This is a genomic window from Corynebacterium sp. MSK073 (assembly GCF_030232085.1).
In the GTDB taxonomy this organism is placed as follows: Bacteria; Actinomycetota; Actinomycetes; order Mycobacteriales; family Mycobacteriaceae; genus Corynebacterium.
Genome location: NZ_JASPIY010000005.1, coordinates 115,169 through 166,090 on the forward strand (window position 1 = coordinate 115,169; position 50,922 = coordinate 166,090).

48 protein-coding genes and 1 tRNA gene (1 of these 49 running past the window's edge) are annotated in these 50,922 nt (G+C 60.4%); 19 read left to right on the forward strand and 30 right to left on the reverse strand.

Annotated elements, in window-relative coordinates; translation table 11 throughout:
* The 21 genes from QP970_RS04910 to rho all read right to left on the reverse strand — a co-directional run.
* A protein-coding gene (locus tag QP970_RS04910) for an NUDIX hydrolase (RefSeq protein ID WP_239267744.1) crosses the window boundary here: on the reverse strand, window positions 1-253 show its 5' portion. The gene continues 575 nt to the left of window position 1, outside the view; 253 of the gene's 828 nt are visible here — the first part of the coding sequence; the start codon lies at window positions 251-253; its stop codon lies beyond the left edge, outside the window.
* Entirely contained in the window at window positions 253-1,071 is an 819-nt protein-coding gene (locus QP970_RS04915; protein ID WP_239267745.1) for an ABC transporter ATP-binding protein, read from the reverse strand. The genes QP970_RS04910 and QP970_RS04915 overlap by 1 nt, the downstream gene beginning before the upstream one ends.
* A gap of 50 nt (window positions 1,072-1,121) precedes the next feature.
* Entirely contained in the window at window positions 1,122-2,039 is a 918-nt protein-coding gene (locus QP970_RS04920) for a tetratricopeptide repeat protein (RefSeq protein ID WP_239267747.1), read from the reverse strand.
* A complete protein-coding gene (locus QP970_RS04925; RefSeq protein WP_034653892.1) occupies window positions 2,039-2,347 on the reverse strand; it encodes a thiamine-binding protein in 309 nt (102 codons plus the stop codon). The genes QP970_RS04920 and QP970_RS04925 overlap by 1 nt, the downstream gene beginning before the upstream one ends.
* Before the next feature lie 10 nt (window positions 2,348-2,357).
* Window positions 2,358-2,642, reverse strand: coding sequence for an Rv1322 family protein (locus QP970_RS04930; RefSeq protein WP_239267748.1), 285 nt, complete (start codon window positions 2,640-2,642; stop codon window positions 2,358-2,360).
* Window positions 2,642-3,334: an endonuclease NucS gene (nucS, locus tag QP970_RS04935; protein WP_005280206.1), complete on the reverse strand. Its 693-nt coding sequence runs from the start codon at window positions 3,332-3,334 to the stop codon at window positions 2,642-2,644. The genes QP970_RS04930 and nucS overlap by 1 nt, the downstream gene beginning before the upstream one ends.
* Window positions 3,335-3,355: 21 nt before the next feature.
* Window positions 3,356-3,835, reverse strand: a complete 480-nt coding sequence (locus QP970_RS04940) for a DUF2550 domain-containing protein (RefSeq protein ID WP_005280203.1) — start codon at window positions 3,833-3,835, stop codon at window positions 3,356-3,358.
* Window positions 3,836-4,018: 183 nt separating this feature from the next.
* Window positions 4,019-4,393 carry a F0F1 ATP synthase subunit epsilon gene (locus QP970_RS04945; protein WP_005280202.1) on the reverse strand — a complete coding sequence of 125 codons (375 nt, stop codon included), beginning with the start codon at window positions 4,391-4,393 and terminating at the stop codon, window positions 4,019-4,021.
* A 10-nt stretch (window positions 4,394-4,403) separates the two neighbouring features.
* Complete coding sequence (gene atpD / locus QP970_RS04950) at window positions 4,404-5,849, reverse strand: F0F1 ATP synthase subunit beta (RefSeq protein WP_005280201.1); 1,446 nt, start codon at window positions 5,847-5,849, stop codon at window positions 4,404-4,406.
* Window positions 5,850-5,852: 3 nt separating this feature from the next.
* A complete protein-coding gene (locus QP970_RS04955; RefSeq protein WP_239267750.1) occupies window positions 5,853-6,842 on the reverse strand; it encodes a F0F1 ATP synthase subunit gamma in 990 nt (329 codons plus the stop codon).
* Window positions 6,843-6,892: 50 nt separating this feature from the next.
* Complete coding sequence (gene atpA, locus QP970_RS04960) at window positions 6,893-8,533, reverse strand: F0F1 ATP synthase subunit alpha (protein ID WP_023017789.1); 1,641 nt, start codon at window positions 8,531-8,533, stop codon at window positions 6,893-6,895.
* A gap of 60 nt (window positions 8,534-8,593) precedes the next feature.
* Complete coding sequence (locus tag QP970_RS04965) at window positions 8,594-9,409, reverse strand: F0F1 ATP synthase subunit delta (RefSeq protein ID WP_284869746.1); 816 nt, start codon at window positions 9,407-9,409, stop codon at window positions 8,594-8,596.
* A gap of 6 nt (window positions 9,410-9,415) precedes the next feature.
* Window positions 9,416-9,985 carry a F0F1 ATP synthase subunit B gene (locus QP970_RS04970; RefSeq protein WP_005280197.1) on the reverse strand — a complete coding sequence of 190 codons (570 nt, stop codon included), beginning with the start codon at window positions 9,983-9,985 and terminating at the stop codon, window positions 9,416-9,418.
* 43 nt (window positions 9,986-10,028) lie between these two features.
* A complete protein-coding gene (locus tag QP970_RS04975) occupies window positions 10,029-10,268 on the reverse strand; it encodes an ATP synthase F0 subunit C (RefSeq protein ID WP_005280196.1) in 240 nt (79 codons plus the stop codon).
* 104 nt (window positions 10,269-10,372) lie between these two features.
* Entirely contained in the window at window positions 10,373-11,173 is an 801-nt protein-coding gene (gene atpB / locus QP970_RS04980; protein ID WP_005280195.1) for a F0F1 ATP synthase subunit A, read from the reverse strand.
* A gap of 445 nt (window positions 11,174-11,618) precedes the next feature.
* A complete protein-coding gene (locus tag QP970_RS04985; RefSeq protein ID WP_239267753.1) occupies window positions 11,619-12,050 on the reverse strand; it encodes a Cg1360 family ATP-synthase-associated protein in 432 nt (143 codons plus the stop codon).
* A gap of 10 nt (window positions 12,051-12,060) precedes the next feature.
* Window positions 12,061-13,236 carry an MraY family glycosyltransferase gene (locus tag QP970_RS04990; RefSeq protein WP_239267754.1) on the reverse strand — a complete coding sequence of 392 codons (1,176 nt, stop codon included), beginning with the start codon at window positions 13,234-13,236 and terminating at the stop codon, window positions 12,061-12,063.
* Between the two features lie 14 nt (window positions 13,237-13,250).
* Entirely contained in the window at window positions 13,251-13,919 is a 669-nt protein-coding gene (locus tag QP970_RS04995) for an L-threonylcarbamoyladenylate synthase (RefSeq protein WP_239267756.1), read from the reverse strand.
* A 32-nt stretch (window positions 13,920-13,951) separates the two neighbouring features.
* Window positions 13,952-14,785, reverse strand: a complete 834-nt coding sequence (gene prmC / locus QP970_RS05000) for a peptide chain release factor N(5)-glutamine methyltransferase (protein ID WP_239267758.1) — start codon at window positions 14,783-14,785, stop codon at window positions 13,952-13,954.
* A 9-nt stretch (window positions 14,786-14,794) separates the two neighbouring features.
* The gene (gene prfA, locus QP970_RS05005; RefSeq protein WP_005282411.1) at window positions 14,795-15,871 is read right to left on the reverse strand and encodes a peptide chain release factor 1; all 1,077 of its coding nucleotides are present in this window, start codon (window positions 15,869-15,871) and stop codon (window positions 14,795-14,797) included.
* On the reverse strand, window positions 15,864-17,741 hold the full coding sequence (gene rho / locus QP970_RS05010; protein ID WP_239267760.1) for a transcription termination factor Rho: 1,878 nt from the start codon (window positions 17,739-17,741) through the stop codon (window positions 15,864-15,866). The genes prfA and rho overlap by 8 nt, the downstream gene beginning before the upstream one ends.
* A gap of 374 nt (window positions 17,742-18,115) precedes the next feature.
* On the opposite strand from rho, the gene QP970_RS05015 reads away from it, so the two are divergent.
* From QP970_RS05015 to mobA, 5 genes are all read left to right on the forward strand, one after another.
* Window positions 18,116-19,903, forward strand: a complete 1,788-nt coding sequence (locus tag QP970_RS05015; protein ID WP_284869747.1) for a long-chain fatty-acid--CoA ligase — start codon at window positions 18,116-18,118, stop codon at window positions 19,901-19,903.
* A gap of 61 nt (window positions 19,904-19,964) precedes the next feature.
* Entirely contained in the window at window positions 19,965-21,080 is a 1,116-nt protein-coding gene (moaA, locus tag QP970_RS05020) for a GTP 3',8-cyclase MoaA (RefSeq protein WP_239267764.1), read from the forward strand.
* Between the two features lie 11 nt (window positions 21,081-21,091).
* On the forward strand, window positions 21,092-22,297 hold the full coding sequence (locus tag QP970_RS05025) for a molybdopterin molybdotransferase MoeA (RefSeq protein WP_239267766.1): 1,206 nt from the start codon (window positions 21,092-21,094) through the stop codon (window positions 22,295-22,297).
* A gap of 15 nt (window positions 22,298-22,312) precedes the next feature.
* Complete coding sequence (gene moaC / locus QP970_RS05030) at window positions 22,313-22,792, forward strand: cyclic pyranopterin monophosphate synthase MoaC (protein ID WP_239267767.1); 480 nt, start codon at window positions 22,313-22,315, stop codon at window positions 22,790-22,792.
* On the forward strand, window positions 22,792-23,367 hold the full coding sequence (gene mobA / locus QP970_RS05035; RefSeq protein ID WP_239267769.1) for a molybdenum cofactor guanylyltransferase: 576 nt from the start codon (window positions 22,792-22,794) through the stop codon (window positions 23,365-23,367). The genes moaC and mobA overlap by 1 nt, the downstream gene beginning before the upstream one ends.
* Before the next feature lie 63 nt (window positions 23,368-23,430).
* Here mobA and QP970_RS05040 read toward each other — a convergent pair whose 3' ends face one another.
* Complete coding sequence (locus QP970_RS05040) at window positions 23,431-23,910, reverse strand: molybdopterin-binding protein (RefSeq protein ID WP_239267771.1); 480 nt, start codon at window positions 23,908-23,910, stop codon at window positions 23,431-23,433.
* Window positions 23,911-24,138: 228 nt separating this feature from the next.
* Here QP970_RS05040 and QP970_RS05045 point away from each other — a divergent pair, with 228 nt between their 5' ends.
* Genes QP970_RS05045 through narI form a run of 5 tightly spaced genes read left to right on the forward strand, consistent with a single transcriptional unit; the run spans window position 24,139 to window position 32,438 of the window.
* Window positions 24,139-25,464, forward strand: coding sequence for a nitrate/nitrite transporter (locus QP970_RS05045; RefSeq protein WP_239267773.1), 1,326 nt, complete (start codon window positions 24,139-24,141; stop codon window positions 25,462-25,464).
* 19 nt (window positions 25,465-25,483) lie between these two features.
* The gene (locus QP970_RS05050) at window positions 25,484-29,221 is read left to right on the forward strand and encodes a nitrate reductase subunit alpha (protein ID WP_239267774.1); all 3,738 of its coding nucleotides are present in this window, start codon (window positions 25,484-25,486) and stop codon (window positions 29,219-29,221) included.
* Window positions 29,221-30,813, forward strand: coding sequence for a nitrate reductase subunit beta (narH, locus tag QP970_RS05055; RefSeq protein ID WP_126318814.1), 1,593 nt, complete (start codon window positions 29,221-29,223; stop codon window positions 30,811-30,813). The genes QP970_RS05050 and narH overlap by 1 nt, the downstream gene beginning before the upstream one ends.
* Window positions 30,814-30,820: 7 nt before the next feature.
* Entirely contained in the window at window positions 30,821-31,648 is an 828-nt protein-coding gene (gene narJ / locus QP970_RS05060; RefSeq protein ID WP_005280179.1) for a nitrate reductase molybdenum cofactor assembly chaperone, read from the forward strand.
* 10 nt (window positions 31,649-31,658) lie between these two features.
* Complete coding sequence (gene narI, locus QP970_RS05065) at window positions 31,659-32,438, forward strand: respiratory nitrate reductase subunit gamma (RefSeq protein ID WP_005280178.1); 780 nt, start codon at window positions 31,659-31,661, stop codon at window positions 32,436-32,438.
* Between the two features lie 403 nt (window positions 32,439-32,841).
* Here the strand turns inward: narI and QP970_RS05070 are convergent, their stop codons facing one another.
* Genes QP970_RS05070 through QP970_RS05080 form a run of 3 tightly spaced genes read right to left on the reverse strand, consistent with a single transcriptional unit; the run spans window position 32,842 to window position 36,490 of the window.
* Window positions 32,842-34,224 (reverse strand): multicopper oxidase domain-containing protein, encoded by a 1,383-nt coding sequence (locus tag QP970_RS05070; protein ID WP_239267776.1) that lies wholly within the window; start codon window positions 34,222-34,224, stop codon window positions 32,842-32,844.
* Window positions 34,225-35,424: a beta-carotene 15,15'-monooxygenase gene (locus QP970_RS05075; protein WP_284869748.1), complete on the reverse strand. Its 1,200-nt coding sequence runs from the start codon at window positions 35,422-35,424 to the stop codon at window positions 34,225-34,227.
* Window positions 35,414-36,490 carry a DUF8744 domain-containing protein gene (locus tag QP970_RS05080; RefSeq protein ID WP_239267780.1) on the reverse strand — a complete coding sequence of 359 codons (1,077 nt, stop codon included), beginning with the start codon at window positions 36,488-36,490 and terminating at the stop codon, window positions 35,414-35,416. Before QP970_RS05080 ends, QP970_RS05075 begins: the two co-directional genes overlap by 11 nt.
* A 70-nt stretch (window positions 36,491-36,560) precedes the next feature.
* On the opposite strand from QP970_RS05080, the gene QP970_RS05085 reads away from it, so the two are divergent.
* The 4 genes from QP970_RS05085 to QP970_RS05100 all read left to right on the forward strand — a co-directional run bounded on the left by QP970_RS05085 (window position 36,561) and on the right by QP970_RS05100 (window position 40,191).
* Window positions 36,561-36,821: a DUF2249 domain-containing protein gene (locus QP970_RS05085; protein ID WP_239267782.1), complete on the forward strand. Its 261-nt coding sequence runs from the start codon at window positions 36,561-36,563 to the stop codon at window positions 36,819-36,821.
* Window positions 36,822-36,905: 84 nt separating this feature from the next.
* Window positions 36,906-37,667 (forward strand): molybdate ABC transporter substrate-binding protein, encoded by a 762-nt coding sequence (gene modA / locus QP970_RS05090; RefSeq protein ID WP_239267784.1) that lies wholly within the window; start codon window positions 36,906-36,908, stop codon window positions 37,665-37,667.
* A gap of 3 nt (window positions 37,668-37,670) precedes the next feature.
* Window positions 37,671-39,527: an ATP-binding cassette domain-containing protein gene (locus tag QP970_RS05095; protein WP_284869749.1), complete on the forward strand. Its 1,857-nt coding sequence runs from the start codon at window positions 37,671-37,673 to the stop codon at window positions 39,525-39,527.
* 4 nt (window positions 39,528-39,531) lie between these two features.
* A complete protein-coding gene (locus QP970_RS05100) occupies window positions 39,532-40,191 on the forward strand; it encodes a helix-turn-helix transcriptional regulator (RefSeq protein ID WP_239267788.1) in 660 nt (219 codons plus the stop codon).
* Here QP970_RS05100 and thrB read toward each other — a convergent pair.
* From thrB to argS, 4 genes are all read right to left on the reverse strand, one after another.
* Window positions 40,178-41,107, reverse strand: a complete 930-nt coding sequence (gene thrB, locus QP970_RS05105) for a homoserine kinase (protein ID WP_239267790.1) — start codon at window positions 41,105-41,107, stop codon at window positions 40,178-40,180. The genes QP970_RS05100 and thrB overlap by 14 nt on opposite strands.
* Before the next feature lie 23 nt (window positions 41,108-41,130).
* Complete coding sequence (locus tag QP970_RS05110) at window positions 41,131-42,474, reverse strand: homoserine dehydrogenase (protein ID WP_284869750.1); 1,344 nt, start codon at window positions 42,472-42,474, stop codon at window positions 41,131-41,133.
* A 178-nt stretch (window positions 42,475-42,652) separates the two neighbouring features.
* On the reverse strand, window positions 42,653-43,990 hold the full coding sequence (gene lysA / locus QP970_RS05115; protein WP_284869751.1) for a diaminopimelate decarboxylase: 1,338 nt from the start codon (window positions 43,988-43,990) through the stop codon (window positions 42,653-42,655).
* A complete protein-coding gene (gene argS, locus QP970_RS05120) occupies window positions 43,991-45,643 on the reverse strand; it encodes an arginine--tRNA ligase (protein ID WP_284869752.1) in 1,653 nt (550 codons plus the stop codon).
* Window positions 45,644-45,867: 224 nt separating this feature from the next.
* On the opposite strand from argS, the gene QP970_RS05125 reads away from it, so the two are divergent.
* The 5 genes from QP970_RS05125 (at window position 45,868) to QP970_RS05145 (ending at window position 50,570) form a co-directional block, all read left to right on the forward strand.
* Window positions 45,868-46,653, forward strand: a complete 786-nt coding sequence (locus QP970_RS05125) for a (Fe-S)-binding protein (protein ID WP_239267798.1) — start codon at window positions 45,868-45,870, stop codon at window positions 46,651-46,653.
* A complete protein-coding gene (locus QP970_RS05130) occupies window positions 46,653-48,158 on the forward strand; it encodes a lactate utilization protein B (protein WP_284869753.1) in 1,506 nt (501 codons plus the stop codon). Before QP970_RS05125 ends, QP970_RS05130 begins: the two co-directional genes overlap by 1 nt.
* On the forward strand, window positions 48,155-48,775 hold the full coding sequence (locus tag QP970_RS05135) for a LutC/YkgG family protein (protein ID WP_239267802.1): 621 nt from the start codon (window positions 48,155-48,157) through the stop codon (window positions 48,773-48,775). The genes QP970_RS05130 and QP970_RS05135 overlap by 4 nt, the downstream gene beginning before the upstream one ends.
* A 111-nt stretch (window positions 48,776-48,886) precedes the next feature.
* A complete protein-coding gene (locus QP970_RS05140) occupies window positions 48,887-50,443 on the forward strand; it encodes an alpha/beta fold hydrolase (RefSeq protein WP_284869754.1) in 1,557 nt (518 codons plus the stop codon).
* Between the two features lie 53 nt (window positions 50,444-50,496).
* Window positions 50,497-50,570 (forward strand) — tRNA-Arg (locus tag QP970_RS05145).
* Between the two features lie 164 nt (window positions 50,571-50,734).
* Here the strand turns inward: QP970_RS05145 and QP970_RS05150 are convergent.
* Window positions 50,735-50,922: hypothetical protein (locus tag QP970_RS05150; RefSeq protein ID WP_284869755.1), on the reverse strand; the 188-nt coding region annotated here is incomplete at its 5' end.

A 50,922-nucleotide genomic window follows, 5' to 3' on the forward strand; every position in this document is an offset into this window, starting at 1 on the left:
CGGACTTTCCAGCCCACAAATCACCGGAATCCCACGAACGCGGTGGGAAATCGCGCGGGTCTACCCCACCGCCAGGGAATACGGCATGGCCCGGGTAGTTACGCATGGTGCTCACGCGTTCTTGGACCCAGACCTCGAGCCCGTCGTGGCCATCGCGAAGCAAGAGCACGGTCGCCGCCATGCGCCCACCGTTAAACCCGGTGGTATCGCTGGCGTCGATCGCATCGAGCCGGTCATGAATCTGGTTGTTCATTAAGATATCCGGCGGGCAAAGTATCGCTGCCCAATACGATCTACCTGAATGGGTTGGTGGAAGGCCTGGGATAGGTTCTCCGAGGTCAGCACGGAGTTAATGAGACCTTTTGCTACCACTTTTCCTTCATCCAGAAGCATCGCGTGGGTAAAGCCGTACGGGATTTCTTCCACGTGGTGGGTAATCATGACGATGGCCGGGGCATCCGGATCCATCGCGAGATCGCCCAAGTATCCCACGAGATCTTCGCGCCCGCCAAGGTCCATGCCAGCAGAAGGCTCATCCAAGATGAGCAGCTCCGGGTTGGACATCAAGGCGCGGGCGAGGATGACGCGCTTCTTCTCACCTTCCGAAAGCGTCGTCCACGTACGGTCCTTTAAGTGGCTAGCGCCAACCTGGGCCAAGATGTCATCGGCGCGGGAAAAGTCCATGTCTTGATATTCTTCGCGCCACCGGCCCAAGACCGCGTAACCGGCAGAAATGACGAGGTCATAGACCCGCTCATCCGCGGGAATGCGCGATTGCACGGCGGCGGAGGACAGACCAATCAGCGCGCGCAGGTCACGCATATCGGTCTTGCCAATTTGCTCGCCCATCAAAAAGGCCGTGCCCTTGGAGGGAAATTCCTCCGCGGCCGCCATGCGCACCAAGGAGGTCTTTCCGGCGCCATTCGGCCCGATGATGACCCAGCGTTCATCGAGCTCGACCTGCCAGTCCACGGGCCCTACCAAGTGCTTGCCACCGCGGCGAAGCTCCACGCCACGGAAGTCGATGAGCCAGTCTTGATCAGTTGGGGTTACGTCGTTCACGCCTTCCATTGTGACTGATCTATTCACCACCCGCAGTAATTGACACAGCTCCGCCGACTTTAATACAGCGCGCTTGCCAGCTTCGTGCGCGCTTCAAGAACGCGCGGGTCATTACCTGCAAAAAGGCCAAAGAGCTCAAGTAGGCGTTCCCTGAGCTGGGCCTTCTCATCGCCGGCGGTAACCTTCATGGCCTCGATGAGGCGGTCGAAGGCCTTTTCTGGGGCACCTGCGACGACTTCGGCATCGGCGGCACGCATCTGCTTGTCGATGTCCCCCTTATCCCCATCCGCAGCAGCAATCGGGTCCTCGGTTTGGTTTGCCGGATCCAACCGCTTGAGAAGCTTCGTTGTGTCCCGCGCCTGCTTAATCTGCGTATTATCCGGTTCCGCTTCCAAGATGGATTCGTAGACCTTAATCGCGCCGTCGAAATCGCCGGAGTTCAGGAAGGATTCTGCCTCTTGCAGGCGAGGGTCGTCCTCTTCTTCCTCCTCCGCTGCGGCCGGTGCGGGCTCAAGCCCCTTAAGCTGCGGTCCGACGTTTTCTACCAAGCTATCCAGCCACTGCTTAAGGGCCTCCTTCGGTTGGGCTCCCTCGAAATTGGTCAGCGGTTGGCCTGCGCCAATGGCTACCACGGTAGGCAGGTTCTTCACGCCGAAGGCCTGCGCGACCTGTGGAGTGGCGTCCGCATCCACGTAGCCTACGAGGAAGCTAAGGTTTCCCGCCGCGGCTAATTCCTGCAGGTCCTGCTTCAGCTGGTCGGACTGGGTAGAGCGCGAGGTGCCAATGAGGACGACTACTGGAACCTCGGTGGAGCGGCGCACCACCTCGGTCTCGAAATTCGCCTCGGTGACGGTAAAAAATGGCTGGACTCCGTTAGACTGTGGCTGCTCTTGCGCCTGCTGGCGGGCTTCCGCACGCGCCTTGACCTGGCTGAGATCGAGGGCACCGCCTACATAAGCATTATTCGCAGAAGTCATTAATCCTCCTTAGCTAAACGACGATTCACGGCGTCTACTTTATCTGTCAATTGATTCGTCACGCCTTCGCGGATATCGGCCTTAATAACCAATGAGGTGCGCGGTGATACCGCACGCACGGCTTCGGTGGCTTTCTTAATAGTGCCGAAAACCTCGTCCCACTCGCCTTCTACAAGGGTAAACATGGCGTTGGTTTCATTGGGCAGGCCGGATTCCCGCACCACGCGGACCGCCTCCGCCACGGCATCAGCCATCTCGCCGGAGTCATTATCCACCACTGCGGGTGCTACTGAAAATGCAACAATCATGCCCGCAAGTCTACCTTCGCTCCCAGCAATGCCGGTGCCAATGGCGGCGGTCATCGCCCTGCCTGCCGGTATCGCGCGGCCAGGCGACGATGTGGGCAACCCCAGGCGGAATATTTTGGTTACACCCCGGGCAAAGATAGAACTTCTGCGCCCGCGCGGACCCGATGTGCCGCATGATATACGGCTCCCCGTGCGTCCAGCTGGGGCCCTCGACCGTCTGCGAGCCAAAGAAGGTGGAGCCGTCCTTGGGCAGTGGCCGGAATTCCTGTGGTTTTCGCCTATTTCGCCGTGGCATTAAAACAACCGCAATTCTTTCGACTCGAGTCCGCGCAGCTCCTGGTAATCCAAAACCACGCAGCGGATGCCGCGGTCTTCGGCAAGCGTTCGGGCCTGTGGTTTGATCTCTTGCGCCGCAAAGATGCCGGATACAGGCGCGATTAATTCATCGCGGTTCAATAGCTCAAGGTAGCGGGTTAATTGTTCTACCCCGTCGATGCCACCGCGGCGCTTGACCTCCACGGCAACGTTCCGGTTATCGGCATCTTTAGCCATAATGTCTACTGGGCCAATAGCCGTGGGATACTCGCGGCGCACGAGGGTGAAATTGGAGCCCAGGGTGTCGATCTTTTCGGCCAAAAGCTCCTGTAGGTGCGCCTCCACGCCGTCCTTTACCAGGCCTGGGTCTTCGCCCATCTCGTAGGAGATATCCTCGTGGATTTCCGCAATTGTAATGCGCAATTGCTCGCCCTTCGGATTTTCAACTAGCCACAACACCTCGCCGGTGTCATTGCCATCCACGTCCTCGATGACGGATTCACTCACCGTACACGGCGGCGTCATCCAATTGAGGGGCTTATACGCGCGGTCATCGGCATGCACCGATACCGAGCCATCTGCTTTGACGATGAGCAGGCGGTCCGCCAAGGGCAGGTGGGCGTCGAGCCGTCCCACGTAATCAACTGAACAACGGGCGATTACTAAGCGCATGGGTACTACCCTAGCCTGTTGCTATTGGCGCTTGGACTGCCGGGTGGCGCGTTCCCGCAACTGCTTGTAATCAAAGCGCTGTTGCCGCTTAGACGGCGCCGCCTCTACCCAGGCCTCGAAGGCCATGATTCCGCGGGCATCGGAAGCCAGCTCATATTCCGCGTCCCCGGTGCTAAAGTGCACCACCTCGGTGGCATCAGACATAAAAGAAGCCTCGTCATCATCCAAAGAACGAGAGTTCAAAATGGTGATGTCGAGGCGGTTAAACCACAGGTTATAGCGCGGGAATACGGAGCGCAGTTTGAAGTATTCAACAACTTCTCCGGTATAGCGCAGCACGCCATGGCGCCAAGAAAAGCTATCCTTTGCCGGCATTGAGCGCAACAACACCGCGGTTCCGCGCGAGCGCAGAGTAAAAAATCGCAGGGCTGCCAGCAAGACCACCAGCAGTACCACCAACGCTAAGGCCCACAGGACCACCGAGATAACCGTTGAATTCATGGGCTCCACACGCCATCCTTGGTTAGTGAAAGAACAATTATTTGGATTGTAGCGCCTGATTCCGCCTCCGCGCCAATAAGAAAAGGCAAAGAAAACGTGAAAAAGCGCACCGGATAAATTCCAGTGCGCTTTTCTGAGAGCAGGAAGGGCGGCTATTGCTGCCCTCTCCTACCAATCCAAGGTTTATTCAGCCTTTGCTGCGCGGCGAAGTGCACGCAATGCAGCCTCACCGCGGGACTTGGTGAGCTCATGAGCCGAAGAGGAATCCTCTTCCGCCTGGGCCTCATCCACCTCATCGGACCAGATGGCCCAATCAGCGAGGACGGTAATCTTGTCCTGGGTAACGGAGAGGAAGCCACCCTGGACGGCGGCAACGCGCCGCGCGCCATCAACTGGGTGGATGGTCACTACGCCATTGTCGATCAACTGACCGATCACAGGCTCGTGACCGGGAAGCACGCCGATCTCACCCTCGGTGGTCTCAGCCGTCACTATGGAGGCCTGACCAGACCACAATGAGCGCTCGACGGAAACCAATTCGGCGGTGATGTCAGCCATGTGCCTCTCCCTACTTCTCGTTCAACTTCTTGTATGCAGCTTCGACGTCGTCCAAGCCACCCAAGCCGTTGAAGGCCTGCTCTGGGTAGTGGTCAAACTCACCGTTGCAGATGCGCTCGAAGGCATCGATGGTATCCTGCAGCGGCACGTAGGAACCCTCCAGGCCGGTGAACTTCTGCGCGACGAAGAAGTTCTGGCCCAAGAAGCGCTCGATGCGGCGGGCACGCTGCACGGTCACCTTGTCTTCTTCAGACAGCTCGTCCATACCAAGGATGGCGATGATGTCCTGCAGTTCCTTGTTCTTCTGCAGAATACCGATGACGCGCTGTGCTACCTCGTAGTGCTTCTCGCCCACAATGCCTGGCTCGAGGATACGAGAGGTAGAGGTCAGCGGGTTCACTGCTGGGTAAATACCCTTGGAAGCAATGGCACGGTCCAGCTCGGTCGTCGCATCCAAGTGGGCGAAGGTCGTGGCTGGGGCCGGGTCAGTGTAGTCATCGGCAGGCACGTAAACGGCCTGCAGAGAGGTAATGGAACGACCCTTGGTGGAGGTAATGCGCTCCTGCAACACACCCATCTCATCAGCCAAGGTTGGCTGGTAACCCACGGCGGAAGGCATACGCCCCAGCAGGGTGGATACCTCGGAGCCGGCCTGGGTGAAACGGAAGATGTTGTCAATGAACAGCAGCACGTCCTGGTTTTGCACATCGCGGAAGTACTCCGCCATGGTCAGGCCGGACAGGGCCACGCGCATACGAACTCCTGGTGGCTCGTCCATCTGGCCGAAGACAAGTGCGGTATCTTGCAGAACGCCCATCTCTTCCATTTCCAGGAAGAGGTCGGTGCCCTCACGGGTGCGCTCGCCGACGCCGGCGAAGACCGACGTACCGGAGAACTCGCGGGCAATACGGGTAATCATTTCCTGAATCAGGACGGTCTTACCCACACCTGCACCACCGAAGAGGCCAATCTTGCCGCCCTTAACGTAAGGGGTCAGCAGGTCGATGACCTTAATGCCGGTCTCGAGGATCTCGGTCTTGCCCTCGAGCTGGTCGAACGCTGGTGGCTCGCGGTGGATGCCCCACTGCTCGCCATCGCGGCCGAGGCCCGGCTCGTCGAGGCAGTCACCGAGGGCGTTAAAGACGTGGCCCTTGACGACGTCGCCTACGGGAACGGAGATAGGCTCTCCGGAGTCGACTACCTCGGCGCCACGGACAAGGCCATCGGTAGGTGCCATGGACACGGTACGAACGAGGTTGTCACCGAGGTGCTGCGCGACCTCGAGGGTGACGGTCTTTGCCACAGCTTCGAGCTTAATCTCGACGTGGAGTGCGTTGTACAGGGCCGGAAGTGCCTCGCGTGGGAATTCCACGTCCACCACCGGACCGATGACGCGCACGACACGACCGGCGACTGCCGAAGACTGTGCATTCTGCTCTTGCAGAGCTGTAGTCATAATCTAGTCACTTTCTGCGCTGTCAGATAGCGCGCCAGCGCCACCGACGATCTCTGAAATTTCCTGGGTAATCTGCGCCTGACGGGCCTGGTTGGCCACGCGAGACAGGTCATTGACCATCTCGGTTGCATTGTCAGTAGCAGATTTCATAGCTGTACGGCGTGCAGCGGACTCGGAAGCCGAAGCCTCCAAGAACATAGCAAACAGGATACGCGAGACGTACTGCGGAAGCAGCGCTTCCATCAGGGTATCCGCGTCCGGTTCGAACTCGAAGTCCGCGGAAATGTTTTCCGTCGGCTCCGGATCCTCCAGTGCGGAGTCACCCATCTCGTACTCCTCGCCCTGCACTACCGGCTCAACAGGCAAAAGCTGCTGCGCACGCGCGGTTTGAGTCAACATGGACTCAAACTCGGTGTAGACCACGTGCACCTGGTCGAAGCCGGTAACACCTGCGCCTTCACCTTCCGCGTGCAAGCCCTCGCGGCCCTTGGTAGTGCCCTTCGAACCAGCAACGAAGCCATCGATCATGTGGCGACGCACATCGTGGGTGCCCTCCCAGGTTGGATCCTGAGAGAAACCATCCCAGCTGCCCGCTACCTCTTCCTCGCGGAAGTTGTAGTGGCTGATGCCCTTGCTGCCGGTGACGTAGCGAACTACCTCGTAGCCTTTGCTTTCGAGGAGGGCCTTGAGCTGGGCTGCCTTCTTGAAGACGTTGTTGTTGTAGCCACCGCACATGCCTCGATCAGAGGTGATTACGAGAATCGCGGCGACGTTGCCGTCTTCACGCTCGCGCAGCATAGGGTGCTCTAACGTCGACGCTGCAGCCAACCTGTTCATAACATTGGTCAGCTCAGTCGCGTACGGCTGAGAGGCTTCCACCCGAGCCTGCGCTTTGGTAATGCGCGAGGTAGCAATGAGCTCCTGGGCTTTAGTGATCTTCTTAGTCGAGTTCACGGACCGGATGCGGTCGCGCAATTCGCGAAGATTAGCCATCGTTTCTCCTCCCTTCTTTCATATAGACGGTTAATTGCGAGAGCTGAACTCTACTTAGCCGTCTTCCGGGAGACGTTGAGCTCGGTGCTTTTCACGTCATTTTCGTCCAAAGGATCTACAGGCTCTTCGGTGCCCAAGTTGTGGCCCTCGGAGGTGCGGAACGTAGGAGCGAACTCCTTGGCTGCAGCCTCGAGTGCTTCCTTGGACTCATCGCTCAGCGCCTTGCCGCCGGCGATCTGCTCAAAGACCTCTGGAGTATTGGCGTTGAGGTACTCGTGCACCTCGGCCTCGAAGCGGCGAACGTCTTCGACGGGAACGACGTCGAAGATGCCTGCCTCGGCGAGGTAGATGGATACCATCTGGTATTCCACCGGCTGCGGCGAGGACTCGGACTGCTTCAGCAGCTCGACCAAGCGGGAGCCGCGCTCCAGCTGTGCCTTGGAGGCAGCGTCCAGGTCGGATGCGAAGGCAGCGAATGCCTGCAGGTCGCGGTATGCAGCAAGGTCAAGACGGAGGTTACCGGCAACCTTCTTCATACCCTTGGTCTGTGCCGCACCACCAACACGGGAGACGGACACACCGACGTTAATAGCCGGGCGCACACCCTGGTTGAACAGGTCGGACTCCAAGAAGACCTGACCGTCAGTAATGGAAATGACGTTGGTCGGAATGAAGGCACTGACGTCGTTCGCCTTCGTTTCGATGATGGGCAGTGCGGTCATAGAGCCGGCACCCATGTCATCGGAAAGCTTGGCAGCGCGCTCCAGCAAACGGGAGTGCAGGTAGAAGACGTCACCTGGGTAGGCCTCACGTCCCGGCGGGCGGCGCAGCAACAGCGAAATTGCGCGATAAGCCTCAGCCTGCTTGGTCAAGTCATCGTAGATGACCAGGACGTGGTTGCCCTGGTACATCCACTGCTGACCCAATGCAGCGCCGGAGAATGGTGCCAGCCACTTGTAGCCGGCGGAATCAGAAGCCGGGGCCGCCACGATGGTGGTGTAATCCAGCGCGCCATGCTCCTCAAGAGTGCGGCGCACGCTGGCGATGGTCGAGCCCTTCTGGCCGATGGCGACGTAAATACAACGGACCTGCTTGTCCTTGTCGCCGGACTCCCAGTTGGCCTTCTGGTTCAAAATGGTATCGATGGTAACCGCAGTCTTACCGGTCTTACGGTCACCAATGATCAGCTGACGCTGACCACGGCCGATCGGGGTCATCGCATCGATAGCCTTGATGCCGGTCTGCATTGGCTCTTCAACCGGCTGGCGCTGCAGCACCGAAGGTGCCTGCAACTCGAGGACGCGCTCCTCTTCGCTTTCGATTGGGCCCAAGCCGTCAATGGGCTGGCCCAGTGGGTTAATAACGCGGCCGAGGAAGTCCTCGCCCACGGGGATGGAAAGGACCTCTCCGGTCCTCTTAACCTCGTCGCCCTCCTTGAGGGACTCGTAGTTACCCAGGACCACGACACCGATGGAGTTGGTGTCAAGGTTCTGTGCGACGCCAATTACGCCGCCGGGGAACTCGAGCAGCTCATTCGCCATAACGGATGGCAGGCCAGAAACCTGCGCAATACCGTCAGCTGCCGAAATGACCACGCCGACCTCCTCACGGGAGGCCTCCGCGGAGTAGCTCGAGGTGTAGTTCGCAATCGCACTACGGATCTCGTCGGAGGAGATCGTCAGCTCCGCCATGTTCTTCCTGCTCTCGGTAGTATCTTCCAGCACTTACTTAAATCGTTTCTGTCGTTTCGGCTACACCATCTGGGCACGGAAGCGGGCAATCTTGCCTGCCGTCGAGCCGTCAATGATTTCATCGCCGACGCGGATGCGCATGCCACCGAGGAGGCTGATGTCAACCTCAGAGTGAATGGACATCGCACGACCATAAATTTTGCCCAGCTTCTCAGCGAGTACTGCCTGCTGGCCTTCATTCAATTCACCCGCAGCGACAACGCGCGCGATGGTGCGATCCTGCAGGGCTGCTGCAGTATCGGCCAATCCGGCTACGTCATCAATCGGGTTCTGCTCTGGGCGGCTGATGGCCTGCAGCGCGAGCGCCTCAGTAAACATCGTCACCTTGCCGTAGAGCACGTTTGCCAGCAATCCGCGCTTGCGTGCGGATTCAGCAGTTCGATCGGAAAGCAGCTGGGTAAGCTCGCCCTCGCGGTCCAGAATCTGGGCCAAGCGGAAAAGCTCGTCTTCGACCTGGCCCAATTGGCCCTGCGCCTCGGCTGCGCGCAGCAATGCGCGGCGGCCCAAGGATACAAGCCCGTTGACGAAGTCCTTCGGCGAAGACCATTGGTTCGCCGCAGCTTCCTGCAGGATGCTCAGTGCACCGGCAGAAATCTTGGAGCCAAAGAGATTCTCGGCCAAGGACTTGCGTGCTTCAGCCGGGGCTGCAACGTCGATGAAGGACACGCGCAATTCGCGGTCCCCATCCAAAACGTCGGCGACCTCAAAGATATCCAGGCCCGCTTGGACTGCACTAGCGACGTTCTTATCGCCAGCGAGGATTTCATCCACACGGGATTGTGAGTTTGCGAGTGCTTCGCGGCTAGCTGCCTTCATAGTTGCCTACTTTCCGGCCGGTGCCACAGAGTCGAGCTCGGACAAAAAGCCATCGATGGTAGAGGACTTCTTGGAGGCGTCAGAAAGCTCGCCGCCCAGAATCTTTTCTGCCAAGTTGATGGAGTTCTGTCCCATTTCGGAACGCAGCTCAGTAACAACCTGCGCACGAGAAGCTTCCAACTGCTTTTCGCCATTGGCGACGATGCGGCGGGATTCCTCTTCCGCTTGGCTCTTCGCGTCAGCCTCGATCTGCTTGCCGCGCTCGCGCGCCTGCTCGCGGATCTCGGCTGCCTCTGCGCGGGCATCAGCCAGCTGAGCATTGTACTTTTCTAGAGCAGCCTTGGCCTCGGCCTGCTGGGCCTCAGCGCGCTTCATGCCGCCCTCAATCCGGTCTTCACGCTCTTCGAGCAACTTGGTGTAACGAGGAAGCACGAACTTCCAGAACAACCAGAGAATTACGATGAAGCACAGCAAAGACCAGAAAATGTCATAGTTCTTGGGCAGAAGAACGGAGAAGCTACCCGAACCTGGGTTCTCCTCGCCCTCTGCTGCAAGCATATAAACGACGTTATTCATAGGTCTCCCGTCTTAAAAGTTTCGGTTTGGAAAACTCGTACTTTTAGAACAGGAAGCCGGCAACCAGGCCGATAAGGGCCAGGGCCTCGGTGAAGGCGATACCCAGGAACATGGTGGTACGCAGCTGGCCGGCCATCTCCGGCTGGCGAGCCATAGCCTCAACGGTCTTGCCGGCAACGATGCCGATACCGATACCTGGGCCGATAGCAGCCAGGCCGTAGCCGATGGTGCCGAAGCCTTCGAACGTCGTAGCAGCATCCTGTGCCAGAATGATTTCGTTCATGGTGAAAGTCGTTCCCTTTCGAAAAAGTCTTCAGTCCGAACCGGACCGAATGTCAGTGTTGTGTAATTAGGTGGATTACTCGGTCGCGCTCGTCGACCTCGTCCTTAGTGCGAATCAGCGTGCAAGGACAACTCGATGTACACCGCCGTCAACAAAGCGAAGATGTACGCCTGCAAGAAGATAACCAGAATCTCGAACAGGCTCATAGCCAAGCCCAAGACCACGGTTAGCCCAGACAGGACGGTCCAACCATTTAGCTGCCAGAAGAAGAAGTTCGTAGCAGAGAAGAGAAGAACCAGGATGATGTGTCCAGCAAGGAAGTTCGCCATGAGACGAATTGCAAGGGTAACCGGTCGCAGAATGAACGTAGAGAAGAACTCAATCGGTACCACCAAGAGGTGCAATGCCGGTGGCAAGTTCGGAATCACTACGGAGGAGCGAATGAACTTACCAAAGCCGTAACGCTTGGCGCCGGCGTAAATCATGACGATGTACGAAACGGCTGCCAACACAATTGGCATACCAATACGACCGTTGGGCGAGACGTTAAGTCCCGGAATAACGGTCGCGACGTTCATAAACAGAACCGCGAAGAAGATGCTAGCGATAATTGGCAGGAATCGCTTTCCCTCCTTCTTACCCAAAATGTCCTCGGCGATGTGGACGCGGACGAAGTCGACCGCGTTCTCGCCCACATTCTGAATGCCAGAAGGAACCAACTTAGGGTTCTTAAAGGCAGCCCAGAAAAGGATCACCACAATTAGAGTCATCAAAATGCGAATCAGCATCAGGCGATCAAGCGCGAACCATCCGTCGGCGAAGTCACCGAAAAACAGATGGTCGGCATCAATTTGCCCCGGGAAGAATTCTTCACCTAGATCGGGCGTATGGAAGTGCCCTTTCATAGCCAATGTTGTAACGCTCAGCGTTCTCTCCCGTGTTCGGGCCACACAGCCAATAGCTGGCTTCTGTGGTGCGATGGACGTCTCAAACTCTCTGCCTTGAACACGGACTCCGTCGCACATCAGCGTGAACAAGACAGGGATTTACCGTGCAGGATAAAAGCGCAACACTTAACCCCGCGGTAACCCGAAGCAAATCGTATCAGCTGGATCGACAGTTTTCGCACGTGGGGGCCCCATAAGCCACACCCGATACCGCCATATCCGTCTTTTGGCAGACAAAACCGCGCTATTCCTGCCTAATTCACAAACGTGCATTTGATCACACCCCCAAGCCAACACACCTCCTCGGGGGTGGCGGCCTGCCATTAATGCCAGCATGCAGGCATAAAAAGGCCGCCGCGCACCACCCCAGTGCGCGACGGCTAAGCCCTAATGTGGGCGCGGGTTAGGACACGTAGGTGACCCGAGAGGTAACCACGGCCCAGACTTCGGAGCCTAAGGTAACGATGAGTGCGACGACGACAGTAAGAAAAAGCGCCCAGGTGTCATAGAAATCCATGTCCCGGATAATGGCCAGCACGCCGATAAGCACGATCAGCTTGATAAGCCAGCCGCCCAATACCACCGCGATGGTGGTTGAGGGCGTCGAGTTCGCGGTAAAAAGGACCGATAAAGCGGTAAACAAGACAAAGCCGCCGCCGAGGGCAGCGCCGACGATAACGCCCCAGAGCCCGGCGACACCTTGTGCCCCGCCCCAGACGGCGAGGGAAATGATGGTAAAGATGCCGAGGGCGGTAGCCCCCTTCTTTACGGCGCGCTGCAGCGGCACGCGCGGGTCATCGAAATTAACATTTTCCGTTGTGTCACTCACGGACATTCACCCTACATCACGCGCTCGGAGAGTCATGCAATACGCAATCATCCGATGACCGGAGGCCAATCTTGCCCTGCCGCAGTGGGATCAAGGTCGCACCAAAGGCAACCAATAATGCCGTGATGGACAGGCCGATCGCTACTGGAGCCGGCACGATGGAAAAAGACACCGCACCGAAGGCCACCGCGGATACCCAGAGGTACAACACGAGCACAGTGCGCCGGTGCGTATGCCCCAACGACAACAAGCGATGGTGGATATGCGCCTTATCCGCAGAAAATGGCGAACGGCCCTGAGACAGGCGACGAATAACCGCCCAGACAAGGTCTAGGACTGGAATAAACACCGCTGCGATCACCACGAGGATGGGTGACATAAGCGCCACCATGTCCACGGTGCCGTAGAGCGACATATTGATCTTGCCCGAGGCCGAAGTAGAAGCCGCGGCGAGCAAGAGCCCGATGAGCATGGAGCCGGAATCGCCCATAAAGATTCGCGAGGGTTCAAAGTTATGGGGCAAAAAGCCCGCACACATCCCCACCAACGCAGCGCTGATGATAGCGGGTGGATACGCCGATACCGCCCCGCCCTGGTCATGCAGAACGGTGAGCGAAAAGACCAAGATGGCGCCACCGGCGATAAGCCCAAGTCCTGCTGCGAGGCCATCGAGGCCGTCGACGAAGTTGATGGCATTGATAAGGAGCACGGTGAAAAACGCGGTAAGCAGGGTGCTTTGAATCTGGTCGAGCACTACCGTGGTCCCGCCACCGAAGGGGATGAAAAGCAACGTCCACGTCAGGCCCAGGCCACTCATGAGCGCGGCGGCAAAGAGCTGCCCAAAAAGCTTGATGAGGGCGCCGAGCTCTAGGTAGTCATCGGCAACGCCAACAAGCACGATGGCCAGCGCCGCCCACATCACCGCGCTCATTTCCGGGGTGACGGGCATGAACCCGCGAGTCAAGGCTGGAAGCTGGGCTGCGAGGAATATCGCCGCGCCGAAGCCGGTAAACATGGCGAGCCCGCCCATGCGGGGCGTGGGCTGAGAGTGGGAATCGCGCAGGCGAATTTCTGCCACCCGGCCTGTGCGGACCAAAAAGGATCGCACCACGCCGGTGGTCAGGTAGGTAAATGTCGCTGCAACGAGGATGACCAAGGCCAACTCGCGCAGCGGTACGCCAGTGCCGCTCACGCGAAATGCTCCTTCTATCCTTGGGGCCGGGTGCGCAACGAGTCAGCCGAGACGCCGAGGACCTCACCGATCTCCTCTGCGGATAATGCACCCTCCCGCAGCAGGTATGGATGGTCACCGGCGAGGTCAATGATGGTCGAGGGCTTGCCGATGTCCGTTTCTCCCCCGTCCAAATACACGGTGACGGCCTTGCCCAGTTGAGCCTTGGCCATTTGCGCGGTCGTCGGCGGTTGGTGTCCAGAAATATTGGCAGAAGAGACCGCCATCGGCCCCACCTCGCGCAAAAGCTCGATGGCAATCGGGTGAAGGGGCATCCGCAGCATGACGGTACCGCGGGTATCACCTAAGTTCCACGGCAGGGACGGGGCCTGCGGCACGACGATGGATAGTCCGCCTGGCCAAAAGGCTTCAACGAGGTCACGGGTGGAATCGGGATACGAGGCGACGAGGCCGCGAACGGTGTTCCAGGAGCCGACGAGCACGGGAACCGGCATATCCGGCCCACGCTGCTTAGTGGCAAGTAGATTGGCTACCGCGTCATTATCGAAGGCATCGCAGCCCAAACCGTACAGCGTATCGGTGGGCATGACCACGAGCCGCCCAGACTTGGCGGCCTTGGTGGCGATGCTCACGCCTTCCTCACGCTCGGTGTCATCGGCGCAATTATAAATTTTTCCTTGCATCAATTATCCCCTTCTTGCCCGACGGTGATGCCTTAGTCTACCGCGCGCTGTGCGGTAATAAAGCGCGGCGTGCCTGTTAAGTCCTTAAGCGGAGCGATATGGGAAAAGCCGCCGTGGTCACCCACCGCATCGCGCACGGCATCGCCAGTCGTATCGTCGTGTTCAATCGCCATGACCCCACCGGGCCGCAATAGCCTGGCGATGGTGGGAATCAACCCGCGGATTACTCCCATGCCGTCATCGCCGCCGAAGACGGCCACGTGCGGATCGTGATATACCTCCGGTTGCAGGTTCGGATCTTCCGGAACGTATGGCGGGTTGCTCACCACGAGATCGACCGTGCCATCCCAGTCCGCCAGAGTCTGGCTGTCGGTCGCGTCCGCCTGCACCACCTCTATCCCGGTGCCGAGAGTATTGGCGCGGGTGAACTCGAGGGCGGCATCGGAAAGCTCTACTGCCTTAACCTCCGCCTGTGGTACGTAATGCTGCAGGTAGAGCGCCAGCGCGCCCGAGCCCGAGCACAAATCCACCATGCGCGGGCCGGGGGCGTGGTGGACCGCCCAGTCCGCCATCACCTCCGTTTCCGGGCGCGGGATGAATACGCCTGGGCCCACCTTCAATTCCAAGGGCCCAAACCACGCCGTACCCAGCACGTATTGCAGCGGCTCGCGCTGTTCCCGCCTGCGCAATAGCGCCTGGAAGGCTATGTCAAAGCCGGGCATGGGCGGCTCATGCAGCGGAATATCCAAATGCCCACAGTGAATGAGGTGGGAGATGAGGATCCGCGTATCCCACTCGGGGCTTCCTACTCCAGCAACGCGAAGGCGCTGCACCCCATGGCGCAGCGCCTCACCGTACGATTTCATCGACCGCGATTACCCCTCGGCCTCAAGGCGCTCGGCGCGCTCTTGGTCCTGCAGGGCCTTGATGAGATCCTGCATATCGCCGTTCAACACGGAATCCAGGTTATTGGCCTTGTAGCCAATGCGGTGATCCGTGATGCGGTTTTCGGGCCAGTTGTAGGTGCGCACGCGCTCGGAGCGGTCCATGGTGCGCACCTGGGAGGCGCGCTGCTCGCCAGCCTCGGCCTCGCGGGCCTCGCGTTCCATCTGGTCCAGGCGGGCCTGCAGCACCTGCAGGGCGCGGGCCTTGTTCTGGATCTGCGAACGTTCCTTCTGGCAGGTAACGATGAGCCCCGTGGGCAGGTGGGTAATGCGCACCGCGGAGTCGGTGGTGTTCACACCCTGACCACCCTTACCGGAGGAGCGGTACACATCGACGCGGATATCCTTGTCATCGATATTGACCGATTCCACCTCTTCCGGCTCTGGGTACACCAGCACGCCAGCGGCAGAAGTCTGAATGCGGCCCTGCGATTCCGTGACCGGCACGCGCTGCACGCGGTGCACGCCGCCTTCAAACTTGAAGACGGACCACGCGCCATCGCGCGTCGGAGACTTAGCGCGGAAGGAAATGGTCATGTCCTTCACGCCGCCCAAATCGGACTCGTTAAGGCCCAAGACCTCCCACTTAAAGTCGATCTTATCGGCAAAACGCTCATACATGCGGGCCAAGTCGCCGGCAAAGAGCGCGGCCTCTTCACCGCCGGCGCCGGCCTTGATCTCCATGATGATGTCTTCCGAGTCCTGCTCATCGCGCGGGGCGAGCAGGTCTGCCAGCTTTTCTTCCAGCTCTTCCACGGACGCTGCTAGGCGGTCCGCTTCTTCCTGGAAGTCGTGGTCTTCATAAGCCATCTCCTTGGCGTCCGCGAGATCCTCGCGCGCCTGGGTCAGCTCCTCGTTGACCTTGATGATGGGGCGCAGCTCCGCGTACCGCTTGGATAGCTTGCGAAAAGCCTGCTGATCGCCGGCGATTTCTGGGTCACCCATCTGCATTTCAATACCCTGGTATTCCGACACAATGTCATCAACCATGGAAACTTGATTAGACATAGTCTTCCTCGTCCTTATCCGCAGCCATTGGTGCAGAAGAAGCCACCTGCATGAGGAACTCGCCATTCGAGCGGGTCTTCTTAAGCTGCTTGATCAACAGGTCAATTGCCTGGTGGGAATCCAGGGCCGACAGGATGCGGCGCAGTTTGGTCATAATGCGCGCCTCCTCAGGCACCAGCAGGAGCTCGTCCTTGCGGGTACCAGAGGGGTTGACATCCACCGCCGGGAATACGCGGCGTTCCGAGATCCCGCGGTCCAGCTTCAGCTCTGCGTTGCCCGTACCCTTGAATTCCTCGAAGATGACGGTATCGCCAGTAGAACCGGTCTCCACCATCGCGGTGGCGATGATGGTCAGCGAACCGCCCTCTTCGATATTGCGGGCAGCGCCCAAGAAGCGCTTTGGCGGGTAGAGCGCATTGGAGTCCACACCACCGGACAGGATGCGGCCCGATGCCGGGGAGGAGTTGTTGTAGGCGCGGCCCAGGCGAGTAATGGAATCCAGCAGCACCACGACGTCCTTGCCCTGCTCCACCAAGCGCTTGGCGCGCTCGATGGCCAGCTCGGAGACGGAGGTGTGCTCTGAGGGCGGGCGGTCAAAGGTGGAAGAAATGACCTCGCCCTTCACCGAGCGCTGCATATCCGTGACCTCTTCGGGGCGCTCATCCACCAGCACGACCATGAGGTAGCACTCGGGGTTATTGGTGGCAATCGCATTCGCGATATTTTGCAAAATCGTGGTCTTACCGGCCTTCGGCGGCGAGACGATGAGCGCGCGCTGGCCCTTACCAATCGGCATGATCAGGTCGATGACGCGGGTGGTCAGGATCTTCGGATCCGTTTCCAAGCGCAGTCGCTGGTTGGGATACAGCGGTGTCAGCTTATTAAAGTGCGGGCGCTGCTTAGCCTCTTCAGGATCGATCCCATTGACGGTATCGACCTGCACCAACTGGTTGTACTTGCGGCGGTTGCGGCCATTGCCGTGGGTGTGGGTAGGCCCAGCCACCTTGACCTGACCGGTAATAGCATCACCAGAGCGCAAGCCCAGCCGGCGCACGATGTTTTTATTAACAAAGACATCCGCGTCGCCCGCGCGGTACCCAGTGGTGCGCAGGAAGGCGACGTTATTGTCTACGACATCCAAGATGCCGCCGACTGCCTGTAGCTCATCGCCCTCGCGCACCTGCAGGTCATTGCCGCCGCCGTGGTTATCATTATTGCCCCGGCCACCCCGGCGGTTCCGGCGGTTGCGGCGGCCACGGCGGTTGCCGCGGTCAAAATTATTATCGTCATTGCGATTATTACGGTGATTATTATCGCCGTTCTTCTCGCCCTGCTTGTCTCTCTGGTTATCGGAGCCATCCTGGGAGTCATCGCGGCGATCCTGGTGACGATTCTGGTTCTGTCCCTCGCCCCGGTTGTTGTCACTCCGGTTATTCTCGCCGCGGTTATTATCGTCCTGCTCTTGACGCTCCTGGCGGCGGGCGCGGTTGCGGCGGGCACGACGGGCCTGCGACCGCGATTCATAGCGTTGGTCGTCGCCGTTGTCCTTGCGGTCTTTGTCGCGATTGTCCTGCTGGTCGCTGGACTTGCCGTTATCGCTCTCGCCGCGATCGTCTTTCTTAGACGGCTTATCTTTCTGCTTGGCAGGCGCCGCATCCTTAGCGGGTTTCTCGGCCTTCTCGGCCTTTTCTGCCTGCTCTATTTTTGCCTTCGCCTTTGGGGGAACCTGACCGGTCTTAATAGCGGTGATGAGATCCCCTTTGCGCAGGGCAGAGACGCCGCGAAGGCCGCGCTCAGCGGCCATTTTGCGCAATTCCGGCAGCTTCAGGGATGCGAGATCCTGTGCCGCGGTGTTGTCCGTATCGCTCACGGATATCCTTTCGTTGCTTGACCAGGTCCATAGTTGGGATCCGCCCTCCCCCATTTCGGGGAAGCTTGGGCGGGTGCACTGGAAGCCGATGTGTATTTTTCTTATCTTCTCGCCCTCGTGCCAAGGTGCGAGCGCACCCTGCCGGGCAATAAGCATGAGGCCTCTTCCGGTTACCGTATGGGAATTCCCCCTTGTAGCTCGTACGCGGGGGCGGAAGAATTCAAGAAACGACTGTGGGCAATGTTTAACAATGGGACCTGTCACTGGGCCCGATTGCATAGGACTGGGAAGATTTTCCCGCTTTCCTATCAGTCGAAAGCAAGTATAGCGCATTAGCTACACCGTGAGTACTTGGACACCGCTACAGTGGAAGCATGCTTTCCACGATGATGGATATTCCCCTGTCTCTAACCCGTATTTTGGAATACGGCGCGTCAGTGCACGGCAATACCACTGTTACCACCTGGCACGGCGAGGGCACCGGATCCGAGTTTGGCCCCGCAGAAAAGGTCACCTTCCGCGATATCGCCGCCCGCGCGGCCGCCTTTGCCCATGTTTTGCACGATGACCTCGGTATTACCGGCGATCAGCGGGTGGGCAGCTTTATGTGGAATTGCGCCGAACACCTCGAGGTCATGTTTGGTTCCGCCTGCAAGGGTGCGGTTTTCACCCCACTGAATAAGCAGCTGATGAATGACCAGATCCGGCACATCATTAGCCACGCTGAGGTCTCCGTCATCGTGTGCGATCCCCGGCTCGCCCCGCAGTTGGGCACGGTTTTAAACGGCGCGCCTTCCGTGCATTCGGTTATTTTTACCGGCTCCCAATCGCCGCAGCGCTTTGCCCATCATTTCCCGCGCGGCATCGAGTTTTATTCCTACGAGGCGCTGCTGGATGGCCGCTCCACCATCTACGATTGGCCCGAGCTCGATGAACGCACCGCCGCCGCACTGTGCTATTCCACCGGCACCACCGGCGCGCCGAAGGGCGTTTTATACTCCCACCGCTCGCTCTACCTCGAGGCCATGCAGCTGCGTTCCTCGGATTCGCTGTGCATTACCCACGGTGAGACCTTCCTGTGCTGCATTCCCATCTATCACGTGCTGAGCTGGGGCGTTCCCTTTACCTGTTTCATGACGGGTACCCCGCTCGTGCTTCCCGATGCCGATGTCTCCGCCCCCACCCTTGCCAAGGTCATCGCGGCCACGTCGCCCCGCGTGGCCCACGGCGTGCCCACCATCTGGATCCAGCTCTTCGTGCACTACATGCACAATCCGCCTGAGCGCATGACGCTGACGGAAATTTACGCCGGCGGCTCACCTGTGCCGCCGCAGCTTATCAAGATGTGGGAGGAGCATTACGGTGTCGACGTCGTCCACGTCTGGGGCATGGTCGAAACCTCGACGGTCGGCAGCGTCGCCCGCCCGCCGCAGGGTGCCTCCGGCGATACCCGCTGGGCATATCGCATCTCCCAGGGCAAGATTGCCGCATCGCTGCAGTACCGCGTGGTCAATGATGGCCAAGTGGTATCCAAGACCGACCGAAATGCCGGTGAGCTCCAGGTGCGCGGCAACCTCGTGACCGGTTCTTATTATCATTCTCCCACCGCCGAGCCGGGCGAGGTGGCTTCCGAGTTTCGCGGCAAGCCGGTCGAGGCCGCGGAATCCAAGTTCACCGCGGATGGCTGGTTGCGCACCGGCGATGTCGGTTCCGTGACGAAGGACGGCTTCCTCACCGTTGAGGACCGCGCCCGCGATGTCATCCGCTCCGGCGGCGAGTGGATCTACTCGGTGCAGCTGGAAAACCTCATCATGGCCAATTCCGATGTGGTGGAGGCCGCGGTGATCGGCTACCCCGATAAGCAATGGGTGGAACGCCCCCTTGCCGTCACCGTCTTGGGCGAGCAGGCCTCGCCCACCATCGAGACCGCCGAAAAGTTGCGCCAGAGCCTGCGCAAGGAATTGCCCAGCTGGATGCTGCCGGAGTACTGGACCTTCGTAAAATCCATCGATAAGACGTCAGTGGGCAAGTTCGATAAGAAGGATTTGCGCGCCCACTTGGCCGAAGGCGATTACAACATCATCCGCCTCAAGGGCCCGGGTGAAGCCCAGCGCCTTGACGATATCGACGAAAGCGATTTTAACCGGGAAAACGAGGAATAATCCCCGGCCAGGTGGCGTTGTAGCTTGGTGTACCTTGTTCCCCACTCTTAAACTGGCAGCAATGACTTCACCAACGCCTTCTTCTTCAGCGGTCTCCCTGCCCCTGCCCACCGTGGGCCGGTCGCAGCCGCCGGAGGACTTACCTGCCGCCGCAAGCGACGGCACCCGCGCCTTGGTTGATCGCTACGGCCGCAGGGCCCGCGACCTGCGCGTGTCGCTTACGGATCGCTGCAACCTGCGCTGCACGTACTGCATGCCGGCCGAAGGCTTAGAGTGGATGCCCACGCAGCAAACGCTGTCCGATGATGAAATCATCCGGCTTATCCGCCTCGGCGTGGAAAAGCTCGGCATCCGCCAGGTGCGCTTTACCGGCGGCGAACCGCTGCTGCGCAAATCCTTGGCGGATATCATCGCCGCCACCAAGGAACTCACAACGGATGAAGGCATCGCACCGTCCACGGCACTGACCACCAATGGGTTGGGCTTGGAAAAGCGCGCTGCAAAGCTCGCTGACGCTGGGCTCGACCGCATCAATATCTCGCTGGATACCATCGATCCTCAGCGCTATGCCGCACTCACCCGCCGAGACCGCCTATCCCACGTGCTCGAGGCCATCGCCGCCGCAGCGGATGCCGGATTAAATCCCGTCAAGATCAATGCCGTGGTCATGCCCGGCGTCAATGAGGAAGATATCGTCCCGCTGGCGGACTATGCCCTGCACCAGGGTGCCCAGCTGCGCTTTATCGAGCAGATGCCACTCGGCCCGCGCGAAAAATGGCGCCGCGAAGACATGGTCACCGCCGATGATATTTTGCTCAGGCTCCAAGACCACTTTTCCATGCGCCCTGCGCGTGAGCCGCGCGGATCGGCCCCGGCCGCGTTATGGGATACTATCGCCCCCGATGGCACCGTCGGCAAGCTGGGCATTATCGCCTCCGTGACCCATCCCTTCTGTGGCGACTGCGACCGCACCCGGCTTACCACCGATGGCGCCGTGCGCAACTGCCTCTTTGGCAATTCCGAAACCCAATTGCGGGATCTCATGCGCTCCGGCGCCAGCGATGAGGAGTTGATGGAGGCATGGGCCGGGGAAATGTGGACGAAGAAACCGGGCCACGGCATTGATGATGAAGGCTTTTTGCAGCCGGATCGTCCCATGTCTGCCATTGGCGGCTAATCTAATAATTTATGTCCGCATCGCGTTCCATTTCTGAGCACCTTTCCGCGGTTCTGGCGCTGGCGCCGGCCCCGCGCGCAGAGTCCGTTCCCGTGGGCCCAGCGCTGCGCGGCCGGGTATTGGCGGAGGATGCCACCGCGCGTTTTCCCGTCCCGCCGTTTGCCAATTCCGCGATGGATGGCTTCCTCGTCCGCGCCACTGATATTTCGGGCACGGGCCCAGGCCCGTGGACGCTGCCGGTAGCAGGCGATGTCCCCGCTGGGGCTACCGCCCAAGAAGTTCCCGCCGGCCAGGCCGTTCGCATCATGACCGGCGCGCCGGTGGGTGATGCCACTGGCTTAATCGTCGTCCCAGTAGAAGACACCACCGTCCCGCCTGGGCCCACACAGTTGCCGAGCGAGGTCACCATCACCGCCGCGCCCACAAAATCGCATATCCGCACCGCAGGCGAAGATATACAGCCAGGCATCATCGTTGCTACGGCTGGGATCACCGCGAATGCCGCCGTGATCGCAGCGCTTATTTCCACCGGAATCTATTCCGTGGAGGCTTACCGGCGCCCGCGCATCGCGGTGATTTCTTCCGGCAATGAGCTATCCCCGTATCCGGACGAGCTTTCCCCAGGGCGCCTGCCGGATTCCAATGGACCGATGCTCGCCTCCCTTGCCTACACGGAGTCCTACTCCCACGTCGGCGACGACCCCGCGGAGTTATCCCGGCTGCTTGATGAGCTCACCGAATCCCACGATCTCATCATTACCTCCGGCGGGGTATCGACCGGCGCCTTTGACGTGGTGCACGGGGTGCTGGGCACGGGCGATGATTCGTGGTTCGGGCACGTTCATCAGCGGCCGGGCGCGCCGCAGGGCATCGGCACGTGGCGGGGCGTTCCGGTGCTCTCGCTGCCGGGCAATCCGGTGGCGGCGTTCGTCGGTTTCCAGCTCTATGCCCGCCCGCTTATCGCCGCCTTATCGGGCCAGCCGCACCCGCGGGAGGCCGTCCAACTGCGCGCGGAGGTCGCGGTACCGCTGCCACCTGCACACACGCGCCCCTGTATCGTTCCGGTCACCGTCAGCTTTGCGGGAAAACCCAGGATTACTGGCGCGTTAAGCCGCGGCAGCCACCGGGTGGTCTCGCTGGCAGGTACGAATGGGTATTGCATCATCGATGGACCTGCCCCCGCCGCGGGCGAAGAGACCACCGTCTATCTGTATTAAAGAGGAGAATTTTCTATGGAGTTTACCCACCTCAATTCCGCCGGCACCGCCTACATGGTCGATGTGACCGAGAAGCAGCCAACCGTGCGCACCGCCACCGCCGAGGGCGAGGTCGCCTGTTCCCCGGAGGTCATGACCGCGCTGCGCGAGGGCACCGTACCCAAGGGCGACGTGCTGGCGGTCGCGCGCATCGCCGGCATTTCCGCGGCAAAGAAGGTTCCAGAACTCCTGCCACTCGCCCACACCATTGGCGTGCACGGCTGCGCGGTAGATCTTGAGCTTGCCGATACCCACGTGAAGATCACCGCCACCGTGCGCACCGCCGACCGCACCGGCGTGGAAATGGAGGCGCTGACCGCGGTCAACGTTGCCGCCTTAGCGCTCATTGACATGGTCAAGGGCGTTGATCGCTCCGCCTTTATCCGCCGGTGCGGCATCGTGGCGAAATCGGGCGGCCGCTCCGGCGATTGGTCTAGGACCCTCCCGGAGGCTTAATGGACGGCGCGATCATTCTGGCCGGCGGGCAATCGCGCCGCATGGGCGGGGCCGATAAGGCACAGGTGCGCGCCTTTGGCCTGCGCCTGGTGGATCGCCTGCGGCACCAGCTTCCCTATGGCATGCCGTCTATTGTTATCTCCCCGTATTACCTCGGCCTGCCGCAGGTGTGCGAGTCCCCACTTTTCGGCGGCCCCGTCGCCGGCATCGAGACCGGGGCGCGCGCACTCTCCCAGTGCGACCGCCTGGCGCTCTTCGCGGTGGATGCGCCCGATTCCCCACAGCTGCTGCCATGCCTTGATAACGCCTTAAACGCCGCGCCCACCGCCGGTGCCGCGATTACCCGCGCCGCGGATGGGTACTTACAACCGCTGTGTTCGTTGTGGCATACCGCTGCGCTCTTTGAGCGCTTGGGCGCGCTGGAGTCGACCCGCAATGTCTCCGTGCGCAGGCTTATCCGCGGCGCCGATTTCGTCGAGGTGGCCGGCACCGGCGCCGAGCGCGATTACGATACCCCTGCCGAATTGCAGGCCATTCCGCCACACCCCGCCCTTCGCGCTCACCGGCGCGGCTAATCTAGCCACACTCCACCCACCCCGTGAGCGCGAAGGGCGGGTTACGGGGAGGGGTGAGAGAGATTATTCGCCGCGGGAGCGGAAGACATCGGCAAGCAGCGGCGCAATAACCCCAAGGGCATCTGCGACGGCGCCGGTGGATGAGGCGCAATTGATGATGAGGCTGCCGCCGCCGTGGTCGGTCATGCCAATGATCCCGCGGGAGAGGCCCGCCTTGGGCGAGGACCCGAGCCCGCGCAGGAGCACCTGGGTCTCCAGGCCGTAGAGGCGGGCCTTGATATAGCGCTCGGTGACCTCTGGGGTCAGGTTCGTCGCCCCGATGCCAGTGCCGCCGATGACCACGACGATATCGGTGCCGGTATCCACGGCGGTGCGCAGCGCGTCGTCGACTGGCGTATAGCCCTCCGGCACGATGCTCGGTGGCGCGACATCGATGTCGTGGGTGCGCAGGATTTCTGCCGCTTTCTCCCCGGCGCGGTTCGGTTTTTCCCCGGACAAAATGCGGTCCGAGCTGACGATTATCTGTGCCTTCCTTTGGGGCATAAGTCTCATTCCTTTCCCATTGTGGAGTGTGGTTAATATCACATTATTCAGTTTTCGATACCAACACACTTGGGACATGGGGCTAACCTGCGATATCGGAATCGATCAAGAATTACGCAACATTTGTATGCCGTAGTTAGATACGGATTTTACCGTTTTTATTTACCTGTTCGAGCATAGTCGCCGGTAAATTGAGGAGTCGAACGACCTACTACCTGTGAGGAAATCATGACTGCTCTTGATACCTCAGGCAAAGTCATCCAAGGTTGGGATCCAGAAGATTCTGACCACTGGGACTCTAAAATTGCCTGGCGCACGCTGTGGATCTCCACATTTGTCCTTATCATTGGCTTTGCCACCTGGTACCTCGTATCGGCAATTGCCCCACAGTTGAACCAGATCGGTTTCGACTTATCCCGCAGCCAGCTCTACTGGCTGACCGCCATCCCCGGATTGGCCTGCGGTATCTTCCGCCTCATCTTCATGTTCTTGCCGCCCATCCTGGGCACGCGCAAGCTCGTCTTCAGCTCGTCGCTGCTATTTATCATCCCCATGCTGGGTTGGTTCTTCGCGGTGCAAGACTCCTCCACCCCATACTGGTGGCTGCTGACCCTCGCCTTCCTCTCCGGCATCGGTGGCGGCGTGTTCTCCGGATTCATGCCCTCGACCGGTTACTTCTTCCCCAAACGCCTGTCCGGTACCGCGCTGGGTATCCAGGCCGGCATCGGTAACTTCGGTATCTCCTTTATCCAGCTGGTCGCCCCATGGCTCATGGGCTTTACCCTGCTGGGCGTGGGCTTTGTCGCCCCGCAGCGCACCGATGACGGCGAAATCTTTGTCCACAACCCCGCCATCTTCCTGGTGCCGTGGGCCATCGTCGGCGCATTCCTCGCGTGGACCCTGCTCAAGGACGTTCCCGTGAAGGCGAATTTCCGCCAACAGATGGACATCTTTGGCAATAAGAACACCTGGATTCTTACCGTCGTCTACTTCATGACCTTTGGCGCATTTTCCGGCTTCGCGGCGCAAACCGCGCTGCTTATTAACCAGATTTTCGGCGAAGGCTCCGAATTTGCCGGCACCTACGATAACCTCCCTGCCGGCGCGAGCTACGCCTTCCTGGGACCACTCATCGGCGCGCTCGTCCGCGCGCTGTGGGGCCCGCTGTGCGATAAGTTCGGCGGCGCCATCTGGACCTTCATTGGCTGCCTGGGCATGACCATCTTTACCGTCGTGGCCACCTTCTTCCTCACCCCGGACGAGCCGGATGAGGTCTGGTGGTTCCTGGGCACCATGCTCATTTTCTTCTTCTTCACTGGCCTGGGCAATGCCGGCACGTTTAAGCAGATGCCCATGATTTTGCCCAAGCGCCAAGCAGGCGGTGTCATCGGTTGGACCGGTGCCATCGGCGCCTTCGGCCCGTTTGTCGCGGGTGTCTTGCTCTCCATGATGTCTGCACCGACGTTCTTCTGGGGCTGCGCCGTCTACTTCGCCATCACCACCGTGCTGGTGTGGATCTACTACGCCCGCCCCAACGCCCCTTTCCCCGGATAATTAGGAGCTTTCATTCCCCATGACTGCATACTTCGCGCCCGAAAAAGGCAACTCAAATCCACTCTTTAAGCTCGGTGCCTACCTGCGCAAAGGCGAAGCTACCGATTCTGGTCAGCAGCTTTTCTTAAAGGGCGGCCGCCAGGCAGACGTCTTCTACCGCAACCGCTGGGCCTTCGACAAGATGGTGCGCTCCACCCACGGCGTGAACTGCACCGGTTCATGCTCGTGGAAGGTTTACGTCAAAGACGGCGTCATCACCTGGGAGTCCCAGGCGGTGGATTACCCCACCACCGGCAATGACATGCCGGAATACGAGCCCCGCGGCTGCCCGCGCGGCGCCTCCTTTTCCTGGTACACCTACTCTCCTACCCGCGTGCGCTACCCGTATGCCCGCGGCGTGCTGGTGGATATGTTCCGCGAGGAAAAGGCAAAGCACGGCGATTCCGTCCTGGCATGGCGCGCCATCCAGGAGGACCCAGAAAAGCGCAAGGCGTATATCTCCCAGCGCGGCAAGGGCGGGCTTATCCGCATCTCTTATGAAGAGGCCATCGATATCGCCTCGGCCGCGCACGTCTACACCATCCGCAAGTACGGGCCGGACCGCATCAACGGCTTTACCGTGATCCCGGCCATGTCCCAGATCTCCTATGGCGCGGGCATGCGCTTCCTGCAGACCATCGGCGGCGTCGCGCTCTCCTTCTACGACTGGTACGCCGACCTGCCCCCGGCATCGCCGCAGACCTTCGGCGACCAGACCGACGTCCCCGAATCCGGCGACTGGTACAACTCTTCCTACCTCATGATGTGGGGCTCGAATATCCCGGTCACCCGTACCCCGGACGCCCACTTCATGGTGGAATCGCGCTACAAGGGCACCAAGGTCGTCGTGGTCTCGCCCGACTTTGCCGATAACACCAAGTTCGCCGATGAGTGGGCTCGCATCGAGCCGGGCACGGATGCCGCCCTCGCCTTTGCCATGGGCCACGTGATCTTGAAGACCTTCCACGTAGACCGCCAGGAACCGTACTTCCTGAACTACATGCGCAAATACACCGACTCACCCTTCCTGGTATCCCTGGAAGACCGCGGCGACGGCACCTACACCCCGGGCAAGTTCCTCACCGCCTCGCAGCTTGCCGATGCCACCTTGAATTCCTCCCCCAACGCCACCCACCGTGGCCTGGTGATGGAGGAAGACGGGTGCATCGTTGACCCAGGCGGCACCGTGGCAGACCGCTGGGATAACGAAAGCGCCAAGTGGAACCTGGCGCTAGATAACGCCGATCCGGTCATGTCCATCGCAGAAACCGATAGCTTTGATACCGCCGAGGTGCTCTTCCCGCGCTTCGACCTGGATACCAACCCAGAGGACGTGGGAACCGATAAGCCCATTGGCGCGGGCATCGTCCACCGCGGCGTGCCAGTCCGCGAGGTCGACGGCAAGCTGGTTACCACCGTCTTCGACATCATGCTCGCCCACTACGGCGTCAACCGCGAGGATCTCCACCTGCCGGGTAGCTGGCCGAAGGACTTCCACGATTCCAGCGAAGTCGGCACCCCCGCCTGGCAGGAAGAGCTCACAGGCGTGGCCGCCGATACCGCTATCCGCATCGGCCGCGAATTCGCGCAAAACGCCGCGGATTCTAAGGGCCGTTCGCAGATCATCATGGGCGCTGGCGTCAACCACTACTTCCACGCCGATAATATCTACCGCACCTTCTTGGCACTGACCTCCATGTGCGGTACCCAGGGCGTCAATGGCGGCGGTTGGGCGCACTACGTGGGCCAGGAAAAACTTCGCCCGATCAACGGCTGGACCCAGTGGGCCATGGCCGCCGACTGGCAGCGCCCGCCGCGCCACATGATTTCCACCGGCTTCTACTACTTCGCCACCGAGCAGTATCGCTACGATAATTCGCGCGCCTCCCACTTGGGATCGCCGCTTGCTAGCCACGGTTCCATTGGGGACAAGATGGTCTCCGATACCATGGCAGAATCCATGCGCCGTGGCTGGATGCCGGCCTACCCGCAGTTCAACCGCAACTCCCTCTTCCTTGCCGATGAAGCCGATGAGGCCGGCATGGACATCAACGACTACGTGGTCCAAGAGCTAGAAAACGGCCGCCTGGAATTCTCCTATGACAACCCGTCTGCCGAGGAGAACTGGCCGCGCATCCTGCTCAACTGGCGCACCAACCTGCTCGGCTCGTCCGCCAAGGGCACCGAGTTCTTCCTGCGCCACCTGCTGGGCATCGACTCGGACGCCACCGCGGAAGAACTAGCCCCCGAAGACCGCCCACGCAGCATTAAGTGGGTGGATGAGGCACCGGAGGGCAAGTTGGATCTGATGATGACCACGGACTTCCGCAATACCTCCACCACGCTGGTCTCGGATCTCATCTTCCCGGCCGCTACCTGGTACGAAAAGCACGATATGTCCTCTACCGACATGCACCCGTACCTGCACTCGTTTAACGCGGCGATTAACCCGCCGTGGGAGGCACGCTCGGACTATGAGGTCTTCCGGGACCTGGCCGCGGCACTCTCTGATAAAGCCACCAAGTGGCTTGGCGTGCAACGCGATGTCATTACCCAGCCGAGCCACCACGACAGCCCAGACGAGCTCGGCATGCCCAATGGCATCGTCCCCGACCCCGAAGAACAGGGCCTTATCCCTGGGGTCACGATGCCGAAGCTGCATGTGGTCGAGCGCGATTACACCAAGGTCTACGAAAAGTGGGCCCACCTGGGCCCGCTTCCCGCCAAGGCCGGCACCGGCGTGCACGGCACCAAGTTCAACGTGGAAAAGCAGGTCAAAGAGCTCGAGCTTATCTGTGGCACCACGGAGACCTCGATGGGCGAGCTGGTGGACCTATCCAAGGACACCAAGGTCATCGACGCCATCCTGCACCTTTCCGGTGTCTCCAACGGCGAGCTAGCCAAGCAAGGCTTTGAGTTCCTATCCTCGCGCACCGGCAAGGATCTCACCCCGCTGGGCGCTCCCGATGAAGACGTACGCATCACGTGGGACGACATCAAGGAACGCCCGAAGGAGGTCATCACCTCCCCGGAGTGGACCGCCGATAAGCGCAATAAGCGCCGCTACACCGCCTTTTCCATCAACGTCGAGTTCGACAAGCCCTGGCACACGCTGACCGGCCGTATGCAGTACTACATCGACCACGACTGGTTCATGGACTACGGCGAAGCGCTGCCGATCTTCCGCCCACCGCTCGACCACGTCCACATGCACGGCGAATTCGCGCCGGGCACGGAATTGACCAATGACCGGGGCGAGGCCGAGGTCACCCTGCGTTACTTGACCACGCACAATAAGTGGTCCATCCATTCGCAGTACTTTGACAACCTGCACGTGCTCTCCATCTCGCGCGGTGGCCAGGTGGTCTGGATGTCCAATAAGGACGCCGAGAAAATCGGCGTGACGGACAATGACTGGGTCGAGGTATATAACCGCAACGGCGTCGTCTCCGCCCGCGCCATTGTTTCCCACCGCATTCCGGAGGGAACCATGCTGTGCAACCACGCACAGGAGCGCACCGTGGGCACACCTATCAACGAGCACACCGGCCGCCGCGGCGGCACGCACAACTCGCTGACCCGCATTTCCATCAAACCGGTGCACATCGCTGGCGGCTATGGCCAGCTGACCTACCACTTCAACTACATCGGCCCTACCGGTAATAACCGCGATGAAGTCACCCGCGTTCGCCGCCGTTCCCAGGAGGTATCCTACTAATGAAAGTCATGGCCCAAATCTCCATGATCATGAACTTGGACAAGTGCATTGGCTGCCACACCTGTTCAGTTACCTGTAAACAGGCATGGACCAACCGCGAAGGCACCGAGTACATCTGGTTCAATAACGTCGAAACCCGCCCCGGCCTCGGCTACCCGCGCACCTGGGAAGACCAGGAAAAGTGGAAGGGCGGCTGGGAGCGCACGGCGTCCGGCAAGATCAAGCCCAAGGCCGGCGGGCGCCTCAAGAAACTGGCTACCCTCTTCCACAACCCCAACCTGCCCACCATCCAGGATTACTACGAGCCCTGGACCTACCAGTACGAGGACCTGATGGGCGCCGAGGCGGGCCAGAAGACCCAGCCGACCGCCAAGCCGGTCTCCCAGATCGACGGACGGGACATCGGCAAGATTGAATGGTCCTCCAACTGGGACGATAACCTGGGTGGCTCTACTGCCACGCTTGACGATGACCCCGTTCTCCACAACATGAACCTCGAGGTCAAGAAGGAAATCGAGGACTCGTTCATGTTCTACCTGCCGCGCATTTGCGAGCACTGCATGAACCCGACCTGCGTATCCTCCTGCCCCTCCGGTGCGATGTACAAGCGCACCGAAGACGGCATCGTCTTGGTGGACCAGGACCGCTGCCGCGGCTGGCGCATGTGCGTATCCGGTTGCCCGTATAAGAAGGTCTACTTCAACCACAAGACCGGTAAGGCCGAAAAGTGCACGCTGTGCTACCCGCGCCTCGAGGTGGGCCAGCCCACGGTGTGCTCCGAGACCTGCGTGGGCCGCCTACGCTACTTGGGCGTTATCCTCTACGATGCCGACCGCGTCGCCGAGGCCGCCTCCACCGAGAATGAGCAGGACCTTTTCGAGGCACAAAAGTCGATCATGCTCGACCCCCACGACCCAGAGGTAGTCCGCGCGGCCCAGGCGGAGGGCATCCCGCACTCCTGGATCGATGCCGCGCAGCAGTCGCCGATCTACGACCTCATCTTCAAGTACGGCGTCGCTCTGCCGCTCCACCCGGAGTACCGCACGCTGCCGATGGTCTGGTACATCCCGCCGCTGTCGCCCATCGTTGACAAGGTGACCGCAACCGGCAACGACGGTGAGGACCACAAGATCCTTTTCTCGGCGCTATCGAATATGCGCATTCCGCTGGAATACTTGGCGGGCCTATTTACCGCCGGCGATACCGTCCCGGTGGAAAAGTCGCTGCGCCGGCTCGTCGCCATGCGTTCGTATATGCGCGATATCAACCTGGGCAACGAGCCGCAGGAGGAAATCGCCCAGGCAGTCGGCATGACGGGCAGGGATATGGAAGGCATGTACCGCCTGTTGTCCATCGCTAAATACGATGACCGCTACGTTATCCCCACCGCCTCGCCGGAATCCCCGCGCGGCATTACCGATTTGGATCCGTTCGGCGATGTGGACCCGGCCAAGGCCTCCGAGGACGTCTTCCACGACCTTGGCATGGGCGCGCCCGAAGCTTGCACCCACGGCGCCGAACCGCAAGGTAAGGTCTCGCTGCTCTCCTGGAGCGGCGACCGCCCCGATGCCATGTTCCCGCCGCGGAAGTAGGTTAGCCGTGAATATCTTCGATAAACTCCGCAAGCGCCAGGAATCCCTGCAGCGGCAATCTGCCCCGCAGGGTGCCGATGCCCCCGTGGCCGGGTTCGGAACTCCCGCCGGCATCGGTTCCATGGGCGGTGCCAAGGACGTCGAAAAGACGCTGCGCACCCACACCGGTCAAGTCCCGCGCGAATTCGTCACGCCTGTCGAGGTCACCGAAGACCAGCGGCGGATAGTCGCCATGGCCGTGTCCGTGCTGCTTAATTACCCAGGCGAAGACATCTTTGACCGCCTCTCCGTGGTCGAAGACCAGGTAGATGACCTGCCGCTGGCCATTGCCACCGACTTCATCAACTTCGCCGAATGGGCCCGCAGTATCGGCCCGCGCGGCTTGGAAGAGCACTACGTCGAGACCTTTGATCAACGCCGCCGCTGCGCGCTGTACCTGTCCTACTTCGCCGTCGGCGATACCCGCCAGCGCGGAATGGCCATCTTGTCCTTCCGCCAGCAATTGGAATCGCTCGGCTTCGAAATTTCGGATGAAGAACTACCCGATCACCTCTGCGTCGTCCTCGAAGCCCTCGCCATGAGCGAGGGGGACACGCACGAGCGCGCCGTCGAATTGGTAGCCAGCTACCGCGAGGGAATCGAGGTGCTGCGCGCGGCCCTCGCCCACGAGCGCTCGCCGTACGTCAGCTTGATCGTGGCGCTGTGCAAGGCCCTTCCAGAAGTCGATTCTGATACCGCGCAAAAGTACGTCGATCTCATCCGCACCGGCCCACCCGCCGAGATGGTCGGCATTGCAGACCTTCCCTTCCCCACTACCCAACCAGACCTCGTCTAGGAGCCACATCATGTTTGATAACTTCCTCTGGGGTGCCTTCCCGTGGTTAGCCATCGCGGCATTCTTCGTGGGCATCTTCTGGCGGTGGCGATCCGACCAATTCGGCTGGACCACCCACTCCTCCCAAATCTATGAATCCAAGCTGCTGCGTTTATCCTCGCCGCTCTTCCACTGGGGCATGGTTTTCGTGGTCATCGGCCACCTGATGGGCTTGGCATTCCCCAAGTCCTGGACCCAGGCCGTTGGCATCAGCGACCACGCCTACCACCTCCTGGCCACCATCCCCGGCTCCATCGCCGCACTGGCGGTCCTGCTGGGCTTTGCCGGATTGCTGTACCGCAGGCTAAAGAACCGCTCCGTATTCTTGTCCACCTCCACCTCGGACAAGGTCATGTACGCGCTGCTCGGCCTCGCGCTGGTATCGGGCTCGTTTGCCACCTTTACCCTGCAGCTTTTTGACCTCGCTGGCACCGGCGGATACGACTACCGCGAGACCATTTCCCCATGGCTGCGCCAGCTGTTGATTTTCAACATTCAGCCCGACCTCATGGCCAGCGCCCCGTGGCAATTTAAGGTCCACGTCCTCTGCGGTTTCACCATCATCGCAGTATGGCCCTTTACCCGCCTCGTCCACGCATTCTCGGCACCGGTTGGCTACGTCACCCGCCCCTACGTGGTGTACCGCTCCCGCGATGAACGCACCACCCCGATGCGCTCCAATACCGCGTGGGAGCCTATCCGCTCCAACCGGAAGCAATTGGAGGGAGAAACCCCTGGCCACGGTGCCTAGGTAGTTCCTCGGTCCTTTTCACCACCGCGCGTCGTCCAGTATTTGGATGGCCCGCGGCGGTTTCCTTATGTCTGAATCTACTCCGACGCTACCCACGCGCCCACCCCGCGCCCCCACTCGCCCTTCGCGCTCACCGGCAAAGCGGCGCGGCCGTGAAATCACCACCCGGTGAGCGCCAAGGGAAGGTGCCGATCAACCCCCGCACCCTTCGCGCTCACGAGGAAAGCGGCGCGGCCGTAGATACTTCCGCCCTGTGAGCGCCAAGGGGGAGGCTGCGATCAAAGGACCCCCGCCCTTTGCGCTCACGAGGAGAGGTGGATCTATCTCTCTACAGTGCCCTGGTGAGCGCCAAGGGCGGGGGAACGAAGTGCGCGGGAACGAAGGGCGGGGAACTAAGGCCGCTTTATTCGGTGACGACGAACTTGCCGTGCTGTCCCTTTTCCGCGTTAGTCATGATGTGGTTGACAAAGGAATACGTTCCAGGCTCGTTGAAGGTCATCTCCACGAACCCGCCTTGTGCGGGGAGCAGGTCGAGGGCTTGCGAACCGGTCTTATCCTCGTCCTTGATGAGGTAAGCACCTTCCTTATAGGCAGTATCGAATTGCTCGCCCACCACGTGGAAGCTAAGCGGCTGATCGGGGCCCACGTTCAGGATCCACAACCGGACGGTATCGCCCACCTTGGCCTTGATGGGGTCGACGTCGTACTGGCTGGGGTAGTAATTAAAGGCCATGAGGTCGAAGTCGCCATCGGCCACGCGCTGGGCGTCGGCGCCGGTCTTTTCCTCACCGAGGAATACATCGTTGGCGATGAAGTTGTACTCGGCATCTACGTCCTTGAGATCTGGTGGATCGATGATGACGTTACCGGCCATGCCGTTGGCGATGTGCAGGGACATCGGGGCGGTTGAGCAGTGATACATCCAAATGCCGGAGCGATTCGCGGTGAATTCGTAGGTTAGTTCTTCCCCGGGCTGGATGGACTTCATGTTTTCATCCGGGTTGACCTCACCGGCGTGGAAGTCGATGGAATGGGCCATGCTGCCCTCGTTCTTGATGGTGATCTTGAACTTATCGCCCACCTTGCCGCGCAGCGTCGGCCCTGGCGCCTGGCCATTAAAAAGCCATTGCATCTGCTTAACTCCTGGGGCTACCTCAACGATTTCCTCGGTCATCGACCAGGTTTCTTCGTGCGTGGTGGTATTAGCCGCCGGCGCCAGGGAGGCGTCATAGGCGCTAAAACCTTCGCGGGAGGCACCGAGTTCGGCGGCGCTCGGAACATCAACGTGCGGGTTGGATGCCCCTGCCACGGCGTGGTGGTGATCGTGCCCGCCGGTGCTTGGCGCGGAATCGTCCACGTTGACGTCAAAGGTCATACCTTGCAGGCGGTGACCGGCAATGGTGCAGTAGCCTTCGATGCTGGATTCGATGACACCGGCATCGAGCTGCACGGTATCGCCGGGATCGACGCGGCCGGTTTCGGCATCACCAATCTTTAGATCGTGGACTTGGTCCCCGGTATTGGTGAAGTTAACCACCAAGTGGGTGCCGGGATCGATATCAACGTGGTTGGGGACGAAGGCCATACCATCGACTTCTACGTCAATGGTGTGGGTTTCACCTTCGGCAACAGAGCCCGCCGGTTGAGAGTCCTTAGAGATGGTATTGACTAGGGCGAGCGCGATCACCGCGGCCAGCGCGATACCGATAAGTAACCACGAGGCCCATTGGGAGTTACCGGACTCCGGCGGCTTATCCTGTGGCTGTGGGGAAGAAACACTAAGCATTTAATTCTCCAGATTCTGTTGTTGGTAGACGGCGCGTCCCACGGCAAGCACGTTTAATGCTAAGCCTATCCCCATGAGGATAAGCCCAGCAGAAAGGGCGTTGACAAGGCTCAGCAGGGCGCCGAGGTTGATGAGGACGAGTCGGGCAAAACCGGCGCGGTCCGCGGTATCCCGGCCGTGGTGCACCTTGGCAGGACCGCCTCCCACCAGCGTGGGCAAGAGATGGTGCAAGACGCCGGTGACCAGCTGCAAAATGCCGCCGCCGATGAAGGCCGGAACCACAAACAGCGTGATGACGCGCGGGTAAGCGCCGAGCGCTGCGGCGACGGCATCGCCGGCGCACAGGGCCACCATCCACAGCAGTCCTGCGATAACGGATACCGATGCTGTGGTGAGCCGGGGGTTGCACCCCAGCACAGTGGCCAGTACCGGTTGGATGATCATAATTGCAGCTAGCACGACAAGCAGCTGGGCGATGCCCGCCGCGCGCGTCCACCCCACCGCGCCACAGACCATGGCCAGTATTAGCCCGGTGCAGTGGACGATGAGCCCGCGTGTGCACCGCATCCGCGCGGTGGGCGAAATCGCGGTATTAGACAAGGTGGGAAGCAGCGTCACGATGGTGCCCACGATGGTCAGCCACGCAAACCCCCAGACCATGCCGCGCGAGTGCGCTGCCACTAGGAAGGAATAGTTACCCACGCCATTGCCGCTTAAGATCACGAGCACCACGGAGGCGATCATGAAGATGGATGCGGCCGCATAAAACGGCACCGTCACCGCAAAGGATCCGGAAAGCGAGCCGCGCAAACGCGTATAGGTGAATACGAGCTGCCAGGCAAGGGCGGCGATGATGAGGAGGGAGGCGGCATCGGCAAGCAGGCCCCAGTCATAGCCCGCGCGATCGATCATGAGCAGGATGAGGCCCACCTGGATGAGCGCCACGCGCGCGCCCACGCCGCGGTAACCATTATTGGCGGTGCGGGTGAGCGCCTCGGTGAAATGGGTGGAAAATACGATGATGGCGGTGGTCAGCGCGCCAATGGTCAGCGGGTGGATGAGTTCCCACCACACCACGGGGGCGCCCAGGTGGCCCGCCACGTTGATGCCGATGCCGATGAGTACCCACGCGCCGATAAGCGCGGCGGTAAGGATATGCCAGCGGCTGCGGGCGGCCAGGGAGATGTCATTAATGCGCACGGTGGGCCTCCTTCACCGTCAACGTAATGCCGCAGGCGAGGAATACCAAGACGGCGGCGATGGTGGTCAGGCCACCTACCTGGTAGGCAACGGTGTGGCGGGCGACATCGGCAAGAATGCGCAGCGCCAGCCCGCCGTGCAGGACCGCTACGGGGAGAAAAAGCACCGGATGGTAGGGCAAGTGGCGGCGGATGACGGAGGTAATGATGATGGGGGCATGGGCAAAAATCATGGACATGACAAAGCCTAAAAAGATGGCGTGCACCGAGGCGTCGTAGGCAAAGCCCGAGCTTTCGCCATAAAGCAGCCAGAAATATCCGCCCAGGGCCAGCCAAAAATACCCGGCGAGCATGCAGGCTGCGGAATAGCGCGGCAGCCCGCGCGAGCGCACTAGGTTCTTCGCCACATCCACGCGCACGGTAGAAACCGCAACGCCGATAAGCGCCGCACCCATCGCGCGGTAGCCCACGGCCGGGGAAAGGATATAGACCACGCTGAGCGCCGCCAACCCCAAAACCCACAGGGTAATGCGCTTTTCCGCCTGGGTGCCGGCCATGGTGATGCGGGCAAGCTCCATGCGCTCGCCGATGATCGTCGCTACCACGTAGAGCACGCACAGCGGCATCGCCGTAGAAAAGGCCGGCTCCATGGCCCACAGCAGTGCCGCTGCTACCCCACCGATGACGCCGGTGGCCTGCACAATGATGGGCAGGGCCGGCTGGCGCCGGTGGATGGTGGCATAGATCAACCCCAGCACGATGAAGCCGGCGGCGAAGCACAAGGCCGGGACCTGCCGCGGTAAGCCTGCCACGATGCCCACGAAACCGGCTACGTGGAAGATGGGTCCTGCCCAGGCCCACCGCGTGCGCACGGCGACGGCGCGCTCTAGCCCAATGGCGCCGCCGACAAAGCCAAAGACCATCAGCGGGCCGTGATCGGCGGCGACGGAGGCTGCCGACGAAAATCCCACGCCGAGCAGGGATGCCCCGGCGGCGAGCCCAACCAGCAAGGACAGCCCCGCGCAGGCAAGGAAGAAGAAGCGGTGCGCGAGCCTATTATTTATCACGGCTTTAATCGTACTAATATTGGTGGCAAGGTAAAACCCTCGCCCCACCTCCGAAAGGATGATCCTCGCCATGGAACTTCCCATCACCGATTCCTCCCAGCAGAACTCCATCCCCACGCTCAACGCCACCGAAATCCCCCACGCCGTGCGCCACGGCGCCATCCACGGCGCTTTGGGTACGCTGAACGTGGGCCAAGCCATGGTCCTCATCGCCCCGCACAACCCGCTGCCGCTGCTCAAGGAAGTAGAAGAGCGCGCGGAGAAATTTGAGCTGTCGTACCTCAAGGAAGAAGAAAACGACTATCACATCAAGTTCACGCGAATTTCGTAACGTGTTTCCTTGCAAGTCGATACGCTATGTGCTGATAACTCCATCTCTTATACCCTGTTGCCTACATAACACGGAGCATTCACTATGAATAAGAAATTTGCCGCAGCCGCCGTTGCTGCGACCGGCTTGGCGCTCTCCGCCTGCTCTCCCGATACCTCCACCACCTCCGATGCAGAGCAGACCAGCTTGAACCTCTTGGCTGCATCATCCACCCGCGTCATCAACGACGAACTAGAAAAGCGCGCTTCCGAGCTCGACACCCCGGTTGACCTCGAGTTCCAAAATGGCGGCTCTTCTGACTTGGTCAATAAGCTGAGCGAGGGCGCTCCTGCGGACCTGCTGCTTACCGCGTCCAAAAAGACCATGGACAAGGCAATCAATGACGGAACTGTGAAGGACCCGAAGGTGCTTGCCACCAACGTCATGGTGATGGTCGTACCGAAGGGCAACCCGGGCAATATCCACTCCATCGAGGATCTGCAGAACGAAGACCGCTTCGTCATCTGTGACCCGCAGGTTCCCTGCGGCGATATCTCTTCCCAGATCATCGAAGAAAACGACCTGGACGTAAAGCCCGCCTCCCAGGAGCAGCAGGTCGCTGACGTTTTGGGCAAAGTCGTCTCCGGTGAGGCCAATGCCGGCTGGGTCTACTCCACCGACGCCGCGGCCGCTGGCGATGATGTAGAGGTCATCGAGATCCCGGATGCTGATAAGTTTGCCAACCAGATCCTGGGCGCAGTCTCCGCCGAGGCTGAGCACCCAGAAGAGGCACAAAAGGTCCTCGACCTGTTGGCCGATGACTTTGATAAGACCTGGGAAGAGTACGGCTTTAACCCAGCAGATTAATCAATGACCCCTCCCCAGCCCATTCGCCTTCAGTCTCCCCTCGTTATCGGCCTTATCGGCCTCATCGCGGTCGTTGTTATCCTCGTTCCCGTAGCCTCGCTGGGTCTGCGCGTACCGTGGGACCGCATCGGCGAATACCTCGCCAAACCGGAAATTTGGGACATGCTCAAGCTGTCCTTCACCGCGGCATTCCAATCAATGCTGCTGGCGATGGTACTGGGGACCGGTCTTGCCTTATGGGTCCAACAGCTTGGCCGGGGCAGCGGCGTTATCCGCCTATTCATCTATTTGCCCCTGGCCATGCCACCCGTCGTGGGCGGTTTGGCGCTGACCGCCGCCATTGGCCGCCGGGGCTATTTGTCCCCGCTTCTTGACGCCATCGACTTCCATTTTGCTTTTGCTTTCCCGGGCGTCATCGCCGCGCAGTGCTTCGTCGCCTTGCCCTTCGTCGTGGTGGCGGTCGATTCCGCCCTGCGCCAATTGGATCAGGAGATTTTGGCCTCTGCCGCCAGCATAGGCCTTTCCCGCTGGGAGGTACTGCGCAAAATCACCATCCCCTCCATCGCCCCTGCCTTGGCCACCGGCGCCGGCCTTGCCTTTGCCCGGTCCCTCGGCGAGTTCGGCACCACGCTGACCTTCGCGGGCTCCCAGCCGGGCGTGACCCGCACGATGCCGCTCGGCATTTACTTGGAGCGCGAGGTCGATACCGATGGCGCCTACGTGCTCTCCGCCGTCCTCATCGCGATGGCGATTGTCTGCCTCGCCCTCGCCGGGCTGCCCTCGCTCCTCCAGCATTCCTATCAGGCGCAGGCCCGCGAGCTGCACAGCATGGACTACGAGAAACTCCGCGCCCTGACCGCCCCGGATAATGCCCCTGCCCTATCCGTCACGGCGGATGGGGAGACGACTGAATTTACTCCGCGCGCGATCACCACCATCGTCGGTTCCAATGGATCGGGCAAAACCACGCTGATGAGCCGCATCGCCGGGCGTCTGACCGGCGCGGAGATTAGCGCCAACCAGGATGACATCGTCCTGCTGACCCAGCGCCCCGGCCTGCCGCCGCAGGCTACCGCCAACCAAGCCATCGCGATGGTCACCCGCGATAAGCAGCGCGCCACGCAGTTGCTGGAGGCTGCGGGCTTGCGTGAGCTTAACGATGTCCCCGTGCCAGCCCTTTCCGGCGGCCAAGCCGCCCAAGTCGCCTTCGTCCGCGCGCTCGCCGCGCGGCCCGCCATCCTGATTCTAGATGAGCCCTTGGCGGCCATCGACGTGGAATCCGCCAGCAAGTGGCGCCGCTTCCTGCGCGCCACCCGCCGCGACCGGACCACGCTGCTGGTGACCCATAATGCGCTGGATATTGCTGGGCTTGCCGATGACATGGTGGTCATGAATTCCGGCAACGTCATCGCCCACGGCTCGGCTGCGGATTTACTCGATGTCCCGCCCACCGGCTTCGTGGCTTCCATCGCCGGGCTCAACCGCGTAGAAGGTACCGTCAAAGCCGCCACCGCTACCGAGACCATCGTCTCTTGCGGGAGCACAACCATCACCGGTGACGCGAGCGATCTCCGCGCCGGCGATAAGGTAGTGGTCACGTTTAAGCCAAGCGACATGCACCTTACCTCTGAAGCCTCTACCGGGGTCAATCACTGGTCTACCAAGGTCATCGCGGTGGAAGCGGCCAGCATGGCGGGTGCCCGGCTGAGCCTGGATATGGGCGGACACACCATTACCGTGCCGGTCAGTAGGCAGACGGCTTTAGGCATTGATACAGGAAATACCGTATCCTATAGCGTGGCTAAAGATAAGATTTCTGTTAATCAAGCCCCTCATCAGCACCCAGAGATACGAAGTTAATCGCATGCCCAATTCGCTCCCACGCCCCAGCTCCGACCTTTTCCCAGAAGCGCTCAAGCTATCTCCTAAGCAGCGCGAGGTGCTCACGCAGCTGCAGCATTATTCGCGAGGAGCCCGTGCAGCGGAGGTAGCAAAAGATTTAGGCATGCACGTCAATACCGCGCGCGGGCACATCGATGAGCTCATTCAGGTTGGCGCCATCACCGCCGTTCCAGAACGCAGCTCTGGGCGCGGGCGCCCTTCCCTGGTGTACCAGGCCCGCGTGCCGGATAACCGTGCCATCGCAGAGGAATACGTCAGCCTCATTAGCGTGCTGACCTCCATGCTCGCGGGCAAGGAAGAGCTCGATGATTTCTCTTCCCCACAGGCCCGGGAATTGGGGCGGCAATGGGCGCGCGCTACGGGCGCGGATATCCAGAGCGGCGCGCTCGATACCCTCTTTGCCACCCTGCGCGATATGGGGTTTGATCCTTCGCAGGGCGCGGATCCTTCCGAAATCGAGCTGAATGCCTGCCCGTTCGTCTCCTCCGGGACCACGCCGAGCCCCTTTGTCTGCGCCATACACGCTGGCTTTTTGCAAGAAGCCAGCGGCACGGACACGGACATTGCCTTAACCCCGATGCAGCGCCCCGAGGTCTGCCAGATCGAGATTAAGCCTGTGTAACTTCCACGCGGACTGGGCCCGCGACCTTGAGATCGAAGACGCGCAGGCCCTGCTCGCGGGCATCATCAAGAATGCTCTCGTCGATGTCCTCCGTGTGCAGCACCATCACCGTCGGCCCCGCCCCAGAAAGATAGGCGGCGTACCCGCGGTTGCGCAGGCGGTTCACCCACTCCGCGGTCACGGGGAGCACGTCTGCGCGATACGGCTGGTGCAAGCGGTCGCGGGTGCCTTCCCACAGTAATTCCGGGTAATTCTGCAATGCGGCTACCTGGACGGCGGTGCGGGAGACGTTAAAGGCGGCATCGGAATGCGTCACGTGCGAGGGCAGCACGCGGCGCACCGCCTGGGTGGAGGCGTGGGAATCCGGCACCAACGCGGTCGCCCGGATATCGGGATGCACGTTGATGGTAGCGGCCTTGTATTCCGGCAAGGAGCGGCCATCGACGGGCACCGTCGTCCACGAGACCACGGCGCTGCCCAGCACCGAGGCCGCGGCATTATCCGGGTGTCCCTCAAACGCCGAGGACAATTGCACCAGCTGTTTTTGGATCAGCGGGCTGCCTGCCAACGCATTGCCCGCGGCCACGCCGGCGACCGCCGTGGAGGCAGAAGAGCCCAAGCCGCGCGATTGGGGAATCGTATTATGCGATACCACGCGCAGCCCTGGCACCGTGGCTTCGGCGGCAGATAGTGCGGACCGGATGGCCTTGACCATCAGGTGCGATCCATCGCGTGGGAGCTCTTCTGCCCCCTCGCCAAAAATCTCCACCTCGAGGCCGGAGGGAATGACCTCCACCTCGGCGGTGTCGTACATGCTCAGTGACATGCCGAGGGTGTCATATCCCGGTCCCAAATTCGCCGTGGAGGCGGGGACGGTGACTATCGCTTTGGTGCCGACTTCAACTTCGATGCTCATGGTGACTAATATATCGAACCGATTTAGCTGCCCAGGCGGATGACCGAGTGAACGGCCTTGACCTCATCGAGCTCGCCCAAGGCGGAGACGATGTTTTCCAGGGTTGCTTCCTTGGCGGCGTGGGTGACCACGATAAGGCGCGCGGTGTCCTCGCCGTCTTCTTGGCGCACGGTGCGCAGGGATACCCCATGCTGTGCGAAGAGCGCCGAAATGGCTTCCAAGACGCCGGCGCGGTCCTGGACTTCCATATCGATGTGGAAGCGGGTATCGACCTCGCCAAAGTCTGCAATGGGCAGGTTGGCGTAGGTATTCTCGCCAGGCGCGCGACCGCCGTGCACGATATTGCGGGCGGCACCGACGACATCGCCAAGCACTGCCGAGGCAGTAGGGTTGCCGCCGGCACCATTGCCGTAGAACATGAGCGACCCGGCGGCTTCAGCCTCGACGAAGATGGCGTTATAGGACTCACTGACAGAAGCCAGCGGGTGATCCTTAGCCACCAGGGTCGGGTGCACGCGCGCGTTGACCACTTCGGATCCATCCTCGCGGCGGAGGCGCTCACAAATGGCCAGCAGCTTGATGGAATAGCCGGCATCGTTTGCCGCGGCGATATCGTCTGCAGTGATATCGGTAATGCCCTCGCAGTGCACGTCCTCGAACTTCACGCGGGTGTGGAAGCCGATGGAGGCCATGATGGCGGCCTTCGATGCTGCGTCGTGGCCCTCCACGTCCGCGGTGGGATCCGCCTCGGCATAGCCCAAGCGGGTAGCTTCCGCCAGGGCTTCGTCATAGGTGGCGCCGGTGGACTCCATGGCATCCAGGATGTAGTTGGTCGTGCCGTTGACGATGCCGGAAATGCGCTCGATTTGGTCGCCCGCCAGGGAGCGGCGCAGCATACCCACAACCGGAATGGCGGCGGCCACGGCGGCCTCAAAGTAGAGGTCAACCCCGGAGCGTTCCGCAGCCTCGGCCAATTCATCAGCATGCGCGGCAACGAGCGCCTTATTAGCCGTCACCACAGACTTGCCGGAATTAAGCGCGGTCAAAACCAGCTCGCGCGGGAAATCGATACCGCCGATAACCTCCACCACCATGTCGATATCATCGCGGGAGATCAGGGCCTTGGCATCATCAGTCAGCAGCTCATTAGGCACGCCCGGGCGCAGCTTGTTCTTGTTCTGGATTGCGATGCCGCGGATCTCTGCCGGCCCGCCGATGCGGTGAGCAAAGGCATCCGCCTTTTCATCTAAGAGGCGGAAGACTTCCGCGCCCACGGTGCCGAATCCAAGCAGTGCAATGCCAACGGTTTCGCCTTCGCCCTTGCCGGTACGCGAATGTAGCTGTAGCTCACTGTTTGAAGCATCCATAGTCCGTCTCCATGTTGGTTTAGTGGTGGAAAATGTCCCCCGCTTTACGCGGCTACAGGACACTATACAGAACGAGCTGTCTATATTGCGACATGCGGGGGATAATATTCGTTCAGCTACAGAAAACCCCCGCCGCACGGGCCGAATGCGGCACCTGCTTAACGGGGGTAGTACTGACTTAATCCACTTCCAAGGACAAGAGGTCCTCGATGGTTTCGCGCCGCAGCATGGGTTTGGTATTTCCCACGCGCGTTGCCACCACAGCCGGGCGCACCGCGCCGTTATACCGAGACGACATCATGTACTGATACCCACCGGTGGCCGCGAAGGCGAGCAAGTCCCCCGACTGGATATCATTGGGCAATTCGCCTTCTTCTAGCAAGATATCGCCGGATTCGCAGTGGAAGCCCACGATGCGCGAGGGCACCATCTCACCATCGCTAAAGCGGTTCACCAGGCGCACATCGTATTCGGAACCATAGAGCGCGGGGCGGATATTATCGGACATTCCCCCGTCGATGGAAATATAACGGCGCACCGGCAAATCGGCCTTGCCGGTTTCCACGTCCTTGACCGTGCCCACGCGGTAGACGGTCACGGCAGAACCCGCCACCAAGGAGCGACCCGGCTCCACGAGGAGGAACGGCGCCTTAATGTCGAGTTCTTCCGCGGTTTGGTCCACAGCTCGCAGCATGTCCTTTGCCACGCGGTCAATATCCAGCGCTTCCTCATAGGGCATATATGGAATACCAAAGCCGCCGCCCAAATCCAGCTCGGCAAGGTCAACGCCCAGCTCGGTGTGGATTTGGCGGTAGAGCTCCAGCACGCGCTCGGCGGCGAGCTTAAAGCCCTCAGCATTAAAGACCTGGGAGCCCACGTGGCAGTGCAGTCCGCTCAAGTGGAGGTTATCCACCTCGAGGCAGCGCTTCGCGGCAGCAAAAGCCGCACCCGTGGCCAGGGAAATACCGAATTTCTGGTCCTCGTGCGAGGTGGCCACGAACTCGTGGGTATGCGCGTCCACGCCCGGCTTGACGCGAATCATCACCGGCTGCACCACGCCCGCCTCACCGGCGATACGGTTGAGCTCTTCGAGCTCCTGCTCATTATCGATGACCACGTGGCCCACGCCCGCATCCACGCACAGGCGCAGGTATTCCTCGTCCTTATTATTGCCGTGCGCGGTAATGCGCGCGGCTGGGAACTCTGCGGCGAGCGCAATCTTTAATTCATTGAGCGCGCCAGCATCGAGGCACAGGCCCTCTTCATTGACCCACTGCACTACCTTTTTGGAAATGAACGCCTTGGAAGCATAGTGCACGTGATCCGGCCCGCCGAAGGCACGCGCCATATCTTGGCACCGCGAGCGGAAGTCGTCCTCATCGAAGACGTAGAGCGGAGTCTGGAATTCCTCTGCCAAATCCGGCAAGGGCACTTCCGCCACGGTAACGACGCCGTCCTCTTGGCGGCTCACGTTCCGCGGCCACACGTGCGCGGGTAGCTCGTTGAAATCAGCCATTTACATCTTCTCCGGTGCGCTCACGCCCACCATGGTCAAGGCATTGGACAGGACGACGCGGGATGCTTCCGCCAATGCGAGGCGTGCGCTGTGAATGGGCTGCTCTTCCTCCCCCGCCTTGGGCAGGACCTGGCAGGTGTCGTAAAAACGGTGGAACACGCCCGCCAGCTCTTCGGCATAGCGCGCCACTCGGTGCGGCTCGCGCAGTTCCGCGGCATCTGCCACCACGGCGGAAAACTCGCCGAGGGTGCGGATAAGGTCGCCTTCGCGCTCATGCTCCAGCAGCGACAGGTCCGCACCTTCGGAACTAACTCCCAGCTCCGCTGCCTTGCGCCCGATCGAGCACAACCGCGCGTGTCCGTATTGCACGTAGTAGACCGGATTATCCGAGGACTGCGACTCCCACAGGCCCAGATCGATATCGATCGACTGATCCACAGAAGATCGCACCAGCGAATACCGCGATGCATCGACGCCGATGGCGGCGACCAGATCCTCAATGGTGATCACAGTGCCCGCGCGCTTGGACATGCGCACCGGCTTGCCATCGCGCAACAGGTTGACCATCTGACCAATGAGCACCTCCACGCCATCGGCGTCATAGCCCAAGGCAGCTGCCGCCGCCTTCAAGCGCGGGACATAACCGTGGTGGTCAGCGCCCAGCATATAGATATTGAGGTCATGGCCACGGTCGAATTTATCGGCCACATAGGCGATATCGCCGGCGATGTACGCGGCATTGCCGTCCGATTTCACCACGACGCGATCCTTAGAATCGCCATAGTCGGTCGATTTCAGCCACCACGCGTTGTCCGCCTCATAAAGGTGACCTTCAGACTTCAGGGTCTCAAGCGCCTTGTCCACCGCCCCAGATTCGAACAGTGAATTTTCGTGGAAGTAGACATCAAAGTCCACGCCAAATTCATGCAGGGACTGCTTAATCTGGGCAAACATCATCTCTACGCCATCGGCGCGGAAGGCCTCCTGCACCTGCGCAGCATCGCCCTCGAGCGCGTTGGGGTTCTTTTCCACAACCGCGTTTGCGATGTCGCGAATATAATCTCCGCCGTAGCCGTCCTCCGGCGTGGGCTCGCCTTTAGCTGCGGCAACAAGGGAGCGCGAGAAGCGATCGATCTGGCCGCCGTGATCATTGAAGTAGTACTCGCGGGTGACTTCTGCACCGGAAGCCGTGAGTACCCTGCCTAGCGAATCGCCGACGGCGGCCCACCGCGTCCCGCCCAGGTGAATCGGGCCCGTGGGGTTGGCAGACACAAATTCCAGGTTAATCTTCTTGCCTGCAAAGGAGTCATTCGAACCGTAGTCCGCGCCTGCCTGCAGAATCTGGGCGACAATCTCACCCTGGGCAGCGGCGGCTAAGCGGATATTAATAAATCCAGGCCCGGCAATATCGGCTTCCGCAATGGCATCGTGCTGGGCTAATTTTTGCGCTAACCAGCCACCAAATTCGCGCGGATTCGCGCCGGCTTTCTTGGCCACCTGCAGTGCAAGGTTGGTGGCGTAGTCACCGTGTTCTGGGTTGCGGGGGCGCTCTACCGTGACAGATTCCGGCAATACGGACGCGTCTAGGTCATGTTCTGCCATGACCTCGGTGGCGGATTCTTTAACTAAGGTGGCCAAATCAGCTGGAGTCATGTGGCAAGAGTCTAGTTCACTGCCCCGACACGTGCGAAAAGAAGCACTGGCTAACATTTCCGCGGGCGGAGATCACTCATTTAATAGACCTCTTAGGCAAACCTATATTGCGATATATATTACAAAATATATGCTGGTAGAACGTGATTCACACTACATTCCACGCAGTGAATGTGTAGTGTTAATGACACCTCCATGACTTAAAAACTAATAAGGAGCACCGTATGCGCATTGCGCTTTTTTCTACTTGCATTGGTGACACCCTTTTCCCGGACGTCCAAAAGGCGACGGCATTGGTTCTCTCCCGGTTAGGTCACGAAGTTGTCCTTCCGGAGGAGCAAACCTGCTGCGGCCAGATGCACATCAACACCGGCTACCAAAAGGAAACTCTGGGGATGATCCGCTCTTATGCGGATGCCTTCGCAGATCCTTCCATTGACTACGTCGTGGCCGCCTCCGGTTCCTGCGTTGCAGCAGTTCGCGACCGCCACGAAAGCATTGCCGACCGCTTCGGCACTTCCGCCGATGTCGATGGCGCGCAGAAGACCGCGGGAAAGACCTACGATCTCACGGAATTTTTGGTCGATATTGAAGGCGTGACCAACGTCGGCGCTTTCTTCCCACACCGAGTGACCTACCACTCAGCCTGCCACGGCCTGCGCTTCCTTAAGCTGGAAGACCGCCCCTACAAGCTTTTGCAAGAAGTCGAGGGCATCGACTTGGCACCACTAGCCAATAGCGAAGAGTGCTGCGGCTTCGGCGGCACGTTTGCCCTGAAGAATGCAGAGGTGTCCCAGGCAATGGTCTCCGATAAAACCCGCCACATTAAAGACACCCAAGCCGAGTACGTTACCGCTGGTGACTCGTCCTGCCTGATGAATATCGGCGGCGCGCTCCACCGCCAGCGCTCCGGCATTCGCGCCCTACACATGGCAGAGATTTTGGCCTCCACGAAGGAACACCCGTGGCAGCCAAACTCCGCCGCTTACTCCAAGGAGACGATGCTCTAATGACCTCTTTCCTCGACACCACCCCACCACGCGCCCCTGAAGGCTACGGCAACCTGCGCGGCAGCAAGGCCTTCGTCCCGCTCGCGCACGTCGGGCTGAATAACGCTACCCAGCGTCATAACCTGCAGCACGCGACCACCACCATCCGCCAAAAGCGCGCTAACACCGTGCAGGAAGTGGATGACTGGGAGCTGCTCCGCAACGCCGGCTCTGCCCTCAAAGAGGACGTCGCAGCCCGCATGCCGGAATTGCTCGAGCAATTTGAGAAGGCCGTGTCTGACCGCGGCGGCATCGTCCACTGGGCACGCGATGCCAAGGAAGCCAACGAGATCATTGAAGGTCTCATCCGCGAAACGGGCGAAACCGACGTAGTCAAGGTTAAGTCCATGGCTACCCAGGAAATCGGCTTGAACGAGCACCTCGAAGACGCCGGAATCCACGCCCAGGAAACCGACTTGGCAGAGCTCATCGTCCATCTTGGTGACGATATGCCATCGCACATTCTGGTGCCCGCAATTCACCGAAACCGCGCGGAAATTCGCGATATCTTCGTCGATAAAATGCCCAATACGGACGACTCGCTGAAGGCCGAGCCCGCCGAGTTGGCCGAGGCATCCCGCCAGTTCCTGCGCCAGCAATTCATGAAGGCCAAGGTCGCCATCTCCGGCGCCAACTTTGGTGTGGCAGAAACCGGCACCGTCAACGTTGTCGAATCTGAGGGCAATGGCCGCATGTGCGTGACGTTGCCGGAAACGCTGATTACCGTCATGGGCATCGAAAAGCTCGTGCCTACCTTCCAGGACCTGGAAGTCTTCCTGCAGCTGCTGCCTCGTTCCTCCACCGCGGAGCGCATGAACCCCTATACCTCCATGTGGTCCGGTGTGACGGAGGGCGATGGCCCGCAGAACTTCCACATCGTCTTGCTGGATAATGGGCGCACCGCAGCACTGTCTTCGCCCGTTGGTCACCAGGCGCTAAAGTGCATCCGTTGCTCGGCCTGCCTCAATGTCTGCCCAGTCTACGAGCGCGCCGGCGGACACGCCTATGGCTCCGTGTACCCGGGCCCCATCGGTATCTCGCTGACTCCGCAACTTACCGGCATGAAGGACCACAACGATCCATCAGCAAGCCTGCCGTATGCTTGCTCGCTGTGCGGGCGCTGCGATGACGTGTGCCCGGTGAAGATTCCGCTTTCTGATGTCATCGTGGAAAACCGCCATCAGAAGGTCACCCACGCTGCCTCGCCGATCGAGCCGAAGCTGTTCAAGACGGTGCAGCTGCTCTGGGACAACCCGAAGATGTGGGATAAGGTCACCCACCTCGTGACACTTGGCCGCGTGATGGGCGGATTCAACGGCACCATCGAGTCGCTGCCGCTATTTATGTCCGGTTGGTCCGATGGCCGCGATACCGCGATTCCGCCGAAGAAATCCTTCCGCCAATGGTTCGACTCCGATGAAGGCAAAGAGCTGCTGGCTAATGCCCGTAAGGAGGCCACCAAGTGAGCGCAAAGCAAGACATCCTAAACCGCATTCGTTCGGCGCAGAAACAGGCTGGGCTCCCAGATCACGTCGATGTGCCGCGCGAATACCAGCGCGAAGGCACGCTGAATGATGATGAACTGCGCGAAATTCTGGTCGATCGCCTCGAGGATTACAAGGCAGAAGTCCACGTCACGGAGGAACGCGATCTGAAAAAGACGCTGGATACCATCGTCCACGACCGCAACTGCACCGACATCCGCTACGCCCCAGGCATGAATGCCGATTTTTTTGATGGCCTTCCTGCCCGCCCGGACGACGAAGACGCGGATCCGCGCGAGCTTGACGATGCCGATGCCGTCGTCACCGAGTCCCTCGTGTCCTCCGCACAGACCGGCACCATTGTGTTGCAGTCCGATTCCCGCTGCGGCCGCCGCGCCCTGACGCTGGTACCGGACCGTCACATCTGTATCGTCCGCCGCGACGAGATTGTCTACGGTATCCCCGAGGTCATTTCCCGGATGAACCCTGACAAGCCCGCAACGTGGATTTCTGGCCCTTCCGCGACCTCCGATATCGAGCTCTCGCGCGTCGAAGGCGTGCACGGCCCGCGCGATCTGATCGTGATTATTGTGAAGTAGCGTGGCTAGGGTGCCGAGTTAGGGCACCCGTCACGTGGAAATTCCTGCCACGAACCTGAAAGAAGCATAAGCTAACTCTGACAAACGTTATAGGAGTCGGAGCTTTAGCTTATGCTTTCTTTTTCTCGAAAAATCTCTACCGTAGTGTGCGCTAGCGCCCTCGCGCTGGGCGTGGCAGCCCCCACCGCCGCGGCGACGGAGCCGGACATCACCTGGGAGGATTGCCCCGAACAGGTCAACCTCAATGGCGCCGAGTGCGGCCGGGTAGAGGTGCCTACCTACTACGATAACCCCGCGGCCGGCACCATTAGCGTCGGGTTCGTTCGCGTGCCCGCGGCACAACCAGATGCGCGCCGCGGCGCGCTCTTTACCAACCCAGGTGGCCCAGGCGGCGACGCTTATTCTTGGGCTGGAAACGATGCCGTCGAATGGCCCGAGGAAATTCGCAACGAGTGGGATCTGATCGGCGTCCAGCCGCGCGGCCTGCCCGGTTCCACCCCGGTGGACTGCGCTACCACCCCGAACTTCAATCCCATCGAGGCCACCACCCAGATTGGCAAGGCTACTCGTGACGCCTGCGAGCAGAATACCCCTGGCTATACCAACTCTTTAACCACCGCCAATACCGCCCAAGACTGGGAGATGGTGCGCCAAGCGCTGGGCGAGGACGTCATTGACATCGCCGGTGTTTCCTACGGCACCTACCTTGGTTCCGCCTACGCCACCAAGTATCCGCAGCACACCGGCAAGGTGCTGCTCGATTCCGGCATGAGCCCCCAGTTGGCGTGGAACGGCATCTTCGCCTCGCAGCAGCAGGGTTATGAGAATGCGCTGCACGATCTGTTCCAGTTCATTGCGGATAATGACGCCACCTATCACTTAGGCACTACCCCACTTCAGGTCTATGAAAAGTGGTCGCAGAAAGTCGCCATGGAAGCCGGTGCCCGTCCCACCGTATTGCCACCGGATGCGAAAATCGGCGACCTTCCCCCAGGGCTCGAGTTCGCCGGCCAGCCGGGCGCGGACATCATGACCGCCACGGGTGAGCTGCGCGTACAGGCGGAATTCCTCGCCAACAAGGCGCTTAACCCACAAGCGGACCAGCGCGCCTCAATCACCTTGGGTAAGACCCGCGAGGTCGTTCCTATGCCCGCGCACTGGGATGAGTTTGCCAAGTACTTAAACGGCAGCACGCCCCTCGAGGTCGTCGATGACCCGGAGCTTGCCCGCGCGGTGCAACAGCAAACTATCCAGACGATGAATATGCAAAACCTCATCGTCTGCAACGAGAACACCGTCGCCGGCAACCCGTGGCTCTTCCCCACTTATCTATGGTCCAACTTTGTCACCGGCGATATTTTCTCCCTGGTTAATTCCATGTATGGATCTGGCGCCGGGTGCGGCGGCCGCGGACCCGTTACAGGCGGGGCTCCACTCGATGGCTCGCACCTTGCCACCAAACCGCTGCAAATCCAAGGTACGGGCGATCCGCAGACCCCGTACCAGTATCACGAGGCACTCTCCCAGCCCATGCAATCGCGCGTCGTCACCGTCCACGGCCCCGGCCACGGGCACTTTGCGCTGGGTAATAAGGCCGTCGATGAGATTGGCGTGCACTATCTGCGCACCGGTGAGGTAACCACCGCAGACGCACCGGGCCTGATTTAGTTCCGCGGCTGCCGATGCGCTAGAATCACATCGTTGGGAATTTTCCCAGCGATGTCTCCGTAGCTCAGCGGATTAGAGCATCGGTTTCCGGTACCGAAGGTCGCAGGTTCGATCCCTGTCGGGGACACAAAATTTTTAGCCCCTCGCTTTTGCCAGCGAGGGGTTTCACTATGCGCCCCGTTTTCGGATTATGTAGCCACCGAGGGTTCAGGAAGGACCAATCATCCCGAACGCCGAACGAAAATTGTGAGACGGGCTGGGTCTAGCAAGGTCAAAGTCGCGGGCTCCGCTTTAATGTGAGTAAAGATCCCCATATTTAGTCTCTATCCATAGAACATAGAAAATTCCACCGTCTTTCCAGCCAACGAATGGAAGGTTTTCTTGGTGTCGGAACACGCGGAAGGTCAAGTCCGTTTGAGTGGTGTTTCTACCTTTCGATAGAGCATGCAGTGTGATGGTGTCAGGGGCCAGCACGTGCT

What these genes read in the sequence shown, in the direction of transcription:
- QP970_RS04915 (WP_239267745.1), bottom strand. Translation starts at nt 1,071, where the DNA reads ATGGAAGGCGTGAACGACGTAACCCCAACTGATCAAGACTGGCTCATC.
- QP970_RS04920 (WP_239267747.1), bottom strand. Translation starts at nt 2,039, where the DNA reads ATGACTTCTGCGAATAATGCTTATGTAGGCGGTGCCCTCGATCTCAGC.
- QP970_RS04925 (WP_034653892.1), bottom strand. Translation starts at nt 2,347, where the DNA reads ATGATTGTTGCATTTTCAGTAGCACCCGCAGTGGTGGATAATGACTCC.
- QP970_RS04930 (WP_239267748.1), bottom strand. Translation starts at nt 2,642, where the DNA reads ATGCCACGGCGAAATAGGCGAAAACCACAGGAATTCCGGCCACTGCCC.
- nucS (WP_005280206.1), bottom strand. Translation starts at nt 3,334, where the DNA reads ATGCGCTTAGTAATCGCCCGTTGTTCAGTTGATTACGTGGGACGGCTC.
- QP970_RS04940 (WP_005280203.1), bottom strand. Translation starts at nt 3,835, where the DNA reads ATGAATTCAACGGTTATCTCGGTGGTCCTGTGGGCCTTAGCGTTGGTG.
- QP970_RS04945 (WP_005280202.1), bottom strand. Translation starts at nt 4,393, where the DNA reads ATGGCTGACATCACCGCCGAATTGGTTTCCGTCGAGCGCTCATTGTGG.
- atpD (WP_005280201.1), bottom strand. Translation starts at nt 5,849, where the DNA reads ATGACTACAGCTCTGCAAGAGCAGAATGCACAGTCTTCGGCAGTCGCC.
- QP970_RS04955 (WP_239267750.1), bottom strand. Translation starts at nt 6,842, where the DNA reads ATGGCTAATCTTCGCGAATTGCGCGACCGCATCCGGTCCGTGAACTCG.
- atpA (WP_023017789.1), bottom strand. Translation starts at nt 8,533, where the DNA reads ATGGCGGAGCTGACGATCTCCTCCGACGAGATCCGTAGTGCGATTGCG.
- QP970_RS04965 (WP_284869746.1), bottom strand. Translation starts at nt 9,409, where the DNA reads ATGAAGGCAGCTAGCCGCGAAGCACTCGCAAACTCACAATCCCGTGTG.
- QP970_RS04970 (WP_005280197.1), bottom strand. Translation starts at nt 9,985, where the DNA reads ATGAATAACGTCGTTTATATGCTTGCAGCAGAGGGCGAGGAGAACCCA.
- QP970_RS04975 (WP_005280196.1), bottom strand. Translation starts at nt 10,268, where the DNA reads ATGAACGAAATCATTCTGGCACAGGATGCTGCTACGACGTTCGAAGGC.
- atpB (WP_005280195.1), bottom strand. Translation starts at nt 11,173, where the DNA reads ATGAAAGGGCACTTCCATACGCCCGATCTAGGTGAAGAATTCTTCCCG.
- QP970_RS04985 (WP_239267753.1), bottom strand. Translation starts at nt 12,050, where the DNA reads ATGTCCGTGAGTGACACAACGGAAAATGTTAATTTCGATGACCCGCGC.
- QP970_RS04995 (WP_239267756.1), bottom strand. Translation starts at nt 13,919, where the DNA reads ATGCAAGGAAAAATTTATAATTGCGCCGATGACACCGAGCGTGAGGAA.
- prmC (WP_239267758.1), bottom strand. Translation starts at nt 14,785, where the DNA reads ATGAAATCGTACGGTGAGGCGCTGCGCCATGGGGTGCAGCGCCTTCGC.
- prfA (WP_005282411.1), bottom strand. Translation starts at nt 15,871, where the DNA reads ATGTCTAATCAAGTTTCCATGGTTGATGACATTGTGTCGGAATACCAG.
- QP970_RS05015 (WP_284869747.1), top strand. Translation starts at nt 18,116, where the DNA reads ATGCTTTCCACGATGATGGATATTCCCCTGTCTCTAACCCGTATTTTG.
- moaA (WP_239267764.1), top strand. Translation starts at nt 19,965, where the DNA reads ATGACTTCACCAACGCCTTCTTCTTCAGCGGTCTCCCTGCCCCTGCCC.
- QP970_RS05025 (WP_239267766.1), top strand. Translation starts at nt 21,092, where the DNA reads ATGTCCGCATCGCGTTCCATTTCTGAGCACCTTTCCGCGGTTCTGGCG.
- moaC (WP_239267767.1), top strand. Translation starts at nt 22,313, where the DNA reads ATGGAGTTTACCCACCTCAATTCCGCCGGCACCGCCTACATGGTCGAT.
- mobA (WP_239267769.1), top strand. Translation starts at nt 22,792, where the DNA reads ATGGACGGCGCGATCATTCTGGCCGGCGGGCAATCGCGCCGCATGGGC.
- QP970_RS05040 (WP_239267771.1), bottom strand. Translation starts at nt 23,910, where the DNA reads ATGCCCCAAAGGAAGGCACAGATAATCGTCAGCTCGGACCGCATTTTG.
- QP970_RS05045 (WP_239267773.1), top strand. Translation starts at nt 24,139, where the DNA reads ATGACTGCTCTTGATACCTCAGGCAAAGTCATCCAAGGTTGGGATCCA.
- QP970_RS05050 (WP_239267774.1), top strand. Translation starts at nt 25,484, where the DNA reads ATGACTGCATACTTCGCGCCCGAAAAAGGCAACTCAAATCCACTCTTT.
- narH (WP_126318814.1), top strand. Translation starts at nt 29,221, where the DNA reads ATGAAAGTCATGGCCCAAATCTCCATGATCATGAACTTGGACAAGTGC.
- narI (WP_005280178.1), top strand. Translation starts at nt 31,659, where the DNA reads ATGTTTGATAACTTCCTCTGGGGTGCCTTCCCGTGGTTAGCCATCGCG.
- QP970_RS05070 (WP_239267776.1), bottom strand. Translation starts at nt 34,224, where the DNA reads ATGCTTAGTGTTTCTTCCCCACAGCCACAGGATAAGCCGCCGGAGTCC.
- QP970_RS05085 (WP_239267782.1), top strand. Translation starts at nt 36,561, where the DNA reads ATGGAACTTCCCATCACCGATTCCTCCCAGCAGAACTCCATCCCCACG.
- modA (WP_239267784.1), top strand. Translation starts at nt 36,906, where the DNA reads ATGAATAAGAAATTTGCCGCAGCCGCCGTTGCTGCGACCGGCTTGGCG.
- QP970_RS05095 (WP_284869749.1), top strand. Translation starts at nt 37,671, where the DNA reads ATGACCCCTCCCCAGCCCATTCGCCTTCAGTCTCCCCTCGTTATCGGC.
- QP970_RS05100 (WP_239267788.1), top strand. Translation starts at nt 39,532, where the DNA reads ATGCCCAATTCGCTCCCACGCCCCAGCTCCGACCTTTTCCCAGAAGCG.
- thrB (WP_239267790.1), bottom strand. Translation starts at nt 41,107, where the DNA reads ATGAGCATCGAAGTTGAAGTCGGCACCAAAGCGATAGTCACCGTCCCC.
- QP970_RS05110 (WP_284869750.1), bottom strand. Translation starts at nt 42,474, where the DNA reads ATGGATGCTTCAAACAGTGAGCTACAGCTACATTCGCGTACCGGCAAG.
- lysA (WP_284869751.1), bottom strand. Translation starts at nt 43,990, where the DNA reads ATGGCTGATTTCAACGAGCTACCCGCGCACGTGTGGCCGCGGAACGTG.
- argS (WP_284869752.1), bottom strand. Translation starts at nt 45,643, where the DNA reads ATGACTCCAGCTGATTTGGCCACCTTAGTTAAAGAATCCGCCACCGAG.
- QP970_RS05125 (WP_239267798.1), top strand. Translation starts at nt 45,868, where the DNA reads ATGCGCATTGCGCTTTTTTCTACTTGCATTGGTGACACCCTTTTCCCG.
- QP970_RS05130 (WP_284869753.1), top strand. Translation starts at nt 46,653, where the DNA reads ATGACCTCTTTCCTCGACACCACCCCACCACGCGCCCCTGAAGGCTAC.
- QP970_RS05140 (WP_284869754.1), top strand. Translation starts at nt 48,887, where the DNA reads ATGCTTTCTTTTTCTCGAAAAATCTCTACCGTAGTGTGCGCTAGCGCC.